General features: G+C 72.8%; 59 protein-coding genes (2 of these 59 running past the window's edge). 25 read left to right on the forward strand and 34 right to left on the reverse strand.

Annotated features, from left to right (window positions below; all coding sequences use genetic code 11):
- Both O3X23_RS13930 and O3X23_RS13935 read left to right on the forward strand, forming a co-directional pair.
- Positions 1–1,729: the 3' portion of an ABC transporter ATP-binding protein gene (locus tag O3X23_RS13930; protein ID WP_269271646.1), read on the forward strand. Its footprint begins 89 nt before the window's first position; only the last 1,729 of its 1,818 coding nucleotides appear in the window; its start codon lies beyond the left edge, outside the window; its stop codon occupies positions 1,727–1,729.
- Positions 1,730–1,837: 108 nt separating this feature from the next.
- Positions 1,838–2,224 (forward strand): hypothetical protein, encoded by a 387-nt coding sequence (locus tag O3X23_RS13935; RefSeq protein WP_269271647.1) that lies wholly within the window; start codon positions 1,838–1,840, stop codon positions 2,222–2,224.
- A gap of 36 nt (positions 2,225–2,260) precedes the next feature.
- Here O3X23_RS13935 and O3X23_RS13940 read toward each other — a convergent pair whose 3' ends face one another.
- The 10 genes from O3X23_RS13940 to O3X23_RS44165 form a co-directional block, all read right to left on the reverse strand.
- Positions 2,261–2,974, reverse strand: coding sequence for a LutC/YkgG family protein (locus O3X23_RS13940; protein WP_269271648.1), 714 nt, complete (start codon positions 2,972–2,974; stop codon positions 2,261–2,263).
- The gene (locus tag O3X23_RS13945) at positions 2,971–4,446 is read right to left on the reverse strand and encodes a lactate utilization protein B (protein WP_269271649.1); all 1,476 of its coding nucleotides are present in this window, start codon (positions 4,444–4,446) and stop codon (positions 2,971–2,973) included. The genes O3X23_RS13940 and O3X23_RS13945 overlap by 4 nt, the downstream gene beginning before the upstream one ends.
- Entirely contained in the window at positions 4,443–5,213 is a 771-nt protein-coding gene (locus O3X23_RS13950; RefSeq protein WP_269271650.1) for a (Fe-S)-binding protein, read from the reverse strand. The genes O3X23_RS13945 and O3X23_RS13950 overlap by 4 nt, the downstream gene beginning before the upstream one ends.
- A 189-nt stretch (positions 5,214–5,402) precedes the next feature.
- Positions 5,403–6,518: an NAD(P)-binding domain-containing protein gene (locus tag O3X23_RS13955; RefSeq protein ID WP_269271651.1), complete on the reverse strand. Its 1,116-nt coding sequence runs from the start codon at positions 6,516–6,518 to the stop codon at positions 5,403–5,405.
- Between the two features lie 88 nt (positions 6,519–6,606).
- Positions 6,607–7,536, reverse strand: coding sequence for a glycoside hydrolase family 3 N-terminal domain-containing protein (locus O3X23_RS13960; RefSeq protein WP_269271652.1), 930 nt, complete (start codon positions 7,534–7,536; stop codon positions 6,607–6,609).
- Positions 7,537–7,702: 166 nt separating this feature from the next.
- Positions 7,703–8,911, reverse strand: coding sequence for an LLM class flavin-dependent oxidoreductase (locus O3X23_RS13965; RefSeq protein ID WP_269271653.1), 1,209 nt, complete (start codon positions 8,909–8,911; stop codon positions 7,703–7,705).
- Complete coding sequence (locus O3X23_RS13970) at positions 8,911–9,954, reverse strand: ABC transporter substrate-binding protein (protein ID WP_269271654.1); 1,044 nt, start codon at positions 9,952–9,954, stop codon at positions 8,911–8,913. Before O3X23_RS13970 ends, O3X23_RS13965 begins: the two co-directional genes overlap by 1 nt.
- Positions 9,955–9,973: 19 nt before the next feature.
- The gene (locus O3X23_RS13975) at positions 9,974–10,771 is read right to left on the reverse strand and encodes an ABC transporter ATP-binding protein (protein WP_269271655.1); all 798 of its coding nucleotides are present in this window, start codon (positions 10,769–10,771) and stop codon (positions 9,974–9,976) included.
- Positions 10,744–11,604, reverse strand: coding sequence for an ABC transporter permease (locus tag O3X23_RS13980; RefSeq protein ID WP_269271656.1), 861 nt, complete (start codon positions 11,602–11,604; stop codon positions 10,744–10,746). Before O3X23_RS13980 ends, O3X23_RS13975 begins: the two co-directional genes overlap by 28 nt.
- 134 nt (positions 11,605–11,738) lie before the next feature.
- The gene (locus O3X23_RS44165; protein ID WP_384631905.1) at positions 11,739–11,822 is read right to left on the reverse strand and encodes a putative leader peptide; all 84 of its coding nucleotides are present in this window, start codon (positions 11,820–11,822) and stop codon (positions 11,739–11,741) included.
- Positions 11,823–11,925: 103 nt separating this feature from the next.
- On the opposite strand from O3X23_RS44165, the gene O3X23_RS13985 reads away from it, so the two are divergent.
- From O3X23_RS13985 to O3X23_RS14000, 4 genes are all read left to right on the forward strand, one after another.
- Positions 11,926–12,348, forward strand: a complete 423-nt coding sequence (locus tag O3X23_RS13985) for a secondary thiamine-phosphate synthase enzyme YjbQ (RefSeq protein WP_269271657.1) — start codon at positions 11,926–11,928, stop codon at positions 12,346–12,348.
- A gap of 160 nt (positions 12,349–12,508) precedes the next feature.
- Positions 12,509–13,873, forward strand: a complete 1,365-nt coding sequence (locus tag O3X23_RS13990) for an FAD-dependent oxidoreductase (RefSeq protein ID WP_269271658.1) — start codon at positions 12,509–12,511, stop codon at positions 13,871–13,873.
- A 132-nt stretch (positions 13,874–14,005) separates the two neighbouring features.
- Complete coding sequence (locus O3X23_RS13995; protein ID WP_269271659.1) at positions 14,006–15,007, forward strand: GlxA family transcriptional regulator; 1,002 nt, start codon at positions 14,006–14,008, stop codon at positions 15,005–15,007.
- A 12-nt stretch (positions 15,008–15,019) separates the two neighbouring features.
- Complete coding sequence (locus tag O3X23_RS14000) at positions 15,020–15,652, forward strand: DJ-1/PfpI family protein (RefSeq protein WP_269271660.1); 633 nt, start codon at positions 15,020–15,022, stop codon at positions 15,650–15,652.
- On the opposite strand, the gene O3X23_RS14005 is transcribed toward O3X23_RS14000, so the two are convergent.
- Positions 15,642–16,148: an Lrp/AsnC family transcriptional regulator gene (locus O3X23_RS14005; protein WP_269271661.1), complete on the reverse strand. Its 507-nt coding sequence runs from the start codon at positions 16,146–16,148 to the stop codon at positions 15,642–15,644. The genes O3X23_RS14000 and O3X23_RS14005 overlap by 11 nt on opposite strands.
- A gap of 200 nt (positions 16,149–16,348) precedes the next feature.
- Between O3X23_RS14005 and O3X23_RS14010 the strand changes: the two genes are divergently transcribed.
- The 3 genes from O3X23_RS14010 (at position 16,349) to O3X23_RS14020 (ending at position 20,361) form a co-directional block, all read left to right on the forward strand.
- Positions 16,349–17,848: an FUSC family protein gene (locus O3X23_RS14010; protein WP_269271662.1), complete on the forward strand. Its 1,500-nt coding sequence runs from the start codon at positions 16,349–16,351 to the stop codon at positions 17,846–17,848.
- Between the two features lie 156 nt (positions 17,849–18,004).
- Entirely contained in the window at positions 18,005–19,243 is a 1,239-nt protein-coding gene (locus tag O3X23_RS14015; RefSeq protein ID WP_443047846.1) for a nitric oxide synthase oxygenase, read from the forward strand.
- Positions 19,244–19,317: 74 nt separating this feature from the next.
- Positions 19,318–20,361 (forward strand): lactonase family protein, encoded by a 1,044-nt coding sequence (locus tag O3X23_RS14020; RefSeq protein WP_269271663.1) that lies wholly within the window; start codon positions 19,318–19,320, stop codon positions 20,359–20,361.
- 64 nt (positions 20,362–20,425) lie between these two features.
- Here the strand turns inward: O3X23_RS14020 and O3X23_RS14025 are convergent, their stop codons facing one another.
- The 5 genes from O3X23_RS14025 to O3X23_RS14045 form a co-directional block, all read right to left on the reverse strand.
- Positions 20,426–21,295: a sirohydrochlorin chelatase gene (locus tag O3X23_RS14025; protein ID WP_269271664.1), complete on the reverse strand. Its 870-nt coding sequence runs from the start codon at positions 21,293–21,295 to the stop codon at positions 20,426–20,428.
- Between the two features lie 97 nt (positions 21,296–21,392).
- Positions 21,393–22,409 carry an N-acetylglucosamine kinase gene (locus O3X23_RS14030; RefSeq protein ID WP_269271665.1) on the reverse strand — a complete coding sequence of 339 codons (1,017 nt, stop codon included), beginning with the start codon at positions 22,407–22,409 and terminating at the stop codon, positions 21,393–21,395.
- 4 nt (positions 22,410–22,413) lie between these two features.
- Positions 22,414–23,256: a phospholipid scramblase-related protein gene (locus tag O3X23_RS14035; RefSeq protein WP_269271666.1), complete on the reverse strand. Its 843-nt coding sequence runs from the start codon at positions 23,254–23,256 to the stop codon at positions 22,414–22,416.
- A 25-nt stretch (positions 23,257–23,281) separates the two neighbouring features.
- Positions 23,282–23,959: a uracil-DNA glycosylase gene (locus tag O3X23_RS14040; RefSeq protein ID WP_269271667.1), complete on the reverse strand. Its 678-nt coding sequence runs from the start codon at positions 23,957–23,959 to the stop codon at positions 23,282–23,284.
- A gap of 19 nt (positions 23,960–23,978) precedes the next feature.
- Complete coding sequence (locus O3X23_RS14045; protein ID WP_269271668.1) at positions 23,979–25,067, reverse strand: WD40/YVTN/BNR-like repeat-containing protein; 1,089 nt, start codon at positions 25,065–25,067, stop codon at positions 23,979–23,981.
- A 175-nt stretch (positions 25,068–25,242) separates the two neighbouring features.
- Here O3X23_RS14045 and O3X23_RS14050 point away from each other — a divergent pair, with 175 nt between their 5' ends.
- Positions 25,243–26,037, forward strand: a complete 795-nt coding sequence (locus O3X23_RS14050) for an SDR family NAD(P)-dependent oxidoreductase (protein WP_269271669.1) — start codon at positions 25,243–25,245, stop codon at positions 26,035–26,037.
- Between the two features lie 36 nt (positions 26,038–26,073).
- On the opposite strand, the gene O3X23_RS14055 is transcribed toward O3X23_RS14050, so the two are convergent.
- Positions 26,074–27,165, reverse strand: coding sequence for an NADH:flavin oxidoreductase/NADH oxidase (locus O3X23_RS14055; RefSeq protein WP_269271670.1), 1,092 nt, complete (start codon positions 27,163–27,165; stop codon positions 26,074–26,076).
- A gap of 115 nt (positions 27,166–27,280) precedes the next feature.
- Between O3X23_RS14055 and O3X23_RS14060 the strand changes: the two genes are divergently transcribed.
- Positions 27,281–27,652 carry an ArsR/SmtB family transcription factor gene (locus O3X23_RS14060; protein WP_269271671.1) on the forward strand — a complete coding sequence of 124 codons (372 nt, stop codon included), beginning with the start codon at positions 27,281–27,283 and terminating at the stop codon, positions 27,650–27,652.
- A 26-nt stretch (positions 27,653–27,678) separates the two neighbouring features.
- On the opposite strand, the gene O3X23_RS14065 is transcribed toward O3X23_RS14060, so the two are convergent.
- The 7 genes from O3X23_RS14065 to O3X23_RS14095 all read right to left on the reverse strand — a co-directional run bounded on the left by O3X23_RS14065 (position 27,679) and on the right by O3X23_RS14095 (position 35,062).
- Positions 27,679–29,019, reverse strand: a complete 1,341-nt coding sequence (locus O3X23_RS14065) for an FAD-dependent oxidoreductase (protein WP_269271672.1) — start codon at positions 29,017–29,019, stop codon at positions 27,679–27,681.
- 77 nt (positions 29,020–29,096) lie between these two features.
- Positions 29,097–29,747, reverse strand: a complete 651-nt coding sequence (locus tag O3X23_RS14070; RefSeq protein ID WP_269271673.1) for a TetR/AcrR family transcriptional regulator — start codon at positions 29,745–29,747, stop codon at positions 29,097–29,099.
- Positions 29,748–29,907: 160 nt separating this feature from the next.
- Complete coding sequence (locus O3X23_RS14075; RefSeq protein WP_269271674.1) at positions 29,908–30,711, reverse strand: DUF1295 domain-containing protein; 804 nt, start codon at positions 30,709–30,711, stop codon at positions 29,908–29,910.
- The gene (locus tag O3X23_RS14080; RefSeq protein ID WP_443047847.1) at positions 30,708–32,054 is read right to left on the reverse strand and encodes a class I SAM-dependent methyltransferase; all 1,347 of its coding nucleotides are present in this window, start codon (positions 32,052–32,054) and stop codon (positions 30,708–30,710) included. Before O3X23_RS14080 ends, O3X23_RS14075 begins: the two co-directional genes overlap by 4 nt.
- Entirely contained in the window at positions 32,051–32,776 is a 726-nt protein-coding gene (locus O3X23_RS14085; RefSeq protein ID WP_269271675.1) for a DUF1365 domain-containing protein, read from the reverse strand. The genes O3X23_RS14080 and O3X23_RS14085 overlap by 4 nt, the downstream gene beginning before the upstream one ends.
- Positions 32,773–34,041: an NAD(P)/FAD-dependent oxidoreductase gene (locus O3X23_RS14090; protein ID WP_269271676.1), complete on the reverse strand. Its 1,269-nt coding sequence runs from the start codon at positions 34,039–34,041 to the stop codon at positions 32,773–32,775. Before O3X23_RS14090 ends, O3X23_RS14085 begins: the two co-directional genes overlap by 4 nt.
- Positions 34,042–34,123: 82 nt before the next feature.
- On the reverse strand, positions 34,124–35,062 hold the full coding sequence (locus O3X23_RS14095; protein WP_269271677.1) for a M56 family metallopeptidase: 939 nt from the start codon (positions 35,060–35,062) through the stop codon (positions 34,124–34,126).
- A gap of 249 nt (positions 35,063–35,311) precedes the next feature.
- Between O3X23_RS14095 and O3X23_RS14100 the strand changes: the two genes are divergently transcribed.
- The gene (locus tag O3X23_RS14100; RefSeq protein ID WP_269271678.1) at positions 35,312–36,430 is read left to right on the forward strand and encodes a hypothetical protein; all 1,119 of its coding nucleotides are present in this window, start codon (positions 35,312–35,314) and stop codon (positions 36,428–36,430) included.
- 27 nt (positions 36,431–36,457) lie between these two features.
- Here O3X23_RS14100 and O3X23_RS14105 read toward each other — a convergent pair whose 3' ends face one another.
- Both O3X23_RS14105 and O3X23_RS14110 read right to left on the reverse strand, forming a co-directional pair.
- Entirely contained in the window at positions 36,458–36,985 is a 528-nt protein-coding gene (locus tag O3X23_RS14105) for a DUF5134 domain-containing protein (protein ID WP_269271679.1), read from the reverse strand.
- Between the two features lie 138 nt (positions 36,986–37,123).
- Positions 37,124–38,017: a DMT family transporter gene (locus O3X23_RS14110; protein WP_269271680.1), complete on the reverse strand. Its 894-nt coding sequence runs from the start codon at positions 38,015–38,017 to the stop codon at positions 37,124–37,126.
- Here O3X23_RS14110 and O3X23_RS14115 point away from each other — a divergent pair.
- On the forward strand, positions 38,016–39,446 hold the full coding sequence (locus tag O3X23_RS14115; RefSeq protein ID WP_269271681.1) for an aminotransferase-like domain-containing protein: 1,431 nt from the start codon (positions 38,016–38,018) through the stop codon (positions 39,444–39,446). The two genes, O3X23_RS14110 and O3X23_RS14115, sit on opposite strands and share 2 nt — an antisense overlap.
- Here the strand turns inward: O3X23_RS14115 and O3X23_RS14120 are convergent.
- Positions 39,430–39,816: a VOC family protein gene (locus tag O3X23_RS14120; protein ID WP_269271682.1), complete on the reverse strand. Its 387-nt coding sequence runs from the start codon at positions 39,814–39,816 to the stop codon at positions 39,430–39,432. The two genes, O3X23_RS14115 and O3X23_RS14120, sit on opposite strands and share 17 nt — an antisense overlap.
- 57 nt (positions 39,817–39,873) lie before the next feature.
- Between O3X23_RS14120 and O3X23_RS14125 the strand changes: the two genes are divergently transcribed.
- On the forward strand, positions 39,874–40,434 hold the full coding sequence (locus O3X23_RS14125) for a GNAT family N-acetyltransferase (RefSeq protein WP_269271683.1): 561 nt from the start codon (positions 39,874–39,876) through the stop codon (positions 40,432–40,434).
- Here O3X23_RS14125 and O3X23_RS14130 read toward each other — a convergent pair.
- The 5 genes from O3X23_RS14130 to O3X23_RS14150 all read right to left on the reverse strand — a co-directional run bounded on the left by O3X23_RS14130 (position 40,431) and on the right by O3X23_RS14150 (position 43,898).
- Entirely contained in the window at positions 40,431–41,195 is a 765-nt protein-coding gene (locus O3X23_RS14130; protein WP_269271684.1) for an amino acid ABC transporter ATP-binding protein, read from the reverse strand. The two genes, O3X23_RS14125 and O3X23_RS14130, sit on opposite strands and share 4 nt — an antisense overlap.
- A complete protein-coding gene (locus O3X23_RS14135) occupies positions 41,192–42,064 on the reverse strand; it encodes an amino acid ABC transporter permease (RefSeq protein WP_269271685.1) in 873 nt (290 codons plus the stop codon). The genes O3X23_RS14130 and O3X23_RS14135 overlap by 4 nt, the downstream gene beginning before the upstream one ends.
- Positions 42,061–42,954: an ABC transporter substrate-binding protein gene (locus O3X23_RS14140; RefSeq protein ID WP_269271686.1), complete on the reverse strand. Its 894-nt coding sequence runs from the start codon at positions 42,952–42,954 to the stop codon at positions 42,061–42,063. Before O3X23_RS14140 ends, O3X23_RS14135 begins: the two co-directional genes overlap by 4 nt.
- 112 nt (positions 42,955–43,066) lie before the next feature.
- Complete coding sequence (locus O3X23_RS14145; RefSeq protein ID WP_269271687.1) at positions 43,067–43,762, reverse strand: glycerophosphodiester phosphodiesterase; 696 nt, start codon at positions 43,760–43,762, stop codon at positions 43,067–43,069.
- A 10-nt stretch (positions 43,763–43,772) separates the two neighbouring features.
- Positions 43,773–43,898: a hypothetical protein gene (locus O3X23_RS14150; RefSeq protein ID WP_269271688.1), complete on the reverse strand. Its 126-nt coding sequence runs from the start codon at positions 43,896–43,898 to the stop codon at positions 43,773–43,775.
- A gap of 367 nt (positions 43,899–44,265) precedes the next feature.
- On the opposite strand from O3X23_RS14150, the gene O3X23_RS14155 reads away from it, so the two are divergent.
- From O3X23_RS14155 to O3X23_RS14180, 6 genes are all read left to right on the forward strand, one after another.
- Positions 44,266–45,657, forward strand: a complete 1,392-nt coding sequence (locus O3X23_RS14155) for a DUF6421 family protein (protein WP_269271689.1) — start codon at positions 44,266–44,268, stop codon at positions 45,655–45,657.
- Between the two features lie 23 nt (positions 45,658–45,680).
- A complete protein-coding gene (locus O3X23_RS14160) occupies positions 45,681–46,442 on the forward strand; it encodes an SDR family NAD(P)-dependent oxidoreductase (protein WP_269271690.1) in 762 nt (253 codons plus the stop codon).
- Positions 46,421–47,515 (forward strand): threonine aldolase family protein, encoded by a 1,095-nt coding sequence (locus O3X23_RS14165; RefSeq protein WP_269271691.1) that lies wholly within the window; start codon positions 46,421–46,423, stop codon positions 47,513–47,515. Before O3X23_RS14160 ends, O3X23_RS14165 begins: the two co-directional genes overlap by 22 nt.
- A 160-nt stretch (positions 47,516–47,675) precedes the next feature.
- Positions 47,676–48,071 (forward strand): STAS domain-containing protein, encoded by a 396-nt coding sequence (locus tag O3X23_RS14170; protein WP_269271692.1) that lies wholly within the window; start codon positions 47,676–47,678, stop codon positions 48,069–48,071.
- Between the two features lie 71 nt (positions 48,072–48,142).
- Complete coding sequence (locus tag O3X23_RS14175) at positions 48,143–48,742, forward strand: transglutaminase-like domain-containing protein (protein ID WP_269271693.1); 600 nt, start codon at positions 48,143–48,145, stop codon at positions 48,740–48,742.
- A gap of 44 nt (positions 48,743–48,786) precedes the next feature.
- On the forward strand, positions 48,787–49,491 hold the full coding sequence (locus O3X23_RS14180) for a B3/B4 domain-containing protein (protein ID WP_269271694.1): 705 nt from the start codon (positions 48,787–48,789) through the stop codon (positions 49,489–49,491).
- A gap of 27 nt (positions 49,492–49,518) precedes the next feature.
- Here the strand turns inward: O3X23_RS14180 and O3X23_RS14185 are convergent, their stop codons facing one another.
- Positions 49,519–50,274 carry a lysophospholipid acyltransferase family protein gene (locus O3X23_RS14185; protein ID WP_269271695.1) on the reverse strand — a complete coding sequence of 252 codons (756 nt, stop codon included), beginning with the start codon at positions 50,272–50,274 and terminating at the stop codon, positions 49,519–49,521.
- Between the two features lie 142 nt (positions 50,275–50,416).
- Positions 50,417–50,860, reverse strand: a complete 444-nt coding sequence (locus O3X23_RS14190) for a DUF4395 domain-containing protein (protein WP_269271696.1) — start codon at positions 50,858–50,860, stop codon at positions 50,417–50,419.
- Between the two features lie 88 nt (positions 50,861–50,948).
- On the opposite strand from O3X23_RS14190, the gene O3X23_RS14195 reads away from it, so the two are divergent.
- The 5 genes from O3X23_RS14195 to O3X23_RS14215 form a co-directional block, all read left to right on the forward strand.
- A complete protein-coding gene (locus O3X23_RS14195; RefSeq protein WP_269271697.1) occupies positions 50,949–51,362 on the forward strand; it encodes a TlpA family protein disulfide reductase in 414 nt (137 codons plus the stop codon).
- Positions 51,363–51,602: 240 nt separating this feature from the next.
- Positions 51,603–52,121, forward strand: a complete 519-nt coding sequence (locus tag O3X23_RS14200; RefSeq protein ID WP_269271698.1) for a flavin reductase family protein — start codon at positions 51,603–51,605, stop codon at positions 52,119–52,121.
- Between the two features lie 186 nt (positions 52,122–52,307).
- Complete coding sequence (locus O3X23_RS14205; RefSeq protein WP_269271699.1) at positions 52,308–53,093, forward strand: electron transfer flavoprotein subunit beta/FixA family protein; 786 nt, start codon at positions 52,308–52,310, stop codon at positions 53,091–53,093.
- Positions 53,094–53,146: 53 nt separating this feature from the next.
- Positions 53,147–54,109: an electron transfer flavoprotein subunit alpha/FixB family protein gene (locus O3X23_RS14210; protein WP_269271700.1), complete on the forward strand. Its 963-nt coding sequence runs from the start codon at positions 53,147–53,149 to the stop codon at positions 54,107–54,109.
- A 149-nt stretch (positions 54,110–54,258) separates the two neighbouring features.
- Positions 54,259–55,033, forward strand: partial view of a DUF6986 family protein gene (locus tag O3X23_RS14215; RefSeq protein WP_269271701.1) — the 5' portion only. Its footprint extends 494 nt past the window's final position; the window shows 775 of its 1,269 coding nt (coding positions 1–775); it begins with the start codon at positions 54,259–54,261; its stop codon lies off the right edge, out of view.

Genomic DNA, 55,033 nt, shown 5'->3' on the forward strand with positions numbered 1-55,033 from the left:
CTACCGCGCCCGGCTCGCCGTCGTGGGCGTGCTGGTCGCGCTCTCCTCCCTCGTCTCGGTCGCCTCGCCCTTCCTGCTCAAGGCGATCCTGGACACCGCGATCCCGCAGGGCCGCACCGGGCTGCTCAGCCTGCTCGCCCTCGGCATGATCGCCACCGCCGTCGTCACCAGCGTCTTCGGCGTGCTCCAGACCCTGATATCGACCACTGTCGGCCAGCGCGTCATGCACGACCTGCGCACCTCGGTCTACGAGCAGCTGCAGCGCATGTCGCTCGCCTTCTTCACCAGGACCCGCACCGGCGAGGTGCAGTCCCGCATCGCCAACGACATCGGCGGCATGCAGGCGACCGTGACGTCCACCGCGACCTCGCTGGTCTCCAACCTCACCGCCGTCATCGCCTCCGTGGTCGCGATGCTGGCCCTGGACTGGCGGCTGACGATCGTCTCGCTGCTGCTGCTCCCGGTCTTCGTGTGGATCAGCCGCCGGGTCGGCCGTGAGCGCAAGAAGATCACCACCCAGCGGCAGAAGCAGATGGCCTCCATGTCGGCCATCGTGACCGAGTCGCTCTCCGTCAGCGGCATCCTGCTCGGCCGCACCATGGGCCGCTCCGACTCGCTGGCCCGCTCCTTCTCCGAGGAGTCCGAGCGGCTGGTCGACCTCGAGGTGCGCTCCAACATGGCCGGGCGCTGGCGGATGTCCACCATCGGCATCGTCATGGCCGCCATGCCCGCGCTGCTGTACTGGGCCGCGGGACTGACCATGACCAACGGCGGGCCCGCCCTCTCCATCGGCACCCTCGTCGCCTTCGTGTCGCTCCAGCAGGGCCTGTTCCGCCCGACCGTCAGCCTGCTGTCGACCGGTGTCCAGGTGCAGACCTCGCTCGCGCTCTTCCAGCGCATCTTCGAATACCTCGACCTGCCCGTCGACATCACCGAACGCGCCGACCCGGTCCGCATGGACCGCGCCCGCGGCGACGTCCGCTTCGAGCACGTCGACTTCTCGTACGACCCCTCCGGCGCCCCCCGCACGCTGCACGGCATCGACCTCGCCGTGCCGGCCGGCGGCAGCCTGGCCATCGTCGGGTCGACGGGTTCCGGCAAGAGCACGCTCAGCTACCTGGTGCCCCGGCTGTACGACGTGACGGGCGGCCGGGTGACGATCGACGGCGCCGACGTCCGCGACCTCGCCTTCGACACGCTGGCCGAAACGGTCGGCGTCGTCGCCCAGGAGACCTACCTGTTCCACGCCTCGGTAGCCGAGAACCTGCGCTTCGCCAAGCCCGACGCCACCGACGAGGACATCGTCGCCGCGGCGAAGGCCGCCCAGATCCACGACCACATCGCCGGCCTCCCCGACGGGTACGACACCCTCGTCGGCGAACGCGGCTACCGCTTCTCCGGTGGCGAGAAGCAGCGGCTGGCCATCGCGCGCACCATCCTGCGCGACCCGCCGGTCCTCATCCTCGACGAGGCCACCAGCGCGCTCGACACCCGCACGGAACAGGCCGTCCAGGAAGCCATCGACGCGCTGTCGGCCGGCCGCACCACCATCACCATCGCCCACCGGCTCTCCACCGTCCGCGACGCCGACGAGATCGTGGTCCTCGACGCGGGCCGGATCGTCGAACGCGGCAACCACCACGAACTGCTGGCACGCGACGGCCGTTACGCGGCACTGGTCCGCCGCGACGAGCGGATGTCGGCCTCCGAATACGCCAAGTCCGCTTGATCGAGGGGGGCTCACCCCGGGAATGACTCACCGGTAAGGTAGCGGCGACCCACGGGTGGCGACGACCGCCCGACACCACCTGTCGCCCATCCACCGGAGGTACCCGCGTTGGCTTCCCACGAGCGCTCCGCCCGACTCCTCGTCGGGCTCCTCGCCGGCGGCGCGGCGGCCCACGTCCTGCTCCCGAAGGCGTTCGACGCGACGATCCCGCGCGCCCTGCCGGGCACCCCGCGCACCTGGACCTACGGCAGCGCGGTGGTGGAACTCGCGGTGGCCGGCGCCGTCGCGGTGCCCGCCACCCGCCGGGTCGGCGCTCTGCTCGCGGCGGGGCTGCTCACCGCCGTCTTCCCGGCCAACGTGAAGATGGCCTACGACTGGCGCCACCGACCCGCGCCGCTGCGGACCGCGGCCCTGGTGCGGCTGCCGGTCCAGGTTCCGCTGGTGCTGTGGGCGCTGCGGGTCAGCCGTCAGCAGACGCCGCGCCGCCAGGGCTGACCCCCCGAGCCGCACGCGGTTGGTCCTCCGTCCCCGTCACCCGTCGACCAGGATCACTTCCAGCGTCCGCGGGCCGTGCACGCCCTCGACCCGGTCGAGCTCGATGTCGCTGGTGGCGGAGGGGCCGGAGATCCAGGTCAGCGGACGGGCGGGGTCGAGGCGTTCCATCGCCTGGGGGATCGAGTCGACGATCTGGCCGGGCGCCAGGACCACGCAGATGTGGTGGTCCGGCACGAGCGTGATGCGGCGCCGGCCCTGCCCCCCGGAACCGTCCAGCACGATGGTGCCGGTCTCGGCGACGGCCACCGCGCAACCGGTCACCACGCTGTCGACCGCGTCGAGTTCACGCGCCGTCAGGGCGAGGGTGTCCGCGACGAGCTCCACCCCGGTGGCGGCGGCGAGCCAGCCGTCGGGCAGGCCGTCGGGGACGACGGCGGAGCGGGCGCCGCGCTCGGCGAGCAGCGCGGCGATCAGCGCCGGGAGCCCGGCGGCCGGGCACCGGTGCACCAGCGCGCGGTAGTCCGCGAGGTGGACGGCCAGCAGGTCGGCGGTCTCCTGCGGGGTCCGGGTCCCGTGCACCCGCAGGTAGTCGCGGTCCAGCGGCACGCTGCCGGGCAGCTCGTCGCGGGGCACATCGGCCAGCGCGCGGCGGATCCGTCCGAGGACCCGCTCCCGGCTGCTCGCGCCGGCCGGAGGATCGAGGGCCCCATCGGCTCCATGGGCCGCATGGTCGGGGCTCGGTCGGCTCATGAGGTCTCTCCCTCTCCCCGGGTGCGCTGCCACCAGGCACGGAACGATTCGGCGGGCACGGCCGGCAGCTCGCGGGTGGCGGACCAGGCACGTCCGGGCCCCGGCAGCCGTGCGGGGTGGAGCCGCCGGGTGCGGGCTGCCAGCCGCTGGCCGGCGCGGAGCGCGGCCGGGTGGTCGAGCGTCCAGCGGGCGGCGCGCATCGCGGCCCGCTCGGCGGCGTGCCCCTTGGCCGGTTTGATGACGGCCCGGGTGCCCCGCAGCGTCACCGCCCCGCCCTCGACCACCCGTTCCCGCAGGTGGACCAGGACCTCGGGGATGTCGATCGCGACCGGACAGACCTCGTAGCAGGCGCCGCACAGCGTCGACGCGTACGGCAGCGAGGCGTCCAGCGCGGAGGCGGTACCGCGCAGTTGCGGGGTGAGGATGGCGCCGATGGGGCCGGGGTAGGCCGAGCCGTAGGCGTGGCCGCCGGCCCGCTCGTAGACCGGGCAGACGTTCAGGCAGGCGGAGCAGCGGATGCAGCGCAGCGCCTGGCGGCCGACGGTGTCGGCGAGGGTGTCGGTGCGGCCGTTGTCGAGCAGCACCAGGTGGAACGTCTGCGGTCCGTCGCCCTCCGTGGTGCCGGTCCAGGTCGAGGTGTACGGGTTCATTCGCTCGGCCGTCGAGGAGCGGGGCAGGGTCTGGAGGTAGATCTCCAGGTCCTGCCAGGTGGGGATGGTCTTCTCGATGCCGACGACCGAGATGAGGGTCTCGGGCAGGGTCAGGCACATGCGGCCGTTCCCCTCGGACTCCAGGACGACGAGGGTGCCGGTCTCGGCGACCATGAAGTTGGCGCCGGAGATGGCGACCTTGGCCCGCAGGAACTTCTCCCGCAGGTGCAGCCGGGCCGCGTCGGCGAGGTCGGCGGGCTCGTCGGTCAATCCGTCGGGGGCCGCCCGGCCCCAGTCGCCCATCCGCTCGGTGAAGATGTCGCGGATCTCGGACCGGTTCTTGTGGATCGCGGGGACCAGGATGTGCGAGGGGAGGTCGTCGCCGAGCTGCACGATCAGTTCGGCGAGATCCGTCTCGTAGGCGTGGATGCCGGCCTCGGCGAGGGCCTCGTTGAGCCCGATCTCCTGGGTGGCCATCGACTTGACCTTGACGACCTCGGTCTCGCCGGTGGCGCGGACGAGGTCCGTCACGATCCGGTTGGCCTCCCCGGCGTCGGCCGCCCAGTGGACCACGCCGCCCGCGGCCGTGACCGCAGCCTCCAACTGCTCCAGGTAGTGGTCGAGATGGCGCAGGGTGCGGTCCTTGACGGCGGCCCCGGCGGCCCGCAGCTGCGGCCAGTCGTCCAGCTCGGCGACCGCCACGGCGCGCTTGGCGCGGATGGTGTGCGTCGCGTGCCGCAGGTTGCCGCGCAGTTGGGTGTCCTGGGTGGACTTCTCGGCCGCCTCCGGGAAGGCCGGCATTCCGAGATAGGTGCCGTTCATCGGACCTCTTCCCTCGAATAGGGGTGTTCCTTGGTCGAGGCAAGGATCTCGGCGATGTGCAGGGGCCGGACCGGCGAGCCCTCCCGGGCCAGCGTGCCGCCGATGTGCATCAGGCACGAGTTGTCGACGGTGCAGACGGTGGAAGCCCCGGTGGCGGCGATGTGCCGGGTCTTGTCCGCGCCCATGGCGCCGGACACCGCGGGGTTCTTGACGGCGAAGGTGCCGCCGAAGCCGCAGCACTCCTCCGCGCCCTCCAACTCCCGCAGCTCCAGGCCCCCGACCTTCTCCAGCAGCGCGAGCGGACGCCGCCCGAGCCCCAGCACCCGCAGCCCGTGGCAGGTGGGGTGGTAGGCGACCGAGTGCGGGAAGTACGCCCCGACGTCGGTCACCCGCAACACGTCCACCAGGAACTCCGTGAGTTCGTACGTCCTGGGCACCACCGACGCGGCCGCTTCCGCGAGAGCGTCGCCGCGCCCCTCCGCGGCGGCCTTCGCCCCGATCCGCGGATAGTTCTCGCGGACCATCGCCGCGCAGGACCCGGACGGGGTCACGATGTGGTCGTAGCCCTCGAAAGCGGCCGCGTACCGGTGCACCAGCGGCTCGGTCTCGTGCCGGTAGCCGGTGTTGAACTGGGGCTGCCCGCAGCAGGTCTGCGCCGGCGGAAAGTCGACGTCCACGCCCAGCCGTTCGAGCAGCGCCACGGTGGCCCGCCCGGTGTCCGGGTAGAGCATGTCGTTCACACAGGTGACGAAGAGGGCTACGCGCATGCGCTCATACTGCCGCAGCGCGGGATCAGTGGGAAGCAGACATCGGATGTTTTCTGAGGAGTCCTGCTCCAGCACCCTCGCCGCGCCCCTGGACCGGGCGCGGCGAGGGTGCGGGGGAGGGCGGGGAGCTCCCGCCGTGAGCGCGAGTTGACCATGCGCGGAAGGTTAGCGCTCCCCGCGGCCGGGCGTTCAGCGAGTGAGCGCGGCGGACCGTACGGGCGTGGTCTCCTCAGGTCCGCGCGCGAGGAGTTCGCGGATCTCGCGGACCGCGGTGCGCCCCGCCCGGTTGGCGCCGATGGTGCTGGCGGAGGGTCCGTAACCGATGAGGTGGACGCGGGGGTCCTTCGCGACGCGGGTGGTGCCCTCCAGGCGGATGCCGCCGCCGGGCTCGCGCAGCCGCAGCGGCGCGAGGTGGTCGAGGGCGGCGCGGAAGCCGGTGGCCCACAGGATGACGTCGGCCCGGAGCTCGCGGCCGTCGCTCCAGGCGACGCCGTGCTCGGTGACGCGGTCGAACGCCGGCAGCGGGTCGAGGATGCCGCGCGCCCGCGCGGCGCGCACCGCCTCGGTGGCCGCGAGCCCGGTGACGCTGACCACGCTCTGCGGCGGCAGCCCGGCCCTGACCCGCTCCTCGACCAGCGCGATCGCGGCCCGGCCCCAGTCCTCGTCGAACGGCTGGTCGCGGAAGAGCGGCGGACGGCGGGTGACCCACGTGGTGTCGGCGACCTCCGCGAGCTCCATCAGCAGCTGTACGGCCGAGGTCCCGCCACCGACGACGATCACCCGGCGGCCGGCGAACTCCGCGGCGCCCCGGTAGCCGGCGGTGTGCAGCTGGCGGCCGCGGAAGGTCTCCTGGCCGGGGTAGTGCGGGACGAAGGGGCGGTCCCAGGTGCCGGAGGCGTTGATCAGCGCGCGGGCGGACCGGGCTCCGGCGTCCGTCTCGACGAGCAGCCGCCCGCCGCCCGCCTCACGGACCGCCGACACGTTCACCGGGCGGTGCACGCGCAGGTCGAAGGCGCGCTCGTACCGGTCGAAGTACTCGGAGACCACCTCGGCGGAGGGGCGGGCCGGGTCGGCGCCCTCCAGCGGGAGGCCGGGCAGGTCATGGACGCCGTGGGCCTTGGCGTAGGTGAGCGAGGGCCAGCGGAACTGCCACGCGCCGCCGGGGCCGGGGGAGTGGTCCAGGACGGCGAAGCCCTCGTCCGGGCGGAGCCCGGCGCGGCTGAGGAAGTACGCGCCCGACAGGCCCGCCTGCCCGGCTCCGATGACGGCTACATCGACCTCGTGGCCCTCGTGCGCTCCGCTCAAGTCGTTCACGGTTCTACCAACCGCGGGCGGCGCGGAAAGCTTCCCCTGGAGGCTGGAGGCTGGAGGCTGGAGACTGGGGCCTGGGGCATCAGCGCCGGGTGACCGCCGCGCGCGCCGGGACGGGAGCCGCGGCGGGTGGTGGGGCGGAGACCGCGCCAGCGGGTGGCACGGAGGCGGGGGCCGGCGGGTCCGCCGGCGCCGGCATCCGCGGCTCCGAGGCCCAGCGCCGCAGGCGGGCCACCCGCTCGGCGGCCTCCTCCAGCCGGCCGGGCGAGAGGTCCCCGTCGGCCACCGCGCGAGCCGCCGCGGTGTGGATCGCCTCGTGGACCCCCGCACCGCACGCCGGGCCGAGCCGGACCAGGTCGACTCCGGCGATCCAGGCCAGCACGGCCGCGCCCGGCACGCCCCAGCCGTTGACGATCGACGGCGCGTCGAGGGCGTCGCTGACCACCACCCCGCCGTAGCCGAGGTCTCCGCGCAGCACCCCCGTCACGGCCCGGCCGCTGAGGGTGGCCGGCAGGCCTTCGCCGCCCGGCGCCGGCGTCCGTCCGGCGGTGATCGCCCGGACGCCGGCGGCGGCCCCCTCGGCGAACGGCCGCAGCGGGCCCCCGCCGGTGAAGGGGCCGAGGGCCGCGGCGACCCCGTGCGACTGCAGGTCGGTGACGAAGGTCCGGGTCTCGTCGGCGCGCAGCCCTGGCCGGACGCCGAGGTGCAGGTTGGTTCCCAGCGCCACCAGTTCGGCGGCCGCGGAGCTGCCGCTGCCACCGCTCCCGTAATCGTTTCCGTACCGGCCGCGCGAACCCGGATCCCCGCCGGGGCGGCCGGTGAGGCCGTCCGGAAGCCGCTCGTGCAGCGCGGCCGTGATCCGGCGGGAGGCGTCGGGTGTTCTCGCGCAGACGACCACTCCCGGCATTCCCCGGTCGAGCCCGAGGCGTATCCACTCCGGTGGCCGCTCGGTGCGGACGGAGGGGAGCAGGCAGGCGTCGACCAGTGCGGCGATGCGGTGCAGGGTGTTCACGTCGGCTGTCCCCCTTTGGCGCGCGGCGGCAGTGGGAGGGTATCCCGAGAGCGGCCTAATGGTACAGACCAATCGAGGAGCTGCCCGCCCACCGGGAACGGTCTCCCGGTCTTCCGGTGGACGGGCAGCCTTCCGGTCGATGGGCAGCCGCGAACTACGCCGCCGCTCAACGCCCCCCGGCGAGCAGCAGCGGCGCGCCGCCCGGCGCGGACGCCGGACGGCCGTTGGCGGCCGGAACGCCCGCCAGCGGGGAGCCGGGGACGGTGTCGAGCAGACCGCGTGCCGCCAACTCGGGCGTCACGCCCTCGCCGAACCAGTACGCCTCCTCCAGGTGCGGATAGCCGGAGAGCACGAAGTGCTCGACGCCCAGGGCGTGGTACTCCTCGATCCGGTCCGCGACCTCGGAGTGGCTGCCCACCAGCGCCGTGCCCGCGCCACCGCGCACCAGACCCACCCCCGCCCACAGGTTGGGGGAGATCTCCAGCTTGTCGCGGGAGCCGCCGTGCAGGGCCAGCATCCGCTGCTGGCCCACCGACTCGCTCTTGCCGAGGGCCTGCTGGGCGGCGGCGACGGTGTCGTCGTCGAGGTCGTCCAGCAGCCGGTTCGCGGTCGCCCACGCGTCCTTCGAGGAGTCGCGCGAGATGACGTGCATCCGGATGCCGAACCGGACGGTGCGGCCCTCCGCCTCGGCGAGCCCGCGAATCCAGTCGATCTTCTGCTTGACCTGCTCCGGCGGCTCCCCCCACGTCAGATAGACGTCCGCGTTGCGCGCCGCGACCGGTCCCGCGGCCGGCGACGAGCCGCCGAAGAAGATCGGCGGGCGCGGCTCGGGCGGCAGTGCCACCAGGCCGCCCTCCACCTGGTAGTGCTCGCCCTGGAAGTCGAAGGGCTTGCCCTCCCAGGCCCCGCGCACCACCGTCAGGAACTCGTCGGTCCTGGCGTAGCGGTTGTCGTGGTCCAGGTGGTCGCCGAAGCGCTTCTGCTCGGTGGAGTCACCGCCGGTCACGACGTTGAGCATCAGCCGGCCGCGGGTGATGCGCTGGTAGGTGGCCGCCATCTGCGCCGCCAGTACCGGCGAGATGACGCCGGGCCGGAACGCCACCAGGAACTTCAGCCGGTCGGTGTGCTGGGACAGCGCGACCGTCGTCAGCCAGGCGTCCTCGCACCAGGTGCCGGTCGGCGTCAGTACGGCCTCGAAGCCCAGCTGGTCGGCCGCGCGGGCGATCTGCGCCAGATAGTCGATGTCGGGCGCTCGGACGCCGCTGATCGGAGTGATCCGCGAGCGCTTGATGCCGCCGTCGGTGTAGGCGTGGCGGTCGACCAGGGTCCGGCCGTCCCCGCCCGTGGGCAGGAACCAGTGCAGGTGCACGGACATCAGGAGGAGGCCTTTCCATAGGAGTGCGCCGGGGCGTTGGAGGCAGGCAGGTTGGCGTTGAAGCGCTTGTCGACGAAGTCCTTGAACGCGAAGTGGTTCGGGATGAGTTTCAGATCGGCGAAGGTGTCGGCGATCTTCTGCTCGGAGGCGATCGCGGCGTCGTCCACGGCGACCGCCACCCGGGTGCCGCTGCTGCGCTTCACCGCGTCCAGCGCGACCTCGTAGGGCAGTCCGGTCTCCTTCGACCAGACCTTCGCCCACTCCTCGGGGTGGCCGTGCGCCCAGTCCTGCGCCCGGCGCAGCCGCGTGAGGTAGTCGCCGATCGCCTGGACCTTGTTCCTGTCCTTCAGGGCCCCGGGGGCGGCGACCTGGAAGCCAAGCCCGTTGACGACGCCCTCGCCGGTGGTCAGCACCCGGGCGCCCGCTTTGCGCAGGACCTGGGAGGTGTACGGGTCCCAGATGGCCCAGGCGTCGACCCGGCCCCGGCTGAACGCCGCCAGCGCGTCGGCCGGCTGCAGGTAGCTGACCTTGACGTCGCTGAGTTTCAGGCCCGCCTTCGCGGGCGAGGCCACCAGCTGGAAGTGCGCGGAACTGCCCTGCGCGACCGCCACCGACCTGCCCTTGAGCTCGGCCACCGACTTCAGGTCCGAGTCCTTGGGCACCGCGATCACCTCACCGGCGGACGAGCCGTGCGAAGCACCCACCACCGTGATCTTCGAGTGGGCGCCGGCCGCGAAGACCGGCGGCGTGTTGCCGACCCCGCCGATGTCCACTGCCTTCGCGTTGACCGCTTCCAGCAACGGTGGCCCCGAGGTGAAGGTCGACCACTTGATTCTGTACGGGACACCGTCCAGTTGCCCGGCGGCCCGCAGGATCGCCTCGGAACCGCCTTTCTGGTCACCGACGTTGAGCGTGACGCCACTGAGGCCGCCCTTGTCCGACGAGCCCGAGGCGTCGTCGGCGGCGGACGACCCGCCGCAGGCGGTCAGCAGGAGGGCGAGCGGGAGCAGCAGAGCGGGGGCGAAGCGTCTCATGGTCGTCATTTCCGTTCTGGAGGGGTCGTCAGGCCGCTTGTGCGGACGGGTGAATGTCCACCCCGAGCTGGTCGAGCAGGCGCGAGCGCAGTTCGGCGAACCGGGGGTCGCCCGGATCGCGGGGGCGCGGCAGCGCGACGGGGTTGTCGTGGGCGATCACGCCGTTCTCCATCACCAGCGCGCGGTCGGCGAGCAGCAGCGCCTCGTCCACGTCATGGGTGACGAGCAGCACCGCGCACCCGCGCCGCTGCCACAATTCGCCGACCAGCCGCTGGGCGGTGATGCGAGTCAGCGCGTCCAGCGCGCCGAACGGCTCGTCGAGCAGCAGCAGATCCGGCTCCCGCACCAGCGCGCGGGCCAGTGAGGCGCGCTGGGCCTCACCGCCGGAGAGCGTCTTGGGCCAGGCACCGGACCGGTGGCCGAGCCCGACCTCCTCCAGCGCCTGCTCCGCGACCGCACGGCCGGGGTGGCCGGGCAGCCCGAGCAGGACGTTGCGCCACACCCGCTTCCACGGCATCAGGCGCGGCGACTGGAAGGCGACCGCGCGCCGCCGCGGCACCAGCACCGAACCCTCGACCTCGCGGTCGAGGCCGGCCAGCACCCGCAGCAGCGTGCTCTTGCCGCAGCCGCTGCGCCCGAGCAGCGCGGTGAACTCGCCGGGCCTGATGTCGAGATCGAGCCGGTCGATCACGGCGCGCCCGTCGAAGGCGCGGGTCAGCCCCTCGACGTGGACCGCGGTCGCCGGACGGTCCGTCCTGCGGTCCTCCGGACGCTCCGTCCTGAGGTCCTTGGGGCGGGTCACTTGCCGGTGAAGGTCGGTCGCCATTGCAGCAGCAGCCTTTCGAGAGTGCGGACGACGATGTCGGCGGTCAGGCCGAGGAAGGCGTAGACGACGAGGCAGACCACGATCACGTCGGTCCTGAAGAACTCGCGGGCCTGGTTCATGACGAAGCCGATGCCGTCGTCCGCGTTGATCTGCTCGCTGAACACCAGCGCGAGCCAGGCGGTCGCCAGCGAGTAGCGCAGCCCGGTCATCGCGCCCGGCAGCGCGCCGGGCAGGACGACATGCCGCACGAGGCCCCAGCGGGACAGCCCGAGCGAGGTGCCGGCCTCGATGAGCTGCTCGTCGACACCGCGGATGCCCGCGTAGACGTTCAGATAGAGGTGGAAGGCGACACCCAGCGAGATCAGCGCGATCTTGGGCGCCTCGCCGATGCCGAGCCAGATGATGAACAGCGGGATCAGGCCGACCCAGGGCACGGTGCGCAGCATCTGCACGCTCGCGTCGACGAGGTCCTCGCCGAGCCGGGAGAGCCCGGAGACCAGGGCGAGCGCGGTGCCCACCACCACGCCGAACAGCAGTCCCAGCGCGACGCGTTGGAGCGAGACCAGCATCGCCGACGGCAGCGTCCCGTCCGCGATCAGCTCCTTCCCGGCCCGTGCGATGGTGCCGGGGGAGGCGAGGATGTCGGGCTCCAGGACCCCGGTGGCGCTCAGCACCTGCCACAGGGCCAGAAGGAGCAGCGGCCCCGCGGTGCGGCGCAGCCAGCGGGGCACATGGCGGCGCCGGGAGGCTGCCGAGACGATCGGCTCCAACTCGAGGACGGTGCCCTGGTCGGAGATTACGGATATGTCCGGTGGTGATGCGGTGCTGGGCATGGCGGCTCCACGGCGGAAGGCAGACGGAGGCACGCCTCGGCGCGCAGGCTCCCGACGGAACGGATCCCTGAGGGATCAGCCCGGGAGCGCGCTGAAGAGCGAGGCGAAGAGAAGGACGAACGAGTGAGAAGGCGTCAGCAGCCGCGAGGACACGCGGCGGAGGCCACCCGCAGCAGGTCGATGTGACCGCGCGTGGTGAGCAGAACGGGACGCAACATGCGGGAGAACCTAGCGAGCCGTCCCGAGCCCGGTCAATGTCGTCTCGCCACCCGGACGGGCATCTCAAACGCGGATCCGGTGACGTTGCGCGACCATGGAGCCATGGCCGACGTGTTCACCACCCGCACCCTCGACATCCCGACCGGCTCCCGCGAGACGGTCCACGACCTCACCGCGGCGTGCGCCGCCTTCCTCGACGAGGCCGCCCACGGCCGCGACGGGCTGCTCAACGTCTTCGTCCCGCACGCCACCGCGGGCATCGCCGTCATGGAGACCGGCGCCGGCAGCGACGACGACCTCCTGGCCGCGCTGCACGACCTGCTGCCCGCCGACGACCGCTGGCGCCACCGCCACGGCACCCCCGGCCACGGCCGCGACCACGTCCTCCCCGCCCTGGTCCCTCCACACGCCACCCTCCCGGTCATCGCCGGCCGCCTGGAACTGGGCACCTGGCAGTCCGTGGTCCTGGTGGACACGAACGTGGACAACCCCCGGCGCCAGGTGCGGCTGTCGTTCCTGGGGTGATCGGGGCGTCCGCGCGGGTTCGACGGAGGGGCTGCCTGGCTTGGGGGACCCATAAGGCGGGCTTATGGGGTCATAGGTCTAACCCGGCTACTGGGTTAGGTTTGCCTTAGTTTAGGCTTCCCGGCGAGTCCGCGTGTCAGCGCTCGAAGGGAAATTGATCATGCTTCGCCCTGTGCGGGTAGCAATAGTCGGAGCCGGCCCCGCCGGGATCTATGCCGCCGACGCGCTGCTGAAATCCCCGGTTGCCGTCACGCCCGGTGTCTCCATCGACCTGTTCGAGCGGATGCCGGCGCCGTTCGGCCTGATCCGTTACGGCGTCGCCCCCGACCACCCGCGGATCAAGGGCATCGTCACGGCCCTGCACCAGGTCCTCGACAAGCCGCAGGTGCGGCTCTTCGGCAACGTGGACTACCCCAACGACATCAGCCTCGACGATCTGCGCACGTTCTACGACGCGGTGATCTTCTCCACGGGGGCGACCGCCGACCGGGCGCTCGACATCCCCGGCAGCGACCTCGCCGGATCGTACGGCGCGGCGGACTTCGTCTCCTGGTACGACGGGCACCCGGACGTGCCGCGGACGTGGCCGCTCGACGCGGAGAAGGTGGCCGTCCTCGGTGTCGGCAACGTCGCCCTCGACGTGGCGCGCGTCCTCGCCAAGACCGCGGACGAGCTGCTGCCGACCGAGATCCCGCCGAACGTGCACGAGGGACTGCGGGCCAACAAGGCGCTGGAGGTCCATGTCTTCGGCCGCCGCGGTCCCGCGCAGGCGAAGTTCAGTCCGATGGAGCTGCGGGAGCTGGACCACTCCCCGAACATCGAGGTCATCGTCGACCCCGAGGACATCGACTACGACGACGGCTCGATCGCGACCCGGCGCGGCAACAAGCAGGCCGACATGGTGGCCAAGACGCTGGAGAACTGGGCCATCCGCGACGTCGGTGACCGCCCGCACAAGCTGTTCCTGCACTTCTTCGAGTCGCCCGCCGAGATCCTCGGCGAGGACGGCCAGGTGGTCGGGTTGCGCACCGAGCGCACCGCCCTCGACGGCACCGGCAACGTCAAGGGCACCGGCACCTTCAAGGACTGGGACGTCAGCGCGGTCTACCGCGCGGTGGGGTACCTCTCCGACGAGCTGCCCAAGCTGCCCTGGGACGTCCGGTCGGGCACGGTCCCGGACGAGGGCGGACGGGTGATCGAGGAGACCGGCGAGCACCTGCGGTCGACCTACGTCACCGGGTGGATCCGGCGCGGCCCCGTGGGGCTGATCGGCCACACCAAGGGCGACGCCAACGAAACGGTCGCCAGCCTGCTGGACGACCACGCGAACGGCCGTCTCCACACCCCCGCTGCGCCCGCCCCGGAGGACGTGGAGGCGTTCCTCGGCGAGCGGAACGTCCGCTTCACCACCTGGGAGGGCTGGCACCGGCTGGACGCCGCCGAGAAGGCGCTGGGCGAACCGCAGGGGCGTGAGCGCGTGAAGATCGTCGAGCGCGAGGACATGCTGGACGCCAGCGGCGCGTAGTCCCCACCGGCACGACGAACGGCCCGGGCTCCTGCCCGGGCCGTTCCCGTGCGGGCGACGGCGGGCCGGGATGGCGGGAATCGTCATAACCCTGTCCTTGCCGCCATCCGCCCCGCGGACGACGATGACCGGGTGACCCGCCATCGCATCGTCTTCGTCGTCGTCCCGGACTTCCAGATCCTCGATCTGACCGGGCCGCACGAGGTGTTCTCGCAGGTCGCACGGTATTCCCCGGCCGGACCCCGCTACCGGATCGACACCGTGGCGCCCGCTCCGGGACCGGTCGGGTCCTGCGGCGGACTCGCCGTCGTCCCGACGCTGACGCTCGACGCGTGCGAGGGCCCGATCGGCACGCTGGTCGCCGTCGGCGGCCCCGGCATCCGGCGGGCGGTCCAGGACGCGGAGTTCGTCGGGCGCTTCGCCGAGGCCGCCGGGCGTGCGGACCGCGTCGCCTCCGTCTGCAGCGGCGCCTTCCTGCTGGCCGCGGCCGGACTGCTGGACGGACGGCGCGCCGTCACGCACTGGAACAGCTGCGCCGAACTGGCCGAGCGGTACCCGCGGGTGACGGTCGACCCCGACCCCATCTTCCTGCGGGACGGCGACGTCTGGACCTCGGCAGGCGTCACCGCGGGCATCGACCTGGCGCTGGCGATGGTCGAGGAGGACCACGGCGCCGACCTCGCCCGGGACATCGCCCGGCAGCTCGTCATGTTCGTCCAGCGGCCCGGCGGCCAGGCGCAGTTCAGCACCCAGCTCGCCGCGCAGCGCCCCTCGCGGGCGCCACTGCGCGAGGTGCAGGAGTGGATCGCCGACCACCTCGGGGCGGACCTGGCGGTACCGGTACTGGCCGCGCGCGCCGGGATGAGCGAGCGCAACTTCACCCGGACCTTCCGGGCCGGGACCGGCCGGACACCGGCCGCCTACGTCGAGGCCGCCCGTGTCGAGGCGGCCCGGCGGCTGCTGGAGACCACCGACACCACCGTGGGGGCTGTCGCCCAGCGCTGCGGATTCGGCACCGCGGAGACCATGCACCGCACCTTCAAGCGGACCGTCCGGGTCACCCCGGGGGAGTACCGCCGTCACTTCGGCACCACTGAGCACCAACCGCGAACCAACCAACCGCGAATCAACTGATCAGGAGTCGCCATGCGCATCGTCATTCCGCTGTTCGATGGATTCACCGCACTGGACGCCGTGGGCCCGTACGAGGTGCTCAGGATGCTGCCCGGAGCCGAGACGGTGTTCGCCGCCGAGGCGGTGGGGCCGGTCAGGGACAGCGCCAAGACCCTCGCCCTGACCGCCGACGCGTCGTTCGAGGAGATCACCGCCTGTGACGTGCTGGTGGTGCCGGGCGGCAGGGGAGTCCGGGACTTCCTGGCGGACGCGGGCCTGATCGAATGGGTCCGGCGGACGCACGCCACGACCACCTGGACCACCTCGGTCTGCACCGGATCCCTGGCGCTCGCCGCGGCGGGCCTGCTGGACGGCCTCACCGCCGCGTGCCACTGGAGCGCGGCGGAGGAGCTGAACGGGCTCGGCGCCGTCTACACCGAAGAGCGGGTGGTGTTCCACGACGAGCGGCGGATCGTGACCTCCGCCGGGGTCTCCTCGGGGATCGACATGGCACTCGCGCTCGCCGGACGGATCGCCGGCCGCACCACCGCCGAGGCGATCCAGCTGATGATCGAGTACGACCCGCAGCCGCCCTTCGACGCCGGCTCGCTCGGCAAGGCGCCGCAGGCCGCCAAGGACCTCCTCAAGGCGGGCCTCAACCGGTAGCGGGACCCCCGCCGCGCCCGGAACCCTCGGCGCTCCTTCCGACGGCCTCGACCAGCGGCAGCACCCGGTGCGGCACACGCTCGCGCAGCGCCACCTCGGTCCGGGTGCGGACCACGCCCGGGGTGCTGATCAGCCGCTGGACGACGTCCTCCAGATGCGCGTTGTCGCGGGCGACGACGCGGGTCAGCAGATCGCCGCCGCCGGTGACCGAGACGGCCTCGATGATCTCGGGCACGGCGGCCAGCGCGTCACCGACAGCGTCCAGGTGCCCCTGGGTCACCTCGATGTGCACGAACGCGAGCACCGGGTGGCCGAGCGCGGCGGGCGACAGCCGCGGGCCGAAGCCGGTGATCACCCCGTCGCGCTCCAGCCGGTCGATCCGGGCCTGGAGCGTGCCGCGGGCCACGCCCAGGACACGGGCGTACTCACGCACGCTGGTGCGCGGCTGTTCCAGCATCAGCCGCAGGATGCGGGCGTCCAGCGCGTCGACAGCCATGGACCACTGGTCTCCTCCTGGTAGCCGAGTAAGGCTATTTACTGTACCAATGGCTCATAGTCAAGAGCCTCATTTGAGCCATTGCCCTGATGATGTTTTGCTTGGCGTGACGATGGCGTTGCGGTCCTCCGCAACGCCTTTGGCATGTCCGTCGATCGAACGACGCTGAGCAAGGGGCGGGGACCACCGAAGTGAAGAGGATGTTCATCGCTCCGGACCCGGGGCACGCGCGGCTGCGCACCGCGTCCCGCGCGGTCCTGGGCATCGCGACGGCCGTCGCCGCCGCCCTGCTCGCCGGGCTGCCGATGCCGGCCGTGGCGGCCGGCGGGCTCGCCGCGCTGCTCGCGCTCTTCGTCGTCACGGACGCCCGGGTGGATCAGCAGGCGGTCACCACCGCGCTGATGCCCGCCGTCGGGATCCCGGTCCTCGTCGCCGCCGCCTGGCTGCACAGCGTCCCGTACGCCCGTGACGCGGTCTTCGTGGCGGTCGTCTTCGCGGGCGTCTACGCGCGCCGCTGGGGACCGCGCGGACACGCGCTCGGCGTGTTCGCGTTCATGATGTTCTTCGTCTCCCAGTTCCTGCACGCCGCCCCGGCCGAGCTCCCCGAGCTCTGCGCGGCCGTCGGCCTGGGGCTCGGATCCGCCGCGCTCGTCCGCTTCGGCGTCTGGTGCTACGAGCGCCGGGCCGCACCGCCGGCCGTCGTCGCGCTGCCGCAGGCGCGCGGGCTGCGCAGGATCACCACCCGCCAGGCCTTCCAGGCCGCCGCCGCGTCCGGCTGCGCCCTCGCTCTCGGCCAGGCGCTCTCCGAGGACCGCTGGTACTGGGCGGTCGGCACCGCGTGGTGGATCTTCGTCAACACGGCCCACCGGGGAGAGACGCTGGTCCGCGGGTTCCGCCGGGTGCTGGGCACGGTGACGGGCATCGCGGCCGGGCTGGCGCTGGCTCTTCCGCTGCACGGCGCGGGTGCGCCGACCGCGCTGCTGCTCGCGATCTGCGTCTTCGGGATCTTCTACACCGCTCCCGTGTCGTACAGCTGGATGATGTTCTTCGTCACCGTCATGGCGGGCTCGCTCTACGGTCTGCTGGGCATCCTCCACCCCGGCCTGCTGTGGCTGCGGCTGGAGGAGACCGCCGTCGGGGCGCTCGGCGCGGCACTGGCCGTGGCCGTGGTCCTGCCGATCAGCACGCACTCCGCCACCGACGCGTGGATCCGGCACGCGCTGCACGGCGTGCGCGACTTCGCCACCCAGGCCGCGCACCACCTGGCCGGCGGCCCCGGCGAGGACCTCGCTCAGCGGGCCGCGGAACTCGACCTCGTCCTGGGCAGGGTCAGGACCACCGTCGCGCCGCTCGTCCACCCGTTCAGCCCGCTGCGGGCCCGCAGGGCGCGGGCCCGGCAGGTGCTCGCGCTGCTGGACGAGTGCGCGGACCGGGTACGCGGCCTCGCCGCCGTGGTGGCCGACCCGGACGCCGGCCACGACGAGCGGCTGCTCGCGGCCTGCCGCCGCGTCGAGGAGGCCGTCCACCGGCTCGTGGCGCCCGGCGCTCCGCACGTCCCGGCGCGGCTCACGGTGGCCGCCGAGGCCGGCGAGCACCCGCACGCGGAGCACGCGCTGGCGCACCTGCACGCACTGGAGGGGGCGCTCATCGAACTGGTCGCACCCCTGCGTGCGACTCAACGCGCCCCTTTGGCCGCCTGAGCTGCGACGTCGACACGCGGACCGGGTGTGAGGCGGGTGCATCGACCACGAACAGGATGAAACGGGCCACTCCTCGGGTAGGACCCTGCGCATCGGAATTCCGCGGGCTGCAGCGGGATGCGGCCCGGGATCCGGACACCTTGGGGAGCGGGCGGCGTGCTGAACTTTCTTCGAAGGACCGACGTCAGGGTGCGGCAGGAACGGACAGCGGGTCCGGAGGCGCCGGTCGGACGCCCGGTGGCCCGCCCGGCGGGACCGGAGCGGCTGGACGCGCAGGGCGAGGTCTGGCCGCTGGCCAGGGAGTTCCTGCGGCAACTGCACCGCGAGGAGGCCGACGCCGACGGCCTCGCCGCCCGCCTGACGCGGGTGCGGGCCGAGATCGACGCCACCGGCACCTACCGGCACACGAGACAGGAACTGGTCTTCGGCGCCCGCGTCGCCTGGCGCAACAACAACCGCTGCATAGGCCGGCTGTACTGGAACTCCCTGCGGATCCGCGACCGGCGCCGGATCTCCGACGCCGCCGGGGTCGCCGAGGAATCGGCCGCCCATCTGCGCGCGGCGTCCAACGGCGGGCGGATCCGTCCGGTCATCACCGTCTTCGCCCCCGACGCACCGGGCCTGCCCGGTCCCCGGATCCACAACGAGCAGCTGATCAGGTACGCCGGGTACCGGGACGGGGACGGCGTGGTGACGGGGGATCCGCGCAACACCGGCATCACCGACGCGGCCGAGCGGCTGGGCTGGCCGCGCGGACCCGGCACCGCGTTCGACGTCCTCCCGCTGATCGTGCAGGGCCGCGGCGAGGTGCCGCGCTGGTTCACCCTCCCGGCCGACGCGCTCTTCGAGATCCCGATCGTCCACCCGGAACTGGAGTGGCTCGCCGAATGGGGACTGCGCTGGCACGCCGTCCCGGCGATCTCCGACATGAGCCTGGAGATCGGCGGGATCCGCTACCCGGCCGCACCCTTCAACGGCTGGTACATGGGCACCGAGATCGGGGCCCGCAACCTCGCCGACACCGACCGCTACGACCTGCTGCCGCGGTTCGCCCGGCGGTTGGGCCTGGACACCAGCAGCGACCGGTCGCTGTGGAAGGACCGCGCCCTGGTCGAGCTCAACCGGGCCGTCCTGCACTCCTTCGACCGGGCCGGCGCCACCGTCACCGACCACCACACCGAGTCCCGTCGGTTCCTCACCCACCTCGACCGCGAGGAGAGCAAGGGGCGCAGCGTGCCGGCCGACTGGTCGTGGATCGTGCCGCCGATCTCCGGCTCGGCCACGGAGGTGTTCCACCGGTACTACGCAACGGGGGACCGCACCCCGGCCTACGTGCACCGCTCCGCCGTACCCCGAACGGACCCCGGCACGTGCCCCAGGACGGCTCCCGTGTAGCCCCGCCCGTGCGGCTGGCCGCACGGACCACTAATGTCACCGCAGCACACGTAGCTGGAGTGACAGGAGCAGTGGTGGTCGCGCACGCATACATCGGATCGTTCACGTCGGCGGGCGGACACGGTCTCACCACGGCCGCCGTCGACCCCGGGACCGGTGCGCTCACCGTGCTGGGGTCGGCGGCGGAGGTCGACGACCCGTCCTTCCTGGCGCTCTCCGCCGACCGCGAGGTGCTGTACGCGGTGAGCGAGACGAGGGAGGGCGGCGCCGCCGCCTTCTCCCTGGCGGATCCGGCAGCGCCCCGGCAGTCGGGCGCCACCGTGCCCGTACGCGGGAGCGCGCCCACGCACCTGTGCCTGCACGGCGGGCACCTGGTCACGGCCAACTACTCGTCGGGCAGCGTCAGCGTGCTGGCCCTCACGGCGGACGGCGGGCTCGGCGCGGTGCGCAGCGTGCTGGAGCACGAGGGCGACGGTCCCGACCGGGACCGCCAGACCGGTCCGCACGCCCACATGATCCTGCCCGACCCCTCGGGCCGCTGGCTGCTCAGCGTCGACCTCGGCACCGACTCGGTCCGGGTGTGCGAACTCGACGCCGCCACCGGCGAGCTGGAGATCGAGCGGGAGCTCGGGCTGCGCTCCGGGGCCGGGCCGCGCCACCTGACCTTCCACCCGCGCGGTGACCGCGCGTACGTCATGAACGAGCTGCGGTCCGTCGTCACCGTCTGCCGCTGGGACGCGGCGGCCGGATCGCTGCGCCCGGTGACCGAGGTGTCGGTCCTGCCCGAGGGCGCGGCCGGTCCGGAGAACCCCAACTACCCGTCGGAGCTGGTCGTCTCTCCCGACGGCCGGTTCGCCTGGGCGGCCAACCGCGGCCACAACAGCATCGCCGTGCTCTCCCTGGACGAGTCGGGGGAGCGGATGGAGCTGCTGGACACCGTGCCCTGCGGCGGGGACTGGCCGCGCCACCTCACCGCCGACCCGTCCGGCCGCCGGCTGTACGCGGCCAACGAGCGGTCCGGCGACGTGACCTGGTTCGACATCGACCAGGAGACCGGCATCCCCAAGCAGGCCGGCTCGGTGGACGTGCCGGCCGCCTCGTGCGTGCTGCTGCGCTGACCGGCGTGCGGGAACGACGGTGCGGGCGGCGCGGAACGCGCCGCCCGCACCTTTTTGCGGAACGTCAGTGCACCGGGGCGCCCTGCGGGGCGATACCGAGCGCGGTCGTGTACTTGGCGACCACGAGCTTGCCCACCGCCGGGTAGGGGCCGAGCGCGTCCGCGCCGGCGCAGCCCGCCTCCTCGGCAGCGGTGTGCAGCAGCTGGGCGGCGACCTCGGGACCGATCAGGCACGGTGCGAGGGCGAGGTTGGTGGAACCGGAGGACCGCAGCTGCTCGGCGGCGCGGGCGATCGAACCGTCCACGTCCAGCGCCGCGGCCAGGACCGGCACCGCGAGCCGGGCCGCGAGCAGCAGGCCGGTGACTCCGGCCGCCTGGACGGCCTCCTCGCCGCCCACGGTGGCCAGGATGATGCCGTCGGCGGCCGTGGCGACGGTGAACAGCCGGGCGCGGTCGGCGCGGGCCAGACCGGCCTCGGAGAGCCGTACGTGCAGCGCCTCCGCGAGCAGCGGGTGCGGGCCGAGCACGTCGGTCACCTCGGTGCCGCAGCGGCTGTCGGTCACCGCCTGGCGGATCCGGCGGACCACCGAGGCGTCGGGACCGGCCAGCAGCGGGACCACGACGGCGGCGGGGGAGTCGTCAGCCCGCTCGGAGGCGGCCTGCGTCAGCACGGCCTCCAGCGTCGGGAATTCGGCGTCGTCCCCTTCGAGGTAGCCGATGCGCGGGTCCAGACCCGACAGCTCGGAACGGGCGATGCTCAGGACCTCTTCCGCCAGACTGCGCACGGCGGGGGTCGGTGTGCCGGGAACAGCGAGAACCAGCACCGGCGCGCCCTCGGGCGCGGCCAGGGGCTCCGGTCGGCGGTGGCGTCCCGGCTGGCGGGGACGCGGCATTCGAACGGGGAGCCCGGGTGCGGGGCCAGTGGCAGTGCTCATGGCGTCGCATGCTAATGCCTCGTGGTGCGCGGGTGTTCGGGTGGGTACGTCCTAGGGGGGACCTGTCCCGTTCCGTCCGAATTTCCTTCACGTTTGGTCACATTTGGCTGTGCGGATGCACGTGCATCCGGACGTGCAGCAGAGCGGGGTCTTCCGGCAGCGACAGCGTGCCCGAGGCGAGCGCGCCGGCGATGCGCAGGGCTCCGAGCAGGGGATCTCCGTCGGCGGGCACGAACTCGGCTGCGGGGAACACCTCGGGTGCCAGCTCGCGCAGCGGGCCGAGCAGCGGCTCGCCCATCTTGAACAGACCGCCGGTCAGCGCAGTCCGGCAGGAGCCGGGTTGCTGGGTCGCGGCGGTCGGACGGACGGCGGCGGCCGTCTCCAGGATGTGCCGTGCGGCCTGCCGCAGGATGTCCGCCGCCACCGGGTCGGCGGCCGCGCAGCGGGCCACCGCCGGAGCGAACGAGGCGAGTACGGCCGGACGGTCGGGCCGCGGGTAGAGCAGTCCCGGCAGGTCGTCGACCGGGCCGAAGAGCGCCTCCGCACGTTCCAGCAGCGGGATGGAACCGCCCGGCCGGCCGTCATGGGCGCGCAGGGCGGCCTCCAGGCCGGCGCGGCCGATCCAGGCACCGCCGCCGGCGTCGCCGAGGAGGTGGCCCCAGCCGTCGGCACGGCGCCAGCCGGAGCCGCCGAGCCCGGTGCCGAGGGCGATCATGCCGGTGCCCGCCGCGACCACGACGCCGGGGCGCATGCCGAGGGCGCCCGCGTAGGCGGTCACCCCGTCCGCGGCGAGCGCGAGCGAGCGCACTCCGAAGGCCTCGCGCAGCGCCCCGGGCAGCACGGCGCGCAGGTCGTCGCCGAGGGTGGCCATGCCCGCGGCGCCGACCGCCGCGGCGGCGAGCGTCTGCGCGCCCGCCGCCCGCATCAGCTCGCGGGCGGCGGGGAGCACTTCGCCGAGCAGGCTGCCGGCGTCGATACCCCGGTCGGCGATCACGGCGGGCCGCTTCGAGGAGATCGGGGCGGACCTGGCGGTGCCGTCGGCACGGGCAAGGGACACCCGCACCCCGGAGCCGCCGGAGTCCACGCCGAGGACCCAGCCCCCGGAACCGGCCATCCGGCTAGCCGAGCCCGCGGGAGTCCTGCTTGAGCGCGGTGTCCACCGTCAGTGCGGAGGCGACCACCATGCTCAGCAGCGGCTCGGAGAGCGGCCGGTGGATCTGCAGGACGTAGTTGTCCGCCGTGGTGAACATGGTCTTGGCCAGGCCCTCCCACGTCTTGGTGATGCGGGCGACCTCGGTCTCGGTGTGGTCGACGATCGCGAAGTTCCAGGCGCGCCAGTTCTCCGCCTTGATGGCGCCGACCTTCTGCCCGTTGACCTCGAACGAGAAGTTGATCTTGCCGATGGCGTTCTGCTGGACGATCTCGCCGAGCGTCTGTCCGTCCGGGCGCTGCACGATCACCTTGGACTTGATGAACTTGGCCGGGCGGGTGAGCAGCAGCTGCGGCTGCCCGTGGGCGTCCCGCACCTCCAGCTTGACCGAGAGGAACTGGTCCACGCTGGAGACGAAGCGCAGCACCTTGCGCGCCGTGCTCTGGCCGACCTGGCTCACCGAGCCGAGCGAGCGGCCCTGCTGGTCGAACACGCTGTACTCGTTGTTCAGCTCGATCAGCTTGGCCTTCTGGTTCACCACCAGGATCGGCTCGCTGAACAGGGTGCCGCCGCCACCGCCGGACGGCGCGACACCCGCCTGGTGCTGCACCTGGCGCTGCACCTTGGACGGGTCGTGCCCGCCGTCGACGTTCAGCTCCCAGGCGTTGCTCGTCTGTTGCTGGGGCACCTGGCCCGGCTGGCCGGTGTTCGTGTGCTCGGTCCACTGGGATCCGTCCCAGTAGCGGAGCAGGTTCGGGGTGCCTTGCGGGTCCGCGTACCAGCCCGCAGGAGTATTCGAATGCGTCGTCACCCGGGCAGCGTACAGTCCGGCTCCGTCACGGCAGGCGCCAGTCCACAGGATCGGCCCCGAGTCCTGTCAAGAGGGCGTTGGCCCGGCTGAACGGCCGGGAGCCGAAGAAACCGCGGTCCGCGGACATGGGCGACGGGTGGGCCGCCTCGAGCGCCGGCAGGTCGCCGAGGAGCGGCCGCAGATTGCGGGCGTCGCGCCCCCACAGGATCGACACCAGCGGGGTGCGGCGAGCCACCAGCGCCCGGATGGCCTGCTCGGTGACGACCTCCCAGCCCTTGCCGCGGTGCGCCGCGGGCTTGCGGGGTGCCGTCGTGAGCGCCCGGTTGAGCAGCAGCACGCCCTGCCGCGTCCACGGCGTCAGGTCTCCGTCGGACGGCCGCGGAACGCCGAGGTCGGTGCAGAGCTCCCGGTAGATGTTCTCCAGGCTGCCGGGCAGCGGGCGCACCTCCGGGGCCACGGCGAAGCTCAGACCCACCGCGTGTCCCGGCGTCGGGTACGGGTCCTGACCCACGATCAGCACCCGTACCTCGTCGAACGGCTGCTGGAACGCGCGCAGCACGTTGGGCCCGGACGGAAGGTAGGTGCGCCCCTGGGCGATCTCGGCGCGCAGGAAGTCTCCCATCGCGCCGATCTGACCGGCGACCGGCTCCAGGGCCTTCGCCCAGCCGGCCTCGACGATTTCGTTCAACGGTCGCGCTGTCACGATCCGTCACTCTAGTGGCTCAGCCGATGACGGACGCACGCACGCAGAGGACATCGGGCAGATGGGAGACGGCGAGCTGCCAGCTGTCGCCCTCGTCGGCGCTGGCGTACACCTCGCCGTTGCGGTTGCCGAAGTACACCCCGGCAGGATCCGCGTCGTCCAGACAGAGGGCGTCCCGCAGGACGGCGCCGTAGTGCGGCTCCTGCGGCAGTCCTTCGGACAGCGGGGCCCACGTCCCGCCGGCGTCCTCGGTCCTGAAGACCCGGCAGCGCAGGTCGGGCGGCAGCCGGTGGGCGTCCGCGGTGAGCGGGAAGACATAGGCGACGCCGCCGCGGCGCGGATGGGTGGCGACGGTGAACCCGAAGTCGGCGGGCAGTCCGGCGTCGATCGCCGACCACTTCGCCCCCGCGTCGTCACTGCGGTAGACCCCGCCGTGGTTCTGCAGATACAGCCGGTCCGGGTCCTCGGCGTCCTGCGCGATCTTGTGCACGCACTGGCCGAACTCCGGGAACCGCTCGGGCTGGAAGGTGCACTGCACCCCGGTGTTGGAGGGTGCCCAGCTGGCCCCGCCGTCCAGCGAGCGGTAGACCCCGCCGGTGGACACCGCGACGGTCACCGCGTCGGCGCTGCGGGGGTCGGTCACCACGGTGTGCACCGCCTGGCCACCGAACCCCGCGTTCCACTCCGCCCGTTGCGGGTGCTCCCACAGGCTGCGGACGAACGTGAAGCTCTCGCCGCCGTCCTCGGAGCGGAACAGCGCGCCCGGCTGGGTGCCCGCGTACACCACGTCCGGAGCGGCGGGCCCGGCCGGATGCAGCTGCCACACGCGCTCCAGCGAGGTGCCGGTGTCCTCGGGGAACCGCACGGCGGGCCTGGCGGGTTCGTGCCAGTTAGCACCCAGGTCGTCGGAGCGGAACACCGAAGGACCCCAGTGCGAGCTGTCCGCCCCGACCAGCAGCCGGGGGGTGTCGCGGCGTGTGTCGATGCCGATGGAGTACACCGCCTGCATCGGGAAGTGCGGGCCGCGGAAGTCCCACTCCCCGCCGTCGCTCCTCCGTCCGAGGAACAGGCCCTTCTGGGTGCCCACCGCGAGCAGTACGTCGTTCATGGCACGTCGCCTCCAGCATGGAATGTGTCCGACATCACAGAGTCAACACCCCGCCACTGACAAGGGCCCCCCGTGAGCGGTCCGCGCGGGTCGGCGCCGCGTCCCGCGCCCCCTTCCCGGGCTTCGGTGATCTACTGGACGACGTACCGCAGCGATCTATCGAACGGGCCGCATCGTGCTCATTGATCTCACCGGAAGGACCGCCCTGGTAACGGGGTCGACGCAGGGCATCGGAGCGGCCATCGCGACCGGGCTGGCCCGCGCCGGGGCCCGGGTGGCGGTCAACGGCAGGAGCCGCGACTCGGTCGGAGCGGCGCTGGAGCGGCTGCGCGGCGGGTCGCCCGGCGCCGAGTTCCTGCCGGCGCCGGGCGACATCTCCACCGACGAGGGCGCCGGACAGGTGCTGGACGCCCTGCCGCGGGCGGACATCCTCGTCAACAACCTGGGGATCTTCGGCTCCCGGCCCGCCCTGGAGATCACCGACGCCGAGTGGCGGCGGTACTTCGAGGTCAACGTCCTGACCGCGGTCCGGATGACCCGCGCCTATCTGCCCGGGATGGTGGAACGCTCCTGGGGGCGGATCCAGAACATCGCCAGCGACTCCGCGCTCGTCACCCCGGCGGAGATGATCCACTACGGCATGTCCAAGACGGCCCTGCTCGCGGTCTCCCGGGGCTTCGCGAAGGAGGCCGCCGGCACCGGTGTCACCGTCAACTCCGTGATCGCCGGCCCCACCCACACCGGAGGTGTCGAGGACTTCGTCCACGAGCTGGTCGGCCGCGACCTCCCGTGGGACGAGGCGCAGCGCGAGTTCATGCGCGCGCACCGGCCGCAGTCGCTCATCCAGCGGCTGATCGAACCCGAGGAGATCGCCCACATGGTCGTCTACCTCAGCTCGCCCCAGGCATCGGCCACCACCGGCGGCGCGGTCCGGGTCGACGGCGGCTACGTGGACTCGATCGTCCCGTAGTCCCGGCCTGCGACCCGAACCGCCCTGGCGTGGCTCTCAGATGGCCCACCCGTACTGGTCGGGGACCCGGGACCGCGTGCCCAGTTCGCGTGCCGCGCGCAGCGCCCAGTGCGGGTCGCGCAGCAGCTCGCGGCCGAGCAGGACGGCGTCCGCGCGGCCGGAGGCGACGATCTCCTCGGCCTGCGCGGCATCGGTGATCATGCCGACCGCGGCCACCGGCAGGCCGGTCTCCGTCCTGACCCGCTCGGCGAACGACACCTGGTAGCCGGGGCCGGTCGGGATCCGGACCTTGGGGACGTTGCCGCCGGTCGAGACGTCGAGCAGGTCGACGCCGTGGGCGCACAGCTCCTTCGCCAGCCGGACGGTCTCGTCGGCGGTCCACCCCTCGCCCTCGCCGTTCTCCGTCAGCCAGTCGGTCGCGGAGACCCGGAAGAAGACCGGCAGGTCCTCGGGCCACACCGCGCGCACCGCGTCGACGACCTCCAGCGCGAGGCGGATCCGGTTCTCGAAGCTGCCGCCGTACTCGTCGGTGCGGTGGTTGCTGTGCGGGGAGAGGAACTCGTGGATCAGGTAGCCGTGGGCGCCGTGCACCTCGACGACCTGGAAGCCGGCCGCGAGCGCCCGCCGGGCGGAGTCCGCGAACGCGGCGGTGATCTCACGGATCTGCTCGGTCGTCAGCTCCCGGGGGACGGCGTACCCGTCGGCGAACGGCGCCGGGCTCGGGCCCGCGGGCTGCCAGCCGTGGTCCTCCGCGCCGACCGGGCCACCGCCGCGCCAGGGCCGGTCCGTCGACGCCTTCCGCCCGGCATGGGCGAGCTGGATGCCGGGGACGGTTCCCTGCTCCTTGAGGAAGGTGGTGATCCGGCCGAAGGCCTCCTGCTGCCGGTCGTTCCACAGGCCGAGGTCGGCCGGGCTGATGCGGCCCTCCGGGCTGACCGCGGTGGCCTCGGTCAGGATCAGGCCGGTGCCGCCGGCCGCCCGTGCGGCGAGGTGCGCAAAGTGCCAGTCCTGCGGCACGCCCTGCTCCGGGCCGTCGACCGGCGCGCTGTACTGGCACATCGGTGCCATCCAGACGCGGTTCGGGATCGTCAGGGACCGCAGGGTGCAGGGCTCGAACAGTGCGCTCATGGCGCTCTCCTCGTCGTAGTCGTGGGGCTCACCGGATCGCTCACCGGACGCCTTCTACGATAGGCATCGTACTACGCTGGATGTCAAACTACGAGAGATCTCGTACTATGGATCCATGACACCGCAGACCGCCCCCGCCGCCCGCGCGCTGGAGCACCCGGAGCGCGCGGCCATCCGCCTCGAAGGTGTGCTCCACGCGCTGTCCGACCCCATGCGGCTCCACGTGGTGCACACGTTGGCCGTCGCCGAGACGGAACTTGCCTGCTCCGAGGTCGAACTGCCGGTCAGCAAGTCCACCACCACGCACCACTTCCGGGTGCTGCGCGAGGCCGGCGTCATCGAGCAGAGCTACCGGGGCACGTCCAAGATGAGCGGCCTGCGCCGCGAGGATCTGGACGCGCTGTTCCCGGGTCTCCTGGACACCGTGCTGAAGGCCCTCGAAGGGCAGTGCGCGCGGCTCGGCGCAGGCCCCTCGGCGCACCGCTGACCGGGGCCAGGACGGATACGGCCGTATCAGGCGGCCGGCCGGGCGGCGGCCAGCAGCCGCTCCCAGGCCTGGATCTTGACGGTGCCCCGGTCGAGCGACCGGCCCAGCGCCATCTCCGCGGCCTCGATCGACAGCCAGCCCGGCCACGCCACCGGGTCGCTGCCGCCCGACCGCAGCGCCTCCAGCGGATCGCGGGGGAGCGACCTGGCCAGCAGCCGCGGTACGTCCTCGATCAGCGCCGCCACGGTCTGCTTGGCGCACGGCCGGTTGGTGCCGATCACCCCGGTCGGCCCGCGCTTGATCCAGCCGGCGACGTACTCGCCGGGCGACGGCACCCCGTCCCGCAGCACCCGCCCGCCGTCGTTCGGCACCACCGCATGCCGCTCGTCGAAGGGCAGACCCGGCAGCGGCACGCCCTGGTACCCCACCGAGCGCAGCACGAGCTGGGCTCCGATCTCCTCCAGCTGACCGGTCCCGCGCACACCGCCGAGCCCGTCCGGAACCGTCCGTTCGAAGCGGACGCCCGACACCCGGCCACTGCCGAGGAGTTCGGCCGGGCGCAGGAAGAAACGCAGATGGATCCGGCGCGGCCGGCCCTGCGGGACCCGCGTCGTCCACTCACGCAGCACCTCGACGTTGCGCCGGGCCGCGGCCGGCAGCGCGGAGGGGTCGGCGTACCCGGGATCGAGCGCCAACTCGTCGGAGTGCACGATGACATCGGCGCCGGACAGCCCGCCCAGCTCGCGCAGCTCCTTGGTGGTGAACTTCGCCTGCGAGGGACCGCGCCGCCCCACCATGTGCACATCGGTGACCTGGCTGGAGTCCAGCGCCGTGAGCGCCGACTGCGGGATGTCGGTGTGGCGCAACTCGTCCGCGCCGCGCGCCAGCACGCGGGCCACGTCGACCGCGACATTGCCGACCCCGATCACCACCGCCGACCGGGCGAGCAGCGCGAATCCCTCCGGCGGCTCGTCCGGATGGGCGCTGTACCAGGAGACGAACCGGGTGGCGGAGTAACTGCCGGGCAGGTCCTCGCCCGGTACGCCCAGCCGCCGGTCGGCGGCCGCGCCGAAGCAGTAGACCACCGCGTGGTAGAGCTCGCCGAGCTGCCCGGGACCGAGCGCCGGCCCCACCTCGACATTGCCGAGGAAGCGCACCCGCGGGTCCTCCAGCACCTGCCGCAGATTGCCCTGCAGGGATTTGATCTTCTCGTGGTCCGGCGCCACTCCGTAGCGCACCAGGCCGTACGGGCACGGCAGCCGGTCGAGCACGTCCACCGCCACGTCCGGCACAGTGGCCTGCCGAGTGAGCGCCTCGGCCACGTACACACCGCTGGGACCTGAACCCACTACTGCGACACGAAGCACGAGCCGGCTCCTTCCGCCCTGTGCCCAGCATGCGCCATCGCACCGCGTTGCGGGAGGGTGCGCGCGAAGGCGCCTCCTCAGGGGAGCGGCGAGCGCGGCGGGCGGCGGCCCTCCGCCGCTCCGGGCCCGTCGGCGGCGGGCGGCGGAACGCCCAGCTCCCAGTCCAGCTGGTACCGCGTGAACAGCTCGGCCCGCAGCCGCGGCAGCGGCATCGGCACGCCCGGCACCAGGAGCGCGACCACCGCGCCCATCAGCAGCGCGCGCAGCATCGGGTACTCCGCCCCGGGATCCTCCGCGCCCCAGCGGATGACCGTGCTCTCCAGCAGCGCGGCGAGCCGCCGCTGCTCGGCGCACTGGATGAAGCCCTCGCCCTCGAGGATCGACGCCATGTGCGTGCGCATCAGTTTCGCGTGCGTCTGGGTCAGGCCCAGGATCGCGTCGATGGCCCGCGCCATCCGCTCCCGGCCGTCCTCGGTGTGCGGCTCCCGCTCCAGGGCGGCGGCCAGCTCCAGATGCATCAGCCGGTGCACCGCGGACTGCACGAGCTGGCGTTTTCCCGGAAAGTAGTACGACACCAGTCCGCGGGCGGAGCCGGCCCGGTCGGCGATGTCGGCGAGGGTGGTGGCCTCGTAGCCGCGCTCCTCGACGAGCTCCACCGTCGCCTGCAGGAGCCGTTCCCGGGAACGCCGCCGCATCTCTTCATTGACCGATGCGCTTCGGGGAGACATGCTTTACTCCTGCGTTGACTGGCTCACAGCCAATATACTCAACGCACCCCCGCGGGGCCTACGCGGCCATGCGGGGTACGGGGGCCTGGATCGGCGCCCGGCGGCGCGGGGGACCGCCGGGCGCCGACCCGGTCACAGCACGCACGCAGTCGGAGCCCGCTCAGGAGCGGTGACGTGGCGGCCGGGGAAAGAAGCCGCTGGTTCGCGCGGTGTACTCGGCGAATCCCGGACGGCGCTCCATATGCCGCTCCAGCATCGGCTTGCCGCTGCCGCGGATCAGCAGGAAGCTCATGACCAGCGGCGACACCAGGGTGATGGTCGCGAGCGGGGTCGAGCAGGCGAGCAGGAACAGCCCCCACCAGACGCAGAAGTCGCCGAAGTAGTTGGGGTGCCGGGTCCAGCTCCACAGCCCGCGGTCCATGATCGCGCCGCGGTGGGACGGGTCCCGCTTGAAGCGGGCGAGCTGGAAGTCGCCCACGGATTCGAAGAAGAATCCCACCAGCCACAGCGCCACCCCCGCCGACGCGAACCCGTTGAGCGCGCCGGGCACGTACATGGCGAACTGGACGGGGAGGGAGACCAGCCACACCAGCGCCGCCTGCAGCAGATAGACCATGCGCAGCGCGTACAGGTTCCGGCTGCCGGGCGCGCGGGACAGCATCCGGGCGTAGCGCGGATCCTCGCCGTGGCCCCAGCCGCGCAGCCCGATGTGCACCGACAGCCGCAGTCCCCACGCCGTCGTCGCTATCAGCACCAGCAACCGCCGGGTCTCGTCCCCGTGGCCCGCCGACAGCGCGTACGAGACGGCCGCCACCGCGGCGAAGGCCGTCCCCCAGGCGACGTCCACGACCCGGTGCAGGCCCTTCGCCGCGCCGACGGCGAAGGCCGCGAGGAGCACCGCCAGGGTCGCGCCGGCCGAGGCCGCGAGGCCGATGGCGAAGTCGTCCCACGGAAAGGGGGTCACCGGGCGCCCGCCGCGCCGCGCACCAGCAGCAGCTGACGCACATCCAGGTAGCCGGACCGGAACCCGGCCTCGGAGTAGGCCAGGTAGAAGGTCCACATCCGGCGGAAGGTCTCGTCGAACCCCAGCTCCGCCACCTCGGCGGCCCGCTCCGTGAAGCGCTCGCGCCACAGCTGCAGCGTCCGGGCGTAGTGCGTTCCGAACCCGGTGTCCTCGGCGATCCGCAACCCCGTGTCGCGGGCCAGGACCTGCTCGACGGCGGTGACCGAGGGCAGCAGGCCGCCGGGGAAGATGTACTTCTGGATCCAGGTGAAGGTGCGCCGGGAGGCCAGCAGCCGGTCGTGCGGCATGGTGATGGCCTGCAGGGCGATCCGTCCGCCGGGGGCCAGGAGCCGCTCCAGCGTACGGAAGTACACCGGCCAGAACTCCGCGCCGACCGCCTCGACCATCTCCACGCTGACCACCGCGTCGTACTCGCCGCGGATCTGCCGGTAGTCCAGCAGCTGAACCGTCACCCGGTCCTCGTACCCCGCCTCGCGGATCCGCATCCTGGCCAGCTCGCGCTGTTCCCGCGACAGGGTCACCGTCACCACCTCCGCGCCGCGTCGCGCGGCCCGCAGGGCCAGCTCGCCCCAGCCGGTGCCGATCTCCAGCAGCCGGGTGCCGGGTCCGACGGCGGCGAGGTCCAGCAGCCGGTCGATCTTGCGGTGCTGGGCCACGGTCAGTGGCTCGTCCCCGGTGGGGGAGGGGGCGTCGGCGGGCGCTCCGTCCGGCGGGAACAGGGCCGCCGAGTACGTCATGGTCCGGTCCAGGAAGAGCGAGAACAGATCGTTCGACAGGTCGTAGTGGCGGCTGATGTTGCCCCGCGCCCCGACGACCGTGTTGCGCTGGGCCGACGGCTGCCGCAGCGCCCACGCGCCGCGCAGCCGCTGCAGCGGGGCCGGGATGAGCGACGCGACCTGCGAGGCGAGCACGGTGAGCACCCCGACCAGGTCGTCGGAGTCCCAGTCGCCCGCCATGTACGACTCGCCGAAGCCGATCAGTCCGGATTCACCGATCCGGGCGAAGAAGGGGCCGGGCCGGTGGATCCGCAGCAGCGGGGCGTCCGGATCCGGCGACCCCACGGGGGCGCGGCCCGGCAGGCCCAGGCGCAGCGGCAGGCGGGCCAGGGCCCGCCGCACCAGGCGCTCGGCGACGGCCGCGCGGACCGGCGCGACGGGCACCCGGACGACATCGGGCCACCGTTCCGGGTTCACCGCCGGGCCGCGGGCCGCGGGCACACGGCCCGTGGGCGGACGGGCCGCCGACGGGCGGGAGACGGTCGGACGGGAGACGGGGGCAGTCACTGCACACCCTCCTGGGTTCGGTGCGGGGGACGGGGCCGCACGGGCAGGCCGCGCAGGTACAGCAGGACGCCGTGCACCCGGATGAGCACGGAGACGGTCGCCGTCGACCACGGGTGCCGGACGGCGGCCCGCAGCAGGCCCGCGGTGGTCGCGGGGCGCCGTTCGCCCCGCAGTGTCGCGGTGAACGGCCGGGTACCGGAACGTTCCAGATGGACCGTCAGATCGAGTCGCGCGCCGGGCTCCGGCAGCCGCATGCGGTACTCGCCGTCCACCGGGAAGAACGGCGAGACGTAGAACTCCTTCGCGGTTCCGGCCCGCCCCTCGGCGTCCGGCCGCAGCAGGTAGCAGTGGCGCTCGCCGTAGGTGTTGTGCACCTCGGCGACGACACAGGCCGTCGAGCCGTCGGCGCGCCGGCACCAGTAGACGGTCAGCGGATTGAAGACGTGGCCGAACACCCGGGCCGCGGTGAGCATCAGCACCCGCCCGCCGGGCCGCTCCACCCCGTTCGCCGCGAGGAAGCGGTCGAGTCCCGCCCGGAGGCTCGGCGCTCCGCCACCGAAGTGGTCGCGCGCCTCGAAGCGGGCCAGCGGACGCAGCGGGCGCGGCAGCCGGGGCAGCGCGTCCACGTCGACCAGCCACAGGTATGTGCGGTGCCGGAAGGCGTGCCGCAGCGGTGCGGTGCGCACGTGCGCGACCACGCACTCGTACAGTGCCGCGGTCACCACCGCACCCCCAGCGCCGCGGCCGCCGCGACGCCCGAGCGGCAGCCGTCCTCGTGGAATCCCCACCCGTGGTAGGCGCCGGCGAACGTGGTGACCGGGTTGTTGAGCTGGGGGAGCCGGCGCTGCGCGGCGACCGAGCGCGTGGTGAAGACCGGGTGCGCGTAGTCCATGCGGTCCAGGACCAGGGCCGGGTCGACGAGTTGCTCGCCGCCGAGGGTCACGACGTAATCCCGCGGCGTGTCCAGCCGCTGCAGACGCGTCATGTCGTAGCTGACCAGGACGCGGTCGGGGGTGGCGCCGCACGAGGGCAGCAGGTAGTTCCAGGAGCCGCGGGCCCCGCGGGCCCGGGGCAGCACGGAGGCGTCGGTGTGCAGCAGCGCGGGGTTGGCGGAGTAGGAGAACGCGCCCAGCACGTCGGCCTCGGCGGGCGTCGGGTCGGCGAGCAGCCGCAGCGCCTGGTCGGGGTGGACGGCGATGACAACGGCGTCCGCGGTGTGCTCCATGCCGTCGCCGGTCCGCAGCCGTACGCCGCCGGGGCCGCGGGAGAGCGCGTGGACCGGGGCCGAGGTGTGCACCTCGGTGAGCTGCTTGGCGATCCGGCGGACGTATTCGTGCGAGCCGCCGGTGACGGTCCGCCAGGCCGGGGCACCGGTCACCGCGAGCATCCCGTGGTTGTCCAGGAAGCGGAAGAGGTACCGGGCGGGGTAGCCGGCGGCCTGCTCCGCGCCGCAGGACCACACCGCGGAGACCAGCGGCGTCATGAAGTGCGAGACGAAGTAGGCCGGGAAGCGCCGCTCGGCGAGGAACTCGCCGAGGGTCGGCTCGGGGTCCTCCGCCGGCCGCGCCAGCAGCTCGCGAGCGGCCCGGTGGAAGCGCGGCACCTGGGCGAGCAGCCGCAGGTAACGGACGTTGGCCGCGTTGCCCGGACGCGGGAAGAGCCCCGCCGCGCCGCGGGCCCCCGCGTACTCCAGACCGCAGCCGTCGCAGCGCACCGACATGCTCATGTCGGTCTCCTGGGTGGCGACGCCCAGTTCGGCGAAGAGGCGGGTCAGCAGCGGGTACGTACGGCGGTTGTGCACGATGAAGCCGGTGTCGACGGCGAACGCCCGGCCGCCGTCGGCGACCTCATGGGTGTCGGCGTGGCCGCCCAGCCGGGCGTCCGCCTCGAAGAGCAGGACGTCATGCGTCCCGCGCAGGACGTGCGCGGCGGTGAGTCCGGCGATCCCGCTCCCGATGATCGCGACCCGACGTCGTTCCGTCATCACAGCCCGCCCTCCTCACACCCGCATGTCCTGTCGGGTATTCGGAACGGCGGCCGGCGCGGATTGGTGGGAGTACGAAAGAGGTTTACGCGAGTGCGCTGAGGCCCGGGACGAAGGCGATCAGCAGGGGGACGGCCGGGACGAGGAGGGCGGTCGCGGTCAGGCTCGCGCGGCGTACCGGGGCCAGGCGCGGGGCCGGGTCCAGGAGGCGGTGCACGCGGCGCGGCAGTTCGGCGAGCGGGGTCGGGCAGGGGCCGAAGACCCCGCGGTCCTCGTTGAGCTCGACCAGGGCCAGCGCCGTGGTGAGCCGGCCGAAGCGGCGGGAGGCGGTGTCGTCGGCGGCCAGTTCGATCAGCCGGTGCACCTGGTCGCGGAACCCGGCGAAGACCGGGACCTGCGGGAAGCCCGAGGCCAGCGCGCCCGCGCAGTGCAGCAGCACATCGTGCCGGGCGCGGACGTGGCCCTGTTCATGGGCGAGTACGGCGTCCAGCTGGCGGCCCTTGAGCCGGCGCAGCGCGGCCGTGGTGACGACCAGCTGCGGTTGCGCGCCCGACAGCCACCAGGCGTCGGGCCGGTCACCCTCCAGCACCACCAGCCGGTCACCGGCCGGTGGCTCCTCGCCGGGCAGCCGGGGCGAGCGGACGAGCAGGTCGGCACGTCGCCGGCGGCGCCGGGCCCGTGCCCCGCGCACCTCGCGGGTGAGCATCGCGGCGGTCCACACACCACCGCAGGCCAGCAGGATCGCCAGCGATCCGGCCCAGCGCCCGTAGCCGGGCAGGCCGTAGGCGTCCACGACGCCGTGCGGGGCGAAGCCGAACAGGTGCCAGCGCACCGCCGCCGAGGCCGCCGCGGCGCTGAGCGCCATCGCCAGGACACAGCACAGCAGGACGGCGCCGACGACGCACTGCCAGACCCACAGGGCCAGCACGGGTTCGCGCTCCGGCCAGGCGGCACGGGACAGCAGGCGCGGCGTCATCGCCGCCGCCAGCGCGCCGACCAGCAGCAGCACGAACGGGACCGTCATGCCCCTCAGCCTAGGAGGCGGGGGGATCCCCGGGTACGGTCCGCCGTCCGAAGTGATGCACGCCTCACCCGCCACACACCGCCCCGTCACGTCTCACGCCGCTTCGCCGCTACGGGTGATGTCGGCCGGTCGCCCGTCGCGTCGCGCCACTTACCGGAACGGTACGAATACGCTGCGTCATGCGAGCCGATCATCGGAACGACTCGCCCGCGACCTCGTCCGCGAGGACTTCATCGAACTGGAGGCGTGGTGTGCCGCATCGGTGCCCTGCTCGCCGTCCTTGCCCTCTCCTTCGTCGCGCTCCTCGGGGGTGCGTCCGTCTCCCAGGCCGACACGGCGCCCGGGGGACCCGCGGCGTTCACCCTGCCCGCCTCGCTCGACCTGCATGACGGCACCATCCAGGAGTACGACGGCACGTATTACGCCTACGGGACCGCGTACGCGTGCGGGTTCCACTGGCAGCAGGCCAACACGCCGTGGTGCGGCTTCAAGGTGTCCTCCGCGCCCTCGCTCCGGGGTCCCTGGTCCACGCCCACCCTGCTGTTCGGCCCGGACGACATCGATCCGTTCACCGGAAAGTCCTGGCAGGTGGAGTGCGGCGGCAACGGCTCGGGCTGTTTCAACGCGCGGATGATCCAGCGCAGTGGCTGGGGCAGTGACGACGGGGTGTGGATCCTGTGGTTCAACTCCCCGGCCGACTACGGCCGCGACAAGTCCCACGCCTACAACGCGATGGGCTGCAACGGGCCTGCCGGCCCGTGCGGTCCCTCCGCCGGTCCGCCGCACGGCTCGTACGCCAAGCCCGTGCTGAAGTACTGCACCGGCAACGGGGACATGGGCTTCATCGACTCCGCCACACCGGGCGCCGCGCCGGCGCTGGTGTGCACGATGCCCGGCGCGCTCTCCCTGTCCATCGAGGAGCTCAACGGGTACGGCGTCGGGGGGTCCGGCGTGGGCGGATCGACCGTCGCCGGACTGAAGAACATCGAGAGCCCGGGCGGCTGGTACGACCGCTCCAGCGGGCAGTACTTCCTCACCTACTCGGATCCCGGGTGCGGCTACTGCACCGGCACCGGCACCGGCTACGCCACCACCACGAACCTCTACGGGACCTGGGTGGCGCCCCCCAACCTCGGCTTCGGCCAGCCCGCGAACGGCCGCCGCCTCATCTCCGCCAACAGCTGCGGCGGGCAGGCCCGGACCGTGTCGGTCGTCGACGGGCAGGCCTGGCAGGCCATCGACCTGTGGACGGGCGACCGGAACGAGGCCGGGGCGCAGATGAGGTTCGTGCCCCTCAACTCCACCACGCCGTCCGGCACCCCCGGCGACGGCCAGGTCTGGCGACCGCCGCTCGTCCTCGCCTGCTGACGCCCCGGGGGCCGGAAGGCCCCCGGGTCACAGCGCCAGCAGCATGGCGAACATGCCCAGCGCCATGGAGACCCGGCACGCCGCCAGCTCCGGCGCGATCGGCGCCCCGGCCGGCGGACCGCCGGCCGGGGCGACGGCCGCCACCGTCACCAGCCGGGCCCCGGCGGCCAGCACGTACCCGGCGAAGTACAGCAGCAGCGCCCCCGTCAGCAGCGGCGCGCCCGCCGCGGTGTGCCCGGCATGGCCGCCGGCCGGGGCGGCCGTGCCCATCGCCGCCGCCATGTAGACCATCGCGGCGGCGCCCAGGGCGTGGTGCAGATGGTGGCCCGGCTGCCGGGCGAGCAGCAGGGCCCGGACCGCCGCGGCCGCGAAGACCACCGCGAGCAGCAGCGTCCCCCAGGGCCTGGGGTCGAGTACGGACACGGGCACGGCCATCACCGCCATGCCGGCTCCCATCAGGGCCTCGTCGCGTGCCGCGTGCCGCAGCAGGCACGACAGCCCCGTCGCGGCGCTGAGCACGACCAGCAGCCATCCCACCAGCGGTGGTCCGTGCATGACCGGCCTCCCGTTCGCGGCGTTCCCGCCCACCGGCCGCCCCGCGTCCGTCGGCGACGGCGGTCCGCTGGAGAGTTGCCCAGCCACGAGGGCGCACACCCGAGCGCACGGACGTACCGGGGGGGCGCCCGCGGCAGGTCAGGTCCGGGCGCGCTGGGTGACCGCCACGCAGACCAGGACGGCGAGCGCCGCGAGCGGGGTGGCGGCGCCCAGGTGCTCGCCGAGCAGTGCCGCCGACCACACCAGCGTCAGCAGCGGCTGCGCGAGCTGGAGCTGGCTGGCGCGGGGGACTCCGATGGCGGCCATGCCCCGGTACCAGACCATGAGGCCGAGGACCTGGGAGACGGCCGCGAGGTACGCCAGCCCCAGCAGCGGCCGGCCGCTGAGGTGCACCGGCTCGAAGGTCAGGGCGACGAGCGAGCCGACCAGGGTGAACGGGAGCATCGCGATCAGAGCCCACGAGATGACCCGCAGTCCGGGCATCACCCGGGCCAGCCGCCCGCCTTCGGCGTAGCCCGCCGCGCACACCGCGAGCGCGCCGAAGAGGTAGAGGTCGCCGGCGGTGGGCGCACCGCCGCTCTGCGCGAGGGTGAACAGGGTGACGACCCCGGCGCCCGCGACGGCGGCGGCCCAGAAGGTCCGCGACGGGCGGTTCCCCTCCCGGACGGCGGCCACGATGGCGGTGGCCAGCGGCAGCGCGCCGATGACGACGGCGGCGTGCGAGGTGTTGGTGGTCGTCAGCGCCAACGTGGTGAGCAGCGGGAATCCGACGACGACGCCGAGGCCGACGACCAGCAGCCCCGGCCAGTGCTCGCGGGCGGGGACCGGTGCCCGCCCGGCGATCAGGCAGGCGCCCGCGATGACCGCCGCGAGGACGCCGCGCACCGCGACCGTGGTCCACGGCCCGAAGCCGCCGAGCGCCCAGTGGGTCGCGGGGAAGGTGAAGGAGAAGATCGCGACGCCGAGCGCGGCGAGTGCGGTGCCGTTCACCGCTATCGGCCGTAGTGCGATAGCGCTATTGTCTGCTGTCATGAATGACGGTAGCAGTTCGACTTCTCTGGCGGATTCGCTGCGCGGGGAGCTGAAGCGCTTCTCCCCAGGCGCCAAAATGCCGTCGAGTCGTTCACTCGTCGAGCGGTTCGGCGTCAGCCCCGTGACGGTCTCCCGGGCGCTGGCCGCGCTCGCCGCCGAGGGTCTGGTGGAGACCCGTCCCGGCTCCGGCACCTACCGGTCACAGGCGGCGCCCGCCGCCGGCCCCGTCGACACCTCCTGGCAGCAGGTCGCCCTGACCGCCGGCGACCAGCACGGCGAGCCCGCCCCCCGCGTCGTCGACGCCTCCGGCGTGCTCGCCACCCTCGCCGCTCCGCCGCCCGGTGTGATCCCGCTCAACGGCGGCTACCTGCACCCGGACCTCCAGCCGCAGCAGGCCCTCGGCGCCGCGCTCGCCCGCGCGGCCCGCCGGCCCGGGGCGTGGGACCGGCCGCCGGTGGAGGGGCTGACGGCGCTGCGCACCTGGTTCGCGCGCGAGGCCGGCGTCGGACCCGCCCAGGTGCTGATCACGGCGGGCGGCCAGGCCGCGCTCACCACCGCGCTGCGCGCGCTCGCCCCGCCCGGCTCCGCACTGCTCGTCGAGTCTCCGACCTACCCCGGCGTGCTCGCGGTGGCCCGCGCGGCCGGCCTGCGGCCGGTCCCGGTGCCGACCGACGCCGACGGCGTACGCCCCGACCTGCTCGCGGACGCCTTCGACGCCACCGGTGCGCGGGTGTTCTTCTGCCAGCCGCTCTTCCAGAACCCGACGGGCGCGGTCCTCGCCCCCGTACGGCGGGCGCAGGTCACCGGGATCGCCCGGGCGGCCGGCGCGTTCGTCATAGAGGACGACTTCGCGCGGCGGCTGGGCCACGGCGGCCCGCTGCCCGCGCCGCTGGTCGCCGACGACCCGCACGGCACCGTCGTCCATGTGACGTCGCTGACCAAGCCCACGTCGCCCAGCCTGCGGGTGGGCGCGCTCATCGCCCGCGGCCCGGTCGTGGAGCGGCTGCGCGCCATCCAGGTCGTGGACAGCTTCTTCGTCGCCCGCCCCCTCCAGGAGGCGACGCTGGAACTCGTCGGCGCGCCCGCCTGGCCGCGCCATCTGCGGGCCGTCGCGACCGGCCTGCGCGAGCGCCGTGACGCGATGCTGGGCGCCCTGCGGCGCGACCTGCCCGAGCTCCTTCCCGCCCGTGCCCCGGCCGGCGGCTACCAGTTGTGGCTGCGGCTGCCCGACGGCACCGACGAGACGGAGCTGTGCACGGCGGCGCTGCGCGCCTCGGTCGCGGTGGCGGCCGGGCGGCCCTACTTCGCCGCGGAGGCGCCGGCTCCGTACATCCGCGTCAGCTTCTCCGACACCAGCGGCGCCGAGGAGATCGACGAGGGGATCCGGCGGCTCGCGGGCGCGTTCGCCGAGGTCAGGGCCGGTATCTGATCGGGTGGTCGGCGGGTACCTCCACCACGACGATCTCCAGCCCGTCGGGATCCGCGATCCACATCTCGACCAGCCCCCAGGGCTCCTTCAGCGGCGGCCGCAGCACGGGGACCCCGCGACCGGCCAGTTCGGCGTGGGCCGCCGCGACGTCCGGGACCTGCAGCCAGATGCGCAGCGCCCCACTGGCCGGCGCCCCGGAGCGCCCGGAGACCTCCAGGTAGCCGCCGCCGAGGAAGAACACCGTGCCGCGCCCGGGACCGCTGCCGAACTCCCGGTAGATCGCCAGCCCGAGATCGTCCCGGTAGAAGGCGCGGGATCGTTCCAGGTCGGTCGGTTGCAACAGGATCCGGCTGCTCACCACATTCACCATGCGGTACAGCTACCCGCCCCCCGTGACCCGGATGCGCCTCCCGGTAGCCTCGGCCCCATGGACATCAGCGAGCGCACAGCGCAGCCGACCTTCCGCACGGCCACGCCGGCCGATGTTCCCGCCGTCGTCGCCCTCGTGGAGTCGGCCTACCGGGGGGACGAGAGCCGGGCCGGGTGGACGACCGAGGCGGACATTCTGGAGGGACAGCGGACGGATCCGGAAGGTGTCGTCGAGGTGATCGAGAAGCCGGGCAGCCGGCTCGTCCTGGTGGAGCGTGAGGGCGAGCTGATCGCGTGCTGCCACCTCGAACGGCGCGGGAACCACGCGTACTTCGGGATGTTCGCGGTCCGTCCCACGGCGCAGGGCGGCGGCCTCGGGAAGACGGTCCTCGCGGAGGCCGAGCGCTTCGCCGCCGAGGAGTGGGACGTGGCGCAGATGCACATGACGGTGATCACGGCGCGCGCGGACCTCATCGCCTGGTACGAGCGCCGCGGCTACGCCCGCACCGGCCAGACGCACCCCTTCCCCTACGGGGACGAGCGCTTCGGGGTGCCGCAGCGCGACGACCTGGAGTTCGAGCTGCTGGTGAAGGACTTCGCCAACGGCCGCAACCACTAGAGCCGCCCGGCCTCCGCGAAGCGCCGCAGGAAGCGCTGAGTGCGCTCCTGCTCCGGCGCCCCGAACACCTGCTTCGGTGTGCCGCGCTCCAGCACCACCCCGGCGTCGAGGAAGCAGACCTGGTCGGCGACCTCCCGGGCGAAGCCCATCTCGTGCGTGGCGATCACCATCGTCATGCCCTGCTCCTTGAGGTCGCGGACGACGCCCAGTACCTCGCCGACCAGTTCCGGGTCGAGCGCCGCGGTGATCTCGTCGAGGAGCAGCAGCCGCGGCTTCCCGGCCAGCGCCCGGACGATCGCGACGCGCTGCTGCTGTCCGCCGCTGAGCCGGTCCGGGTACTCGCCGGCCTTGTCGCCGAGGCCGAGCCGGTCGAGCAGTTCACAGGCCCGCTCGGTCGCCTCGGCGCGCGCGACCTTGTGCACCCGGCGCGGTGCGAGGGTGATGTTCTCGAGGACCGTCATGTGCGGGAAGAGGTTGTACGCCTGGAAGACGACGCCGATCCGGCGGCGCACCGAGTCGGGGTCGACGCGCGGATCGGTGATGTCCTCGCCGTCCAGGAAGATCGCCCCGTCGTCGATGTCCTCCAGCAGGTTGGCGCAGCGCAGCAGCGTCGACTTGCCGGAGCCCGAGGCGCCGATCAGGGCGGTGACGGTGTGCGGCGGCACCGTGAGATCGATGTCGCGCAGCACCACGGTGGAGCCGAACGTCTTGCGCACCGACTCCAGCCGCAGCACGGGGGTGGCGCTCACGTCGTCCTTCATACGGTCCCTCCCTGCGACTGGCGGCGGTTCATCCGGGCGGTGATCCAGTCGGTGAAGCGCGTCATGGGGATGGTGAGCGCGACGAAGATCAGGCCGGCCACGACGTACGAGGTGTAGTTGAAGGTCTTGCCCGCGTAGATCTGCGCCGCGTACACCGCGTCGACCGCGCCGGCGATCGACACCAGGCCGGTGTCCTTCTGCAGCGAGACCAGGTCGTTCAGCAGCGGAGGGACGACCCGCCGGACGGCCTGCGGCAGCACCACATGGCGCATGGTCTGCGCGCTGCTCAGCCCCAGCGAGCGGGCGGCCGCGCGCTGGCTGGGGTGGACGGTGTCGATGCCGGCCCGGAAGACCTCGGCCACGTACGCCGAGTAGGTGAGGACCAGCGCCGTCCCGCCGAGCACCACCGGATCGGTGGTGACGCCCTGCAGCCGCAGCGCCGGGACGCCGAAGACCACGCCGAGCAGGCAGATGATCAGCGGCAGTCCGCGGAAGAAGTCGACATAGGCGGTGGCGAGTGCGCGCAGCGGGAAGAACACCGGCCCGCGCAGGGTGCGGGTGATGGCGAGCAGCAGCCCCAGGACCAGCACGACCGCTCCGCACACCACCATCAGCTGCAGGTTGAGCCAGAGCCCGTCGAGGATCTTCGGCAGCGACGCGCGGGCGTCGTGCGCGTTGAAGAACGTCTCGCGGGTGCGCTGCCAGCCGGGGGAGCTGACGACGAGCCCGATGAGCAGCCCGGCGGTGGCGAGGGAGCTGACCGCGCCGATCGTCACCGCGCGCCGGGTGCGGGCGCGCCGGAAGCGCTCCCGCTCGATCCGCCGCTCGGAGGGCCGGTAGGTGTCCTGCCGGACGTCCTCCAGCGTCACTTCAGCACCGGCGCGTCGACGGCCTCGGACAGCCAGCGCTTCTCCAGCCCCGCGAGAGTCCCGTCCTTGCGCAGCGCGTCGACGGCCTTGCTGACGCAGGCGGTGAGCTTGCTGCCCTTGTCCAGGACGAGGCCGAACTGCTCCTTCTGGGCGCCGCCGGCCTCGAACTGCCCGACGACCTCGGCCTCCGGCACCTCGGCGCCGGTGATGTAGAAGGCGGTGGGCAGGTCGACGACGATGCCGTCCACCTGGCCGTTCTTCAGCGCGCTCTTGGCGAGGTCGTTCTTCTGGTAGACGGCGGGCGGCTGGGTCGGCTTGATGACGTCGTTCAGCACGTCCAGGCTGGTGGTGCCGACCTGGGCGCCGAGCTTGGCGCCCTTCAGATCGGCGATGGTCCTCGCGTTCGCGATCTTTGAGGTCTTCAGGGCGATGACGGCCTGGCGCACGTCGTAGTAGCCGGACGAGAAGTCGACGGCCTTCTTGCGGTCCTCACTGATGGAGACCTGGTTGATGTCGAAGTCGAACGCCTTCGCGCCGGGCGCGAACGCGTTGTTGAAGGCGACGGTCTGCCAGACGACATCGGCCTGGGCGTAGCCGAGCTGCTGTGCGACGGCGTACGCGACCGCCGACTCGAAGCCCTTGCCGTTGGCGGGCTTGTCCTCGGTGAACCAGGGGTCGTAGGCGGGCGTGTCCGTGCCCACGGTCAGCTTGCCCGCGGTGCGGGTGGACAGACCGGTGGGGGCACAGCTCGCGGCGGACGTTCCCGCGGGCGGCGTGGTGCTGCTCGCGGAGGAGTCCTCCTGGGGCGCGCAGCCGGCGGCGGCGAGGGTGAGCAGGGCGGCCGCGGCGATGGCGGCGCGGCGCGGGGACAGCGGGTTCGCGGAACGCATGGCCGGACATTGGCACCGGCCGGGTGAATCTGTCCAGGCCGCGGGGACATACGTCCGAATGCCGGACGTTTGTGTCCGCGGTGTTGCCGCGCGGCGCCCGGCGCCCTCCCTGTCAGGCCCGTCCGGCGATCCGACGCATCGCCCGGCCGTCGATCGACGGCAGGTCCGTCACGATGCCGTCCAGTCCCAGCGCGTGCGCCAGGTCCAGTTCCTGCCGGGTGTTCACCGTCCACGCGATCACGGCGAGCCCCACGTCCCGGCACCGCCGGACCAGGTCGAGGCTGAGGTGCGGCAGTTCGAGGCTGACCATGCGGGCGCCGACCGCCAGCGCGCGCGGGACCAGGTCCCGGCCGAGTTCGCTCGCGACGAGCACACGGTGTGACTGCGGCAGCAGTTCACGGATCGCGCGCAGCGCCTCGTCGTGGAAGGAGATCACGCTCACCCGGCCCACCTCGTCGCGCTCGCGCAGCACCTCGGCGAGCACCTGGGCGGCGGCCACGTCCTTGATCTCGGCCTGGATCGGTCCGGTGACCGCGTTCAGCACCTCTTCGAAGACGGGCACCCGTTCGCCCTGTCCCGCGTCCAGCTCCCGCAGCGCGTCCAGGGTGAGGTCACCGATCCGGCCGGTGCCGTCCGTGGTGCGGTCGACCTCCGCGTCGTGCATGACGACGAGCGCGCCGTCCTTGCTCAGGTGCAGGTCGAGCTCGATCTGGTCCAGCCCCTCGCCCTCGGCGCGGAGGAAGGAACGCAGGGTGTTCTCGGGCTCCACGCCCATGACACCCCGGTGACCGACGGTGAGGAAGTTCATGGCCGACACCCTAGCGACGGGCGGTGACGGGGGGCGGAACGTGGTGTGACGGCGCGGAGTGCTGGGAGCGGACACCCGCCGTGCCGAGGACGAATCCGGTGATCAGGGCGGCGACGAGGACAGCGCGGGTACTCATGCCCCCTCTCCTACCGCCGCCGGACCCCGCCCGGCCGGTTCCGTCACTCGTGCGAGGGCGTGCCGCCCGCCGGGCTGCCCCGGGGGGCCGCGGGGATCCGGTGCGGGGATCGCGCGGTCCGGGAAGCTGGGCGAGACTGTACTGAAGCCGCTTTGGGGTGATAAGGCAGAAATGTCAGGAAACCCCATCTGCGCCGACATGACGCAACTAACAGAAGTCATCGCGAGAATGGCGTATGGCAGGAAAATGACCGGTCTCGTAGGGGGTCGCACAGGATAATCTCTTCCGACCCCCCTTGAACGGAGGAAGCTCGTATCGATACGCTTCCTTGGCGGATCAAGCGCGTTTCTTCTGTGAAGGAGGGGTCATGAGTGAAAATCTTTCGGCTGTAGTGGCTGACGGGACCGGTATATCCGGCGAGGGCATCGCCTCGCATCCGGCGTGGGCCGTACTGAAGCAAGCCGTCGTCGCCATCAGGCCCTGGCAGCAGAAGGACGGCTCGATCGACTTCTCCGCCGAGGTCGTACCACCGCTGGCCGACGTGGAGCGCGCCCTGGAGCGCGTCATCGGCGCGATCGAGCAGCTCTCCCCGCTGGTGCCGCACGACACGGCGTACCACACGGCCCTCGTCGCGGACCTGCGCCGCTGGGCGGACGGCGGCTTCGGCATCCCGGACTTCCTGGACTCACTGCTGGCCTTCCAGCCCGCCGCCGACCGGCGCGACGGCCTGGAGCACCTGGTCGTCTTCCCGATGTACACGCAGAACGGCAACCCGGACCGCAACCTGGAGGCCGTCGCCCTGCGCGTCGTGTGGCCCGAGTGGCTCGCCGAGCTGGAGCGCACCCGCTACGACAACCCGCTCTTCGTGCCGATCACGTTCCAGGACTTCACGCCCGGCTACGACACCAACTCCGCGGTGCTCTTCCCGGAGACCGTGGCCGTCCGCCAGGCGCCCGAGCGCTGGACGTGGGGCGGCATCTTCTGCGACCGCGAGGCCGCGCGCTTCCGCGCCGTGACCTCCGCCGCCGTGGACACCCTCGGACTGGAACTGCCCGGTGAGGCCGTCCGGCTCATCGAGGACCAGGAGCTCTCGCAGCAGACGTTCGTCCTGTGGGACATGATCCACGACCGCACCCACAGCCACGGCGACCTGCCGTTCGACCCGTTCATGATCAAGCAGCGCGCGCCGTTCTGGATGTACGGCCTCGAAGAGCTGCGCTGCGACCTCACGACCTTCAAGGAGGCCGTGAAGCTGCAGGCCGAGGGCCACCCGATGGGGCTGGGCGTGCAGTACGCGATCCTCTTCGACCGCCTCTTCCGCTTCCCGGTCACCGGCGAGCGGGTCCGCAACTACGACGGACTGGGCGGCCAGCTGCTCTTCTCGTACCTGCACAAGCACGACGCCGTACGCTGGACGGACAACACGCTGCACGTCGACTGGGAGCTGGCCCCCCAGGTCACCAACCAGCTCTGCGCCGACATCGAGAAGCTGTACCGCGACGGCATCGACCGCCCGAAACTCGTGCACTGGTTCGCCGCGTACGACCTGGTCGCGACGTACCTCTCGCCCCACCCCGGATCGGTGTGGGCCAAGGGCCCGGACGCCCTCGACCTCTCGCTGCCGCCGCGCAAGCTCGTGGACGAGGTGCTCGTCGACGAGTTCCCGCTGAGCATGTTCTACGAGGCGCTCGCGAAGAAACTGCGTGACGTGATCGCGTCGACCCGGGGTATCACCGGCGTCGCACGGACCGCGGCGTGAGCGGCGCTGCCGAGGAGGCGGAGATGACGAACGGAACCAATGGCCAGGGGCCTCTCGACGGAGCGGTCATCGCGGTGGCGGGGGCCGGCGGGCCGGCCGGCCGTGCGATGCTCCAGCGCCTCGCCAGGGCCGGCGCTCATGTCGCCGCCGCGGACGCGAATCCCGAACGGCTCGCGCAAGCCGTCGACCAGGCCCGGTACGACGCCGGCGGTGGGGACATCACCGGCGAGATCGTGGACCTGCTCGACCCCGCCGCGACCCGTGACTGGGCCGGGCGGATCGAGAAGGACCACGGTCCGGTCGACGGCCTGGTCCACCTCGTCGGTGGCTGGCGCGGTTCCGCGTCGTTCACCGAGACCGACCTCGCCGACTGGGACTTCCTGCACCAGCTGCTGATCCGCACCGTCCAGCACACCTCGCTGGCGTTCCACGACCCGCTGCTGCGCAGCACGCGTGGCCGCTACGTGCTGATCAGCGCGGCCGGCGCCAGCAGCCCGACGTCCGGGAACGCCGCCTACGCCGCGTCGAAGGCCGCCGCCGAGGCCTGGACGCTCGCGATGGGGGACTCGTTCCGCAAGCTCGCGGGCACCGAGCCGCTGACCGCGGCGGCCAGCGTCGTCGTCATCAAGGCGCTGGTGCACGATGAGATGCGGGCGCAGCGCCCGAACGCCAAATTCGCCGGCTTCACCGATGTGACGGACCTCGCCGAGGCCGTCACGGACATCTGGAACCGGCCCGCCGAGGAAGTGAACGGAACCCGACTGTGGCTGACGCCCCAACCGTGACCGAGCAGCTCGCCACCGACGCCGTCCGGCGCCACGACCCGGAGGTGCGGGGCTTCGCCAGCGACAACTACGCCGGCGTGCACCCCGAGGTGCTCACCGCCCTCGCCCTCGCCAACGGCGGCCACCAGGTCGCGTACGGCGAGGACGACTACACCGCGCATCTGCAGGACGTCTTCCGCCGCCACTTCGGCCCGCGCGCGGAGGTCTTCCCGGTCTTCAACGGCACCGGCGCCAACGTCACGGCGCTGCAGTCCGTCACCGAGCGCTGGGGTGCGGTGATCTGTGCGGAGTCCGCGCACATCAACGTGGACGAGGGCGGAGCGCCGGAGCGCATGGGCGGCCTGAAGCTGCTGACCGTCCCGACGCCGGACGGCAAGCTCACCCCCGAGCTGATCGACCTCCAGGCGTTCGGCTTCGACGACGAGCACCGCGCGCAGCCGCAGGTCGTCTCGATCACCCAGACCACCGAGCTGGGCACCTGCTACACCCCCGACGAGATCCGGGCGATCTGCGACCACGCCCACCAGCACGGCATGGCCGTCCACCTGGACGGGGCGCGGATATCCAACGCCGCCGCCACGCTCGGTGTGCCGCTCGCGGCGTTCACCACCGACGCCGGGATCGACATCCTCTCCTTCGGCGGTACCAAGAACGGCCTGCTGATGGGGGAGTGCATCGTCGTGCTCACCCCCGAGCGGGTGCGCGCCATGAAGCACCTGCGCAAGCTGTCGATGCAGCTCGCCTCCAAGATGCGGTTCGTGTCGGTGCAGTTCGAGGCGCTGCTCGCCGGCGACCTGTGGCTGCGCGGCGCGCGGCACGCCAACGCGATGGCACAGCGGCTGGAGGCCGCGGTGCGCGGGGTCGACGGGGTGACGATCGTCCGTCCGGTGCAGTCGAACGCCGTCTTCGCGATCCTGCCGCGCGAGGTCGGTGAGCGGCTGCAGAAGCGCTACCGCTTCTACTTCTGGAACGAGAGCACGGGCGAGGTCCGCTGGATGTGCTCCTTCGACACCACGCCCGGTGATGTCGACTCGTTCGCGGCGGCCGTCGCCGCGGAGATGGCCGGACAGTAGCCCGGCTGTGGCCGGGTCGTCACCACGGGGACCCGGCCACGGCACGGAATCAGCCAACTTCCGCTGCTGCCGCAACCGTTGACTTCGTCGTCGGCCTGCGGGTATGACACGTACACATGCGCAACGGCGCACGCCTCATCACCGGGAGTGGGGGGCTTCCATGTACGACGAACAACCCGCGTTCGGCGCCGGCCGGCGTTCGGTGGCCGGGACCACCGTGGTCGAACTCCGGGGTGAGCTGGACCTCCTCGCCTCGGTGGGGCTGACCCCCTACTTCGACGGACTCGCCCGGTTGGCGGGCTCCGACTTCATCCTGGACCTGCGGGCCGTCACGTTCATCGACTGCAGCGGTCTGTCGCTGCTCTGCCGGTTCCGGCTGCGGGCCCAGGAGCGCGGGAGCCGTGTCCGGCTGGTCAGCGCCGATCCGGCCTTCCTGAGGCTGCTGCGGCTCACCCGGCTGGGGCGGGTCTTCGAGGTCCACGCCGATCTGGCGTCCGCGCTGGCCCGGCACGCGGGTGACGCGGGGCCGGGCGCCACGAACGGTGCCATTGCCTGATGCGCTGAATAGTTATGCGCTGAGTCGTATTTCGATTGATTCACGGCTCGATCCTGCCTACGGTTCCGGACATGGAACTCCTGCAGGACGTACCCGATCACGCGGCCTATCTCGCCGCCGACGACGTCATCGACCACGGCCATCCGCTGGTCCGCGAGACCGCGCGACGGCTGCGCGCCGCAACCGACGGCCCCCACGACTACGCCCGCGCGGCCTTCGACTTCGTCCGCGACACCATCGCGCACTCCGGCGACGCCGACGATCCCCGGGTGACCTGGCGCGCCTCGGACGTCCTGCGGCTGCGCACCGGGATCTGCCACGCCAAGTCGCACGCGCTCACCGCGCTGCTGCGCGCCGAGGCCATCCCCACGGGGCTCTGCTACCAGCGCCTGGCGGACGAGGACGGTTCCGCTCCGCTGGTGCACGGCCTGATCGCCGTCCTGCTGCCCGGGAGCACGCGCTGGGCGCGCCAGGACGCGCGGGGCAACAAGCCGGGTGTGGACACACGGTTCTCGGTGGACCGCGAACAGCTCGCCTGGCGGGTCCGCCCGGAGGCCGGCGAGGTCGACTACCCGGTGCTGTACGCGGCCCCGCCGCCGGCCGTGCTGGAATCACTCCAGCGCGCCACCGACCGGCGACACCTGTGGCAGCTGCTGCCCACCGCGCTGTGAACGCCGTACCACCCGTCAACGAACCAAGGTCTGCGATGCCCGCGATGAACACCGCCCAGCCCCTGAACATCACCGTGGCCCCCGAGGTGCACGACCTCGTACCCGGTTTCGTCCCGCTCGTCGTCGAGGCCCGGGGCCTCGTCAACGGGCCGAGCGACGAACGGAGCTCCGTGCTGCTCGACGACGCGGTGCGCCGGCTCACCGACCGGCTGGCCGGCCGCGCCCCGCACGAGGACCCGCACATCGCGGCCTGGCGGGAGGCGTACACGGCCTTCGGCGCGAAGCCGTCCCGGACCCGGAACTCCGCCGAGGCGCTGGCCAGGCGCGCACTCGCCGACGGCGGCCTGCCGAGGATCAACCTCCTCGTCGACCTCTACAACGCCGTCAGCGTGGCCCGTCTCGTCCCGGTCGGCGGCGAGGACACCGACCACATCCGCGGCGGCATGCGGCTGGTGCGGGCCGGCGGCCACGAGAAGTTCGAGACCGCGGCCGGCGGCGCGCCCGTCGTCGAGCACCCCGAGCCCGGTGAGGTGGTCTGGCAGGACGACACGGGCGTCACCTGCCGCCGCTGGAACTGGCGCCAGGGCGTCCGCACCCGGCTGACGGAGGACTCCGTCAACGCCGTCTTCCTGCTCGAACGCCTCGCACCGATGCCGCTCGACGAGCTGCACACCGCCGCGGGCGAACTCGCCGACGGCCTGCGTCTGCTGAGCCCCGGGGCGGACGTGACGGTCCGCGAGGCGGACTGAGCCCGGCCGGGCGCCTCGCGGCACGGGTCAGCGCCTGGCGGCCCGCTCGTCACGGTCCGCACGGTCCAGCTCGGCGGCCTCCTCGGGCGTGGGCGCCGTGCCGCCGAGGTGGCTGGGCAGCCACCACCGGTCGTCGGGGCCGCTGGGCTTGCCCGGGTACGCGCGCTGCGCGTCCTCCAGCAGCTCCTGGACGCGCATCCGCAGCCGCCTGGTGAGCGCGCCCGGCTTCTCGCCCTCGTTCGCCCGCATCGGCTCGCCCACCCGCATGCTGATGGGGAACTTGTTGCGGCCGAGGTGGCGCGGGTGCCCCTTGGTCCACAGCCGCTGGGTGCCCCACAGCGCCATCGGGAGCAGCGGTACGCCGGCTTCCTCGGCGAGCCGCGCCGCGCCGGACTTGAAGGACTTCAAGGTGAACGACTGCGAGATGGTGGCCTCGGGGAAGACACCGATGATCTCCCCGGCCCGCAGGGCGTCCAGCGCGTGCGCGTACGCGTGCATGCCCTCCGAGCGGTCCACCGGGATGTGCTTCATCGCCCGCATCAGCGGACCGGACACCTTGTGCCGGAAGACCGAGTCCTTCGCCATGAAGCGGACCAGCCGCTTGTTCGGCAGCGCGGTCAGGCCGGCGAAGACGAAGTCCAGGTAGCCGATGTGGTTGGAGACCAGGAGGGCTCCGCCCTTGCGCGGTACGTTCTCCGTGCCGCCGATGTCGAAGCGCAGCCCCTGCACGCGGAACATGGTGCGGGCCACGCCGATGACCGGGGGATAGACGAGTTCAGCCATGTCCGGGTACCTGCTCTCTCCGGGGCCGGCTCTCCCGGCGGAAGTTACGCGCCCGTAGGTTGCCGGCCGCTGATGGATCGTGCACCGACAACGTGCCCCGTGTCACCTTGCGTGCCCACGATCCCGCGAGATTCTCGTCACGTCACCTCGTCGCACGCCGGAACAAGAGGTACATCTCGCATCCCAAGCAGTACCCGAAGGCCGCGTTGAGAAACGCCGCGGCCAGTGCGCAGCCGGTCGCCGCCATGCCCAGCCACAGCGGTCCCGCGAAGTAGCCGATGAGGCCGACGACCGCGAAGGCGAGCCCGACGGCCTGCGCGAAGCGCGGCGGCGCCGGGTCCTCGGTCTCGACCGTCGGGCCGAGCCGGGGGCGGACGAAGGTGGCGAAGAGCCAGCCGTACGGGGAACGCCGCACACCGGCGGCGGCGGCGACCGAGAAGACCACCGCCTGCGCGGCCAGCAGCCAGCCGCTCCCGGTGACCAGGACGGCGGCCAGCACGACCGTGGTGAGGACGGCCCCGAAGCGGGGGCCCCGTACGTCAAGACCGGCGGCGGGGACGGCGTTCGTGGAGTCTGTGGCGTTCATGGAGCAGATGATTCCGGATCGCGCTGCCCCCGGCCCCCCGGGAATCATTGCGGTCCCGTGAACGCTGCACCGCTCCGGGAGGAAAAACATGACCGGATTGTTGGTGTGCCTCGCCGTCCTCGCGGCGGCGAGCGCCTTCGGCCTGGTGCACCAGCGCCGGAACGGAAGGATTCGCGTGCGGACGAAGGACGGCGAGGAGCGGCTGACGGCCGCCGAGATCGGCGGGACGCTCGGCGCGCGCGCCACGCTGGTGCAGTTCTCCAGCTCCTTCTGCGCCCCGTGCCGGGCCACCCGGCGGACCCTCGGCGAGATCGCCGACATGGTCGAGGGGGTGACCCACGTCGAGATCGACGCGGAGGCCCATCTGGAACTCGTCCGCAGGCTCGCGATCCTCAAGACCCCGACCGTCCTCGTGCTCGACGCGAGCGGCGCGGTGGTGCGCCGGGCGGCCGGCCAGCCGCGCAAGGTGGACGTGATCGCGGCACTCGGCGCCGCGGTGTGAGGGCCGGCGGCCGGGGCGGCGGGCCCGGATCGGTGATCTTGTGATGGGGATCCCATATCGCGGGCGACTCTTGACGGGGCCCGCCCGCCATCGTCACTCTGACGTTATGTCGCGAGACCCCCTTCTTCACACGCGCGCGGATGTCGACTTCGGTCGCCATTCGAGTGCGCGCTGTCCGAGTTGTTGAGTGCCACAGACGACCATTCGCGTCCGGCCCGACCGCTCCAGAAGGACAACTCGATGACTGCCCTGACCGACCTCGGCACGCATACCGGCACCGGCGCCGGTTTCGACCCGGCTGTCTTCCGCTCGGTGTTCCGCCGCCACGCGGCCGGCGTCGCCGTGATCACCGCGCCCGGCGACCGGCCGGTGGGTTTCACGGCCACCTCGCTCACCTCCGTCTCGGCCGAACCCCCGCTGCTCTCGTTCGGCATCAGCACCGGTTCCTCCAGCTGGCCCGTGCTCTCCGAGACGCCGTTCGTCGGCGTCCATGTGCTCGGTGACCACCAGGAGGCGCTGGCCGCGACCTTCGCGCGCAGTGGCGCCGACCGGTTCGGCCCGGCCACCGACTGGCACGAGGGACCGCACGGCGTGCCCCTGCTGGGTGACGTCTCCGCCTGGCTGGTCTGCCGCGTGCTGGCCCGGATACCCGCGGGCGACCACCGCATCGTGGTGGCACAGGCCCTCGCGGGCGACCCGGCGGGCCCCGGCGGCCCGCTCCTCTACCATCAGGGCGGCTTCAACGGGCTGCGCCACTGACCCGTTCCTGGCCGTCGCGTCGTCAAGGTCACAGTTCATCACCCTTGCCTACGGGGCAGGAGCTGGGTGTACTGACGAGTAACCTTCTGCTGGAACGCTGGCGCGTGCCGGTGGGGGGACGCCCCGCCAAGACGCCTATGCTGCCTGCAAGGGCAGTTGACGAGACTAAGCAGTAGGAGAGCAGGCGTGAGCTTGAGGATCGTTGTCTGTGTGAAGTACGTGCCCGACGCCACGGGCGACCGTCACTTCGCCGAGGACCTGACCACTGACCGCGACGCCGTCGACGGTCTGCTGTCCGAGCTCGACGAGTACGCGGTCGAGCAAGCGCTGCAGATCGCCGACGCCGCCGACGATGCCGAGATCACGGTGCTTACCGTCGGTCCCGAGGACGCCAAGGACGCGCTGCGCAAGGCGCTGTCGATGGGCGCCCACAAGGCCATCCACGTCGAGGACGACGCACTGCACGGCACCGACGTGTTCGGTACCTCGCTGGTGCTCGCCAAGGCCGTGGAGCACGCCGGGTTCGACCTGGTCGTGTGCGGCATGGCCTCCACCGACGGCACCATGGGCGTCCTGCCGGCGATTCTCGCGGAGCGCCTCGGCGTCCCGCAGGTGACCCTGCTGTCCGAGGTGTCGGTCGCCGGCGGCAAGGTGACCGGCCGCCGTGACGGCGACGCGGCGAGCGAGCAGCTCGAGGCGTCCCTTCCCGCCGTGATCTCCGTGACCGACCAGTCGGGCGAGGCCCGCTACCCGTCGTTCAAGGGCATCATGGCCGCCAAGAAGAAGCCGGTGGAGTCCCTGGACCTGTCGGACCTGGACATCGACGAGGCCACGGTCGGCCTCGCCGGCGCCTGGTCCGCGGTGGACGAGGCCACGCAGCGTCCGGCGCGCACCGCCGGCACGATCGTCAAGGACGAGGGCGAGGGCGGCAAGCAGCTTGCCGAGTTCCTGGCGAGCCAGAAGTTCATCTGAGCCGCCGACCCCGCTGCCCCCCGCCTCTCTAGATTTCGCAGGAGACCATTCCCATGGGTGAAGTCCTCGTCCTCGTCGACCACGTGGACGGTGCCGTCCGCAAGCCGACCCTCGAACTGCTGACGCTGGCCCGCCGGATCGGCGACCCCGTCGCCGTCTTCCTCGGCGCCGGTGTCGACACCGCCGCCCCCGTGCTCGCCGAGTACGGCGCGGTCAAGGTGCTCGCCGCCGACGCGGCCGAGTTCGCCGACTACCTCGTCGTCCCGAAGGTGGACGCGCTGCAGGCCGCCGCCACGTCCGTGGAGCCGGTGGCCGTGCTGGTGCCGTCCTCCGCGGAGGGCAAGGAGATCGCGGCCCGCCTCGCGCTGCGCCTCGACTCCGGCATCATCACCGACGCCACCGACGTCGAGCCGGGCGACGGCGGCCCGGTCGCCACGCAGGCGGTGTTCGCCGCGTCGTTCACCACCAAGTCGCGCATCACCACCGGCGTGCCGGTCATCACCGTCAAGCCGAACTCCGCCGCTCCGGAGGCCGCCCCGGCCGCCGGCACGGTCGAGCAGCTCGCCGTCTCCTTCGGCGAGCTGGCCACGGGCACCAAGGTCCTCACGCGCACCCCGCGCGAGTCCACCGGCCGCCCGGAACTGACCGAGGCCGCGATCGTGGTCTCGGGTGGACGTGGCGTCAACGGCGCCGAGAACTTCCACCTCATCGAGGCGCTCGCCGACTCGCTCGGTGCGGCCGTCGGCGCTTCCCGCGCCGCGGTGGACGCCGGCTGGTACCCGCACACCAACCAGGTCGGCCAGACCGGCAAGTCGGTCTCGCCGCAGCTCTACATCGCCAACGGCATCTCCGGCGCCATCCAGCACCGGGCCGGCATGCAGACCTCGAAGACGATCGTGGCGGTCAACAAGGACGCCGAGGCGCCGATCTTCGACCTGGTCGACTACGGCGTGGTCGGCGACCTGTTCCAGGTCGTCCCGCAGCTGACCGGGGAGATCACCGCCCGTAAGGGCTGATCCCGCGACTCGCCGACGACGGCCCCCGCACGCCTGGCGCGTGCGGGGGCCCTCGTGCGTCCGGCCGGGCCCGCCGCGCGGGGTTGACCTGGTCCGACGGCGCGGATAGCTTCCCTTCAACGGTTTGTTGAAGTTCGGGAGGCTGGCACATGACGCACGGTGAGACGGTCGGCACGACCTTGGCGGACGCGGTACGGGAGAGCGTCGGTGCCTCGCTCGCCGCGACCGACGCGGAGCTGGCCCGCCGCTACCCCGGGGACCCCGGCACCCGGCAGCCGGTGCACACCGTCTACGTCCCCGCCGACGCCTTCACCGCCGGCACCGTGCGCGACTGGGGCCGCCGGGCACTGGCCGCGCTCGATGAGCACGCCCCGGACGCGGAGGCGTTCGCGCGGGTGCTGGGCCTGAGCGACGAGCTCGCCGGGCCGGTCCACGACCGGGTGCGCGCCAAGCTGGAGCGCGAGCCCGTGGAAGACCTCCGGATCGATTTCGAGGACGGCTACGGGCAGCGCCCCGACGCCGAGGAGGACGCCGCGGCCGTGGCCGCCGCCCGGCTCGTCGCCGCCGCCGTCGCCGGGGGCACCGCGCCCCCGTACATCGGCATCCGCATGAAGTGCATGGAGGCGGCGGTCCGCGACCGCGGCATCCGCACCCTGGACCTCTTCCTCAGCACCCTGATGGCGTCCGGCGGCCTGCCGGACGGCCTGGTGCTGACGCTGCCGAAAGTGACGTTCCCGCAGCAGGTCGCCGCGACGGTCCGGCTCTGCGAGGCGTTCGAGACGGCCCACGGCCTGGCGCCCGGCCGCATCGGCTTCGAGATCCAGATCGAGACGACCCAGTCGATCCTGGGCCCCGACGGAACCGCGACCGTGCCCCGGCTCATCGAGGCCGCCGGGGGACGCGCCACCGGACTGCACTACGGCA

The sequence above is a fragment of the Streptomyces sp. H39-S7 genome (genome assembly GCF_027158205.1).
In the GTDB taxonomy this organism is placed as follows: domain Bacteria; phylum Actinomycetota; class Actinomycetes; order Streptomycetales; family Streptomycetaceae; genus Actinacidiphila.

Bases quoted from the DNA above. Each gene is read 5' to 3' on its own strand.
- O3X23_RS13940 (WP_269271648.1), bottom strand. From the start codon at position 2,974: ATGAGCCGACCGAGCCCCGACCATGCGGCCCATGGAGCCGATGGGGCC.
- O3X23_RS13945 (WP_269271649.1), bottom strand. From the start codon at position 4,446: ATGAACGGCACCTATCTCGGAATGCCGGCCTTCCCGGAGGCGGCCGAG.
- O3X23_RS13950 (WP_269271650.1), bottom strand. From the start codon at position 5,213: ATGCGCGTAGCCCTCTTCGTCACCTGTGTGAACGACATGCTCTACCCG.
- O3X23_RS13965 (WP_269271653.1), bottom strand. From the start codon at position 8,911: ATGTCCGTGCACCTGCACTGGTTCCTGCCCACGGGCGGGGACGGCCGG.
- O3X23_RS13970 (WP_269271654.1), bottom strand. From the start codon at position 9,954: ATGACGACCATGAGACGCTTCGCCCCCGCTCTGCTGCTCCCGCTCGCC.
- O3X23_RS13975 (WP_269271655.1), bottom strand. From the start codon at position 10,771: ATGGCGACCGACCTTCACCGGCAAGTGACCCGCCCCAAGGACCTCAGG.
- O3X23_RS13980 (WP_269271656.1), bottom strand. From the start codon at position 11,604: ATGCCCAGCACCGCATCACCACCGGACATATCCGTAATCTCCGACCAG.
- O3X23_RS44165 (WP_384631905.1), bottom strand. From the start codon at position 11,822: ATGTTGCGTCCCGTTCTGCTCACCACGCGCGGTCACATCGACCTGCTG.
- O3X23_RS13985 (WP_269271657.1), top strand. From the start codon at position 11,926: ATGGCCGACGTGTTCACCACCCGCACCCTCGACATCCCGACCGGCTCC.
- O3X23_RS13990 (WP_269271658.1), top strand. From the start codon at position 12,509: ATGCTTCGCCCTGTGCGGGTAGCAATAGTCGGAGCCGGCCCCGCCGGG.
- O3X23_RS14000 (WP_269271660.1), top strand. From the start codon at position 15,020: ATGCGCATCGTCATTCCGCTGTTCGATGGATTCACCGCACTGGACGCC.
- O3X23_RS14005 (WP_269271661.1), bottom strand. From the start codon at position 16,148: ATGGCTGTCGACGCGCTGGACGCCCGCATCCTGCGGCTGATGCTGGAA.
- O3X23_RS14010 (WP_269271662.1), top strand. From the start codon at position 16,349: ATGTTCATCGCTCCGGACCCGGGGCACGCGCGGCTGCGCACCGCGTCC.
- O3X23_RS14025 (WP_269271664.1), bottom strand. From the start codon at position 21,295: ATGAGCACTGCCACTGGCCCCGCACCCGGGCTCCCCGTTCGAATGCCG.
- O3X23_RS14030 (WP_269271665.1), bottom strand. From the start codon at position 22,409: ATGGCCGGTTCCGGGGGCTGGGTCCTCGGCGTGGACTCCGGCGGCTCC.
- O3X23_RS14045 (WP_269271668.1), bottom strand. From the start codon at position 25,067: ATGAACGACGTACTGCTCGCGGTGGGCACCCAGAAGGGCCTGTTCCTC.
- O3X23_RS14055 (WP_269271670.1), bottom strand. From the start codon at position 27,165: ATGAGCGCACTGTTCGAGCCCTGCACCCTGCGGTCCCTGACGATCCCG.
- O3X23_RS14060 (WP_269271671.1), top strand. From the start codon at position 27,281: ATGACACCGCAGACCGCCCCCGCCGCCCGCGCGCTGGAGCACCCGGAG.
- O3X23_RS14070 (WP_269271673.1), bottom strand. From the start codon at position 29,747: ATGTCTCCCCGAAGCGCATCGGTCAATGAAGAGATGCGGCGGCGTTCC.
- O3X23_RS14095 (WP_269271677.1), bottom strand. From the start codon at position 35,062: ATGACGGTCCCGTTCGTGCTGCTGCTGGTCGGCGCGCTGGCGGCGGCG.
- O3X23_RS14105 (WP_269271679.1), bottom strand. From the start codon at position 36,985: ATGCACGGACCACCGCTGGTGGGATGGCTGCTGGTCGTGCTCAGCGCC.
- O3X23_RS14115 (WP_269271681.1), top strand. From the start codon at position 38,016: ATGAATGACGGTAGCAGTTCGACTTCTCTGGCGGATTCGCTGCGCGGG.
- O3X23_RS14110 (WP_269271680.1), bottom strand. From the start codon at position 38,017: ATGACAGCAGACAATAGCGCTATCGCACTACGGCCGATAGCGGTGAAC.
- O3X23_RS14120 (WP_269271682.1), bottom strand. From the start codon at position 39,816: ATGGTGAATGTGGTGAGCAGCCGGATCCTGTTGCAACCGACCGACCTG.
- O3X23_RS14125 (WP_269271683.1), top strand. From the start codon at position 39,874: ATGGACATCAGCGAGCGCACAGCGCAGCCGACCTTCCGCACGGCCACG.
- O3X23_RS14130 (WP_269271684.1), bottom strand. From the start codon at position 41,195: ATGAAGGACGACGTGAGCGCCACCCCCGTGCTGCGGCTGGAGTCGGTG.
- O3X23_RS14140 (WP_269271686.1), bottom strand. From the start codon at position 42,954: ATGCGTTCCGCGAACCCGCTGTCCCCGCGCCGCGCCGCCATCGCCGCG.
- O3X23_RS14145 (WP_269271687.1), bottom strand. From the start codon at position 43,762: ATGAACTTCCTCACCGTCGGTCACCGGGGTGTCATGGGCGTGGAGCCC.
- O3X23_RS14150 (WP_269271688.1), bottom strand. From the start codon at position 43,898: ATGAGTACCCGCGCTGTCCTCGTCGCCGCCCTGATCACCGGATTCGTC.
- O3X23_RS14155 (WP_269271689.1), top strand. From the start codon at position 44,266: ATGAGTGAAAATCTTTCGGCTGTAGTGGCTGACGGGACCGGTATATCC.
- O3X23_RS14160 (WP_269271690.1), top strand. From the start codon at position 45,681: ATGACGAACGGAACCAATGGCCAGGGGCCTCTCGACGGAGCGGTCATC.
- O3X23_RS14170 (WP_269271692.1), top strand. From the start codon at position 47,676: ATGTACGACGAACAACCCGCGTTCGGCGCCGGCCGGCGTTCGGTGGCC.
- O3X23_RS14175 (WP_269271693.1), top strand. From the start codon at position 48,143: ATGGAACTCCTGCAGGACGTACCCGATCACGCGGCCTATCTCGCCGCC.
- O3X23_RS14180 (WP_269271694.1), top strand. From the start codon at position 48,787: ATGAACACCGCCCAGCCCCTGAACATCACCGTGGCCCCCGAGGTGCAC.
- O3X23_RS14185 (WP_269271695.1), bottom strand. From the start codon at position 50,274: ATGGCTGAACTCGTCTATCCCCCGGTCATCGGCGTGGCCCGCACCATG.
- O3X23_RS14190 (WP_269271696.1), bottom strand. From the start codon at position 50,860: ATGAACGCCACAGACTCCACGAACGCCGTCCCCGCCGCCGGTCTTGAC.
- O3X23_RS14195 (WP_269271697.1), top strand. From the start codon at position 50,949: ATGACCGGATTGTTGGTGTGCCTCGCCGTCCTCGCGGCGGCGAGCGCC.
- O3X23_RS14200 (WP_269271698.1), top strand. From the start codon at position 51,603: ATGACTGCCCTGACCGACCTCGGCACGCATACCGGCACCGGCGCCGGT.
- O3X23_RS14210 (WP_269271700.1), top strand. From the start codon at position 53,147: ATGGGTGAAGTCCTCGTCCTCGTCGACCACGTGGACGGTGCCGTCCGC.